This is a genomic window from Herbaspirillum sp. GW822-FHT03A08 (assembly GCF_058801885.1).
On sequence record NZ_JBXANR010000004.1, the window covers coordinates 519,043 to 575,529 of the forward strand.

General features: G+C 59.0%; 57 protein-coding genes, 1 tRNA gene and 1 pseudogene (2 of these 59 cut by a window edge). 26 read left to right on the forward strand and 33 right to left on the reverse strand.

Annotation, left to right across the window (positions count from 1 at the left end):
* The 7 genes from purH to tyrS form a co-directional block, all read right to left on the reverse strand.
* On the reverse strand, positions 1-28 hold the 5' end (the start) of the coding sequence (gene purH, locus AC1RN6_RS15550; protein ID WP_493006339.1) for a bifunctional phosphoribosylaminoimidazolecarboxamide formyltransferase/IMP cyclohydrolase. The gene continues 1,544 nt to the left of window position 1, outside the view; the window shows 28 of its 1,572 coding nt (coding positions 1-28); it begins with the start codon at positions 26-28; its stop codon lies off the left edge, out of view.
* Between the two features lie 107 nt (positions 29-135).
* Positions 136-369: a Fis family transcriptional regulator gene (locus tag AC1RN6_RS15555; RefSeq protein ID WP_007883354.1), complete on the reverse strand. Its 234-nt coding sequence runs from the start codon at positions 367-369 to the stop codon at positions 136-138.
* 59 nt (positions 370-428) lie between these two features.
* Positions 429-1,445 carry a tRNA dihydrouridine synthase DusB gene (dusB, locus tag AC1RN6_RS15560; RefSeq protein ID WP_493006340.1) on the reverse strand — a complete coding sequence of 339 codons (1,017 nt, stop codon included), beginning with the start codon at positions 1,443-1,445 and terminating at the stop codon, positions 429-431.
* A 186-nt stretch (positions 1,446-1,631) separates the two neighbouring features.
* On the reverse strand, positions 1,632-2,285 hold the full coding sequence (locus AC1RN6_RS15565; RefSeq protein ID WP_493006342.1) for a histidine phosphatase family protein: 654 nt from the start codon (positions 2,283-2,285) through the stop codon (positions 1,632-1,634).
* 19 nt (positions 2,286-2,304) lie between these two features.
* Positions 2,305-2,946, reverse strand: a complete 642-nt coding sequence (locus AC1RN6_RS15570) for a YbhB/YbcL family Raf kinase inhibitor-like protein (protein WP_493006343.1) — start codon at positions 2,944-2,946, stop codon at positions 2,305-2,307.
* A gap of 26 nt (positions 2,947-2,972) precedes the next feature.
* Positions 2,973-3,446, reverse strand: a complete 474-nt coding sequence (gene dtd, locus AC1RN6_RS15575; protein ID WP_493006344.1) for a D-aminoacyl-tRNA deacylase — start codon at positions 3,444-3,446, stop codon at positions 2,973-2,975.
* A 19-nt stretch (positions 3,447-3,465) separates the two neighbouring features.
* On the reverse strand, positions 3,466-4,707 hold the full coding sequence (gene tyrS / locus AC1RN6_RS15580) for a tyrosine--tRNA ligase (protein ID WP_493006345.1): 1,242 nt from the start codon (positions 4,705-4,707) through the stop codon (positions 3,466-3,468).
* A 324-nt stretch (positions 4,708-5,031) separates the two neighbouring features.
* Here tyrS and AC1RN6_RS15585 point away from each other — a divergent pair, with 324 nt between their 5' ends.
* Positions 5,032-6,426 carry a peptidoglycan DD-metalloendopeptidase family protein gene (locus AC1RN6_RS15585; protein ID WP_493006346.1) on the forward strand — a complete coding sequence of 465 codons (1,395 nt, stop codon included), beginning with the start codon at positions 5,032-5,034 and terminating at the stop codon, positions 6,424-6,426.
* Positions 6,427-6,522: 96 nt separating this feature from the next.
* Entirely contained in the window at positions 6,523-7,683 is a 1,161-nt protein-coding gene (locus tag AC1RN6_RS15590; protein WP_493006347.1) for an anhydro-N-acetylmuramic acid kinase, read from the forward strand.
* Between the two features lie 9 nt (positions 7,684-7,692).
* Here the strand turns inward: AC1RN6_RS15590 and AC1RN6_RS15595 are convergent, their stop codons facing one another.
* Entirely contained in the window at positions 7,693-8,148 is a 456-nt protein-coding gene (locus AC1RN6_RS15595; protein ID WP_493006348.1) for a glycine zipper 2TM domain-containing protein, read from the reverse strand.
* Between the two features lie 302 nt (positions 8,149-8,450).
* Here AC1RN6_RS15595 and AC1RN6_RS15600 point away from each other — a divergent pair, with 302 nt between their 5' ends.
* Positions 8,451-9,593 carry a branched-chain amino acid ABC transporter substrate-binding protein gene (locus tag AC1RN6_RS15600; RefSeq protein ID WP_493006349.1) on the forward strand — a complete coding sequence of 381 codons (1,143 nt, stop codon included), beginning with the start codon at positions 8,451-8,453 and terminating at the stop codon, positions 9,591-9,593.
* Positions 9,594-9,635: 42 nt separating this feature from the next.
* Here the strand turns inward: AC1RN6_RS15600 and corA are convergent, their stop codons facing one another.
* The 8 genes from corA to mpl all read right to left on the reverse strand — a co-directional run bounded on the left by corA (position 9,636) and on the right by mpl (position 18,258).
* On the reverse strand, positions 9,636-10,601 hold the full coding sequence (corA, locus tag AC1RN6_RS15605) for a magnesium/cobalt transporter CorA (protein WP_493006350.1): 966 nt from the start codon (positions 10,599-10,601) through the stop codon (positions 9,636-9,638).
* A gap of 149 nt (positions 10,602-10,750) precedes the next feature.
* A complete protein-coding gene (gene mtgA / locus AC1RN6_RS15610; protein WP_493006351.1) occupies positions 10,751-11,506 on the reverse strand; it encodes a monofunctional biosynthetic peptidoglycan transglycosylase in 756 nt (251 codons plus the stop codon).
* A 63-nt stretch (positions 11,507-11,569) separates the two neighbouring features.
* The gene (gene aroE / locus AC1RN6_RS15615) at positions 11,570-12,388 is read right to left on the reverse strand and encodes a shikimate dehydrogenase (protein WP_493006352.1); all 819 of its coding nucleotides are present in this window, start codon (positions 12,386-12,388) and stop codon (positions 11,570-11,572) included.
* Between the two features lie 239 nt (positions 12,389-12,627).
* Positions 12,628-13,515, reverse strand: a complete 888-nt coding sequence (locus AC1RN6_RS15620; RefSeq protein ID WP_493006353.1) for a TonB C-terminal domain-containing protein — start codon at positions 13,513-13,515, stop codon at positions 12,628-12,630.
* A 46-nt stretch (positions 13,516-13,561) separates the two neighbouring features.
* Entirely contained in the window at positions 13,562-15,646 is a 2,085-nt protein-coding gene (locus tag AC1RN6_RS15625; protein WP_493006354.1) for a ribonuclease catalytic domain-containing protein, read from the reverse strand.
* Positions 15,647-15,656: 10 nt separating this feature from the next.
* On the reverse strand, positions 15,657-16,229 hold the full coding sequence (locus AC1RN6_RS15630; protein WP_493006355.1) for a chorismate--pyruvate lyase family protein: 573 nt from the start codon (positions 16,227-16,229) through the stop codon (positions 15,657-15,659).
* Positions 16,229-16,870: a YqiA/YcfP family alpha/beta fold hydrolase gene (locus tag AC1RN6_RS15635; protein ID WP_493006356.1), complete on the reverse strand. Its 642-nt coding sequence runs from the start codon at positions 16,868-16,870 to the stop codon at positions 16,229-16,231. The genes AC1RN6_RS15630 and AC1RN6_RS15635 overlap by 1 nt, the downstream gene beginning before the upstream one ends.
* Positions 16,867-18,258 (reverse strand): UDP-N-acetylmuramate:L-alanyl-gamma-D-glutamyl-meso-diaminopimelate ligase, encoded by a 1,392-nt coding sequence (gene mpl, locus AC1RN6_RS15640; RefSeq protein ID WP_493006357.1) that lies wholly within the window; start codon positions 18,256-18,258, stop codon positions 16,867-16,869. Before mpl ends, AC1RN6_RS15635 begins: the two co-directional genes overlap by 4 nt.
* Positions 18,259-18,346: 88 nt before the next feature.
* Here mpl and AC1RN6_RS15645 point away from each other — a divergent pair, with 88 nt between their 5' ends.
* The 9 genes from AC1RN6_RS15645 to AC1RN6_RS15685 all read left to right on the forward strand — a co-directional run bounded on the left by AC1RN6_RS15645 (position 18,347) and on the right by AC1RN6_RS15685 (position 26,103).
* Positions 18,347-18,964 (forward strand): hypothetical protein, encoded by a 618-nt coding sequence (locus AC1RN6_RS15645; RefSeq protein ID WP_493006359.1) that lies wholly within the window; start codon positions 18,347-18,349, stop codon positions 18,962-18,964.
* Positions 18,964-19,497 carry a TlpA family protein disulfide reductase gene (locus tag AC1RN6_RS15650; RefSeq protein WP_083444764.1) on the forward strand — a complete coding sequence of 178 codons (534 nt, stop codon included), beginning with the start codon at positions 18,964-18,966 and terminating at the stop codon, positions 19,495-19,497. The genes AC1RN6_RS15645 and AC1RN6_RS15650 overlap by 1 nt, the downstream gene beginning before the upstream one ends.
* Before the next feature lie 75 nt (positions 19,498-19,572).
* Complete coding sequence (gene aroQ, locus AC1RN6_RS15655) at positions 19,573-20,010, forward strand: type II 3-dehydroquinate dehydratase (RefSeq protein ID WP_493006361.1); 438 nt, start codon at positions 19,573-19,575, stop codon at positions 20,008-20,010.
* 142 nt (positions 20,011-20,152) lie between these two features.
* Positions 20,153-20,620, forward strand: coding sequence for an acetyl-CoA carboxylase biotin carboxyl carrier protein (accB, locus tag AC1RN6_RS15660; RefSeq protein WP_493006362.1), 468 nt, complete (start codon positions 20,153-20,155; stop codon positions 20,618-20,620).
* A gap of 167 nt (positions 20,621-20,787) precedes the next feature.
* Complete coding sequence (gene accC / locus AC1RN6_RS15665; protein WP_493006363.1) at positions 20,788-22,167, forward strand: acetyl-CoA carboxylase biotin carboxylase subunit; 1,380 nt, start codon at positions 20,788-20,790, stop codon at positions 22,165-22,167.
* A gap of 27 nt (positions 22,168-22,194) precedes the next feature.
* Complete coding sequence (gene prmA / locus AC1RN6_RS15670; protein ID WP_493006364.1) at positions 22,195-23,109, forward strand: 50S ribosomal protein L11 methyltransferase; 915 nt, start codon at positions 22,195-22,197, stop codon at positions 23,107-23,109.
* 88 nt (positions 23,110-23,197) lie between these two features.
* Positions 23,198-24,388 carry a DUF3426 domain-containing protein gene (locus AC1RN6_RS15675; protein WP_493006365.1) on the forward strand — a complete coding sequence of 397 codons (1,191 nt, stop codon included), beginning with the start codon at positions 23,198-23,200 and terminating at the stop codon, positions 24,386-24,388.
* Positions 24,389-24,511: 123 nt separating this feature from the next.
* Entirely contained in the window at positions 24,512-25,447 is a 936-nt protein-coding gene (locus tag AC1RN6_RS15680; protein WP_493006366.1) for a carbohydrate kinase family protein, read from the forward strand.
* Between the two features lie 101 nt (positions 25,448-25,548).
* A complete protein-coding gene (locus AC1RN6_RS15685; RefSeq protein ID WP_493006367.1) occupies positions 25,549-26,103 on the forward strand; it encodes a peroxiredoxin in 555 nt (184 codons plus the stop codon).
* An 85-nt stretch (positions 26,104-26,188) separates the two neighbouring features.
* On the opposite strand, the gene AC1RN6_RS15690 is transcribed toward AC1RN6_RS15685, so the two are convergent.
* The 10 genes from AC1RN6_RS15690 to AC1RN6_RS15735 form a co-directional block, all read right to left on the reverse strand.
* Complete coding sequence (locus AC1RN6_RS15690; protein ID WP_493006368.1) at positions 26,189-26,731, reverse strand: YggT family protein; 543 nt, start codon at positions 26,729-26,731, stop codon at positions 26,189-26,191.
* Between the two features lie 369 nt (positions 26,732-27,100).
* Positions 27,101-27,826: a histone H1-like DNA-binding protein gene (locus AC1RN6_RS15695; RefSeq protein WP_493006369.1), complete on the reverse strand. Its 726-nt coding sequence runs from the start codon at positions 27,824-27,826 to the stop codon at positions 27,101-27,103.
* 505 nt (positions 27,827-28,331) lie between these two features.
* Positions 28,332-29,525 (reverse strand): ribonucleotide-diphosphate reductase subunit beta, encoded by a 1,194-nt coding sequence (locus tag AC1RN6_RS15700; protein ID WP_493006370.1) that lies wholly within the window; start codon positions 29,523-29,525, stop codon positions 28,332-28,334.
* A gap of 253 nt (positions 29,526-29,778) precedes the next feature.
* A complete protein-coding gene (locus AC1RN6_RS15705; protein WP_493006371.1) occupies positions 29,779-32,754 on the reverse strand; it encodes a ribonucleoside-diphosphate reductase subunit alpha in 2,976 nt (991 codons plus the stop codon).
* A 524-nt stretch (positions 32,755-33,278) separates the two neighbouring features.
* Positions 33,279-33,920 carry a 1,6-anhydro-N-acetylmuramyl-L-alanine amidase AmpD gene (ampD, locus tag AC1RN6_RS15710; protein WP_493006457.1) on the reverse strand — a complete coding sequence of 214 codons (642 nt, stop codon included), beginning with the start codon at positions 33,918-33,920 and terminating at the stop codon, positions 33,279-33,281.
* 37 nt (positions 33,921-33,957) lie between these two features.
* Complete coding sequence (locus AC1RN6_RS15715) at positions 33,958-34,227, reverse strand: PP0621 family protein (RefSeq protein ID WP_408168227.1); 270 nt, start codon at positions 34,225-34,227, stop codon at positions 33,958-33,960.
* Positions 34,224-35,033 (reverse strand): cytochrome C assembly family protein, encoded by an 810-nt coding sequence (locus AC1RN6_RS15720; RefSeq protein ID WP_493006372.1) that lies wholly within the window; start codon positions 35,031-35,033, stop codon positions 34,224-34,226. Before AC1RN6_RS15720 ends, AC1RN6_RS15715 begins: the two co-directional genes overlap by 4 nt.
* Positions 35,034-35,205: 172 nt before the next feature.
* Complete coding sequence (locus tag AC1RN6_RS15725; protein WP_050479014.1) at positions 35,206-36,003, reverse strand: ABC transporter ATP-binding protein; 798 nt, start codon at positions 36,001-36,003, stop codon at positions 35,206-35,208.
* Between the two features lies 1 nt (position 36,004).
* Positions 36,005-36,826, reverse strand: coding sequence for an ABC transporter permease (locus AC1RN6_RS15730; RefSeq protein WP_493006373.1), 822 nt, complete (start codon positions 36,824-36,826; stop codon positions 36,005-36,007).
* A 35-nt stretch (positions 36,827-36,861) separates the two neighbouring features.
* On the reverse strand, positions 36,862-37,824 hold the full coding sequence (locus AC1RN6_RS15735; protein ID WP_493006374.1) for an ABC transporter substrate-binding protein: 963 nt from the start codon (positions 37,822-37,824) through the stop codon (positions 36,862-36,864).
* Positions 37,825-38,107: 283 nt separating this feature from the next.
* Between AC1RN6_RS15735 and ffh the strand changes: the two genes are divergently transcribed.
* The 3 genes from ffh (at position 38,108) to AC1RN6_RS15750 (ending at position 40,877) form a co-directional block, all read left to right on the forward strand.
* Entirely contained in the window at positions 38,108-39,475 is a 1,368-nt protein-coding gene (gene ffh / locus AC1RN6_RS15740; protein WP_493006375.1) for a signal recognition particle protein, read from the forward strand.
* Positions 39,476-39,700: 225 nt separating this feature from the next.
* Positions 39,701-40,162 (forward strand): SWIB/MDM2 domain-containing protein, encoded by a 462-nt coding sequence (locus tag AC1RN6_RS15745; protein WP_493006376.1) that lies wholly within the window; start codon positions 39,701-39,703, stop codon positions 40,160-40,162.
* Between the two features lie 262 nt (positions 40,163-40,424).
* Positions 40,425-40,877, forward strand: coding sequence for a hypothetical protein (locus AC1RN6_RS15750; RefSeq protein ID WP_493006377.1), 453 nt, complete (start codon positions 40,425-40,427; stop codon positions 40,875-40,877).
* 205 nt (positions 40,878-41,082) lie between these two features.
* Here the strand turns inward: AC1RN6_RS15750 and AC1RN6_RS15755 are convergent, their stop codons facing one another.
* Both AC1RN6_RS15755 and AC1RN6_RS15760 read right to left on the reverse strand, forming a co-directional pair.
* Positions 41,083-41,685, reverse strand: a complete 603-nt coding sequence (locus AC1RN6_RS15755; protein ID WP_493006378.1) for a lytic transglycosylase domain-containing protein — start codon at positions 41,683-41,685, stop codon at positions 41,083-41,085.
* A 7-nt stretch (positions 41,686-41,692) separates the two neighbouring features.
* Positions 41,693-43,420, reverse strand: coding sequence for a proline--tRNA ligase (locus tag AC1RN6_RS15760; RefSeq protein ID WP_493006379.1), 1,728 nt, complete (start codon positions 43,418-43,420; stop codon positions 41,693-41,695).
* A gap of 249 nt (positions 43,421-43,669) precedes the next feature.
* On the opposite strand from AC1RN6_RS15760, the gene AC1RN6_RS15765 reads away from it, so the two are divergent.
* Both AC1RN6_RS15765 and AC1RN6_RS15770 read left to right on the forward strand, forming a co-directional pair.
* Positions 43,670-44,269: an RNA pyrophosphohydrolase gene (locus tag AC1RN6_RS15765; protein WP_493006380.1), complete on the forward strand. Its 600-nt coding sequence runs from the start codon at positions 43,670-43,672 to the stop codon at positions 44,267-44,269.
* Positions 44,270-44,274: 5 nt separating this feature from the next.
* Positions 44,275-44,850, forward strand: a complete 576-nt coding sequence (locus tag AC1RN6_RS15770; protein ID WP_493006382.1) for a CNP1-like family protein — start codon at positions 44,275-44,277, stop codon at positions 44,848-44,850.
* A 73-nt stretch (positions 44,851-44,923) separates the two neighbouring features.
* On the opposite strand, the gene proB is transcribed toward AC1RN6_RS15770, so the two are convergent.
* The 4 genes from proB to rplU all read right to left on the reverse strand — a co-directional run bounded on the left by proB (position 44,924) and on the right by rplU (position 48,280).
* Complete coding sequence (gene proB / locus AC1RN6_RS15775) at positions 44,924-46,042, reverse strand: glutamate 5-kinase (protein WP_493006383.1); 1,119 nt, start codon at positions 46,040-46,042, stop codon at positions 44,924-44,926.
* 132 nt (positions 46,043-46,174) lie between these two features.
* Positions 46,175-47,284 (reverse strand): Obg family GTPase CgtA, encoded by a 1,110-nt coding sequence (gene cgtA, locus AC1RN6_RS15780; RefSeq protein ID WP_007878062.1) that lies wholly within the window; start codon positions 47,282-47,284, stop codon positions 46,175-46,177.
* 391 nt (positions 47,285-47,675) lie between these two features.
* Positions 47,676-47,933, reverse strand: coding sequence for a 50S ribosomal protein L27 (gene rpmA, locus AC1RN6_RS15785; protein ID WP_007878065.1), 258 nt, complete (start codon positions 47,931-47,933; stop codon positions 47,676-47,678).
* 35 nt (positions 47,934-47,968) lie between these two features.
* Complete coding sequence (gene rplU, locus AC1RN6_RS15790) at positions 47,969-48,280, reverse strand: 50S ribosomal protein L21 (RefSeq protein WP_007878066.1); 312 nt, start codon at positions 48,278-48,280, stop codon at positions 47,969-47,971.
* 273 nt (positions 48,281-48,553) lie between these two features.
* Here rplU and ispB point away from each other — a divergent pair, with 273 nt between their 5' ends.
* The 9 genes and pseudogenes from ispB to yacG all read left to right on the forward strand — a co-directional run bounded on the left by ispB (position 48,554) and on the right by yacG (position 56,234).
* Positions 48,554-49,543 carry an octaprenyl diphosphate synthase gene (gene ispB, locus AC1RN6_RS15795; protein ID WP_493006384.1) on the forward strand — a complete coding sequence of 330 codons (990 nt, stop codon included), beginning with the start codon at positions 48,554-48,556 and terminating at the stop codon, positions 49,541-49,543.
* A 22-nt stretch (positions 49,544-49,565) separates the two neighbouring features.
* Positions 49,566-49,642, forward strand: a tRNA-Pro gene (locus AC1RN6_RS15800).
* 36 nt (positions 49,643-49,678) lie between these two features.
* On the forward strand, positions 49,679-50,980 hold the full coding sequence (locus AC1RN6_RS15805) for an HlyC/CorC family transporter (protein ID WP_493006385.1): 1,302 nt from the start codon (positions 49,679-49,681) through the stop codon (positions 50,978-50,980).
* A 126-nt stretch (positions 50,981-51,106) separates the two neighbouring features.
* A pseudogene (pilB, locus tag AC1RN6_RS15810) lies at positions 51,107-52,369 on the forward strand (type IV-A pilus assembly ATPase PilB); the annotation flags it as partial.
* 18 nt (positions 52,370-52,387) lie between these two features.
* Positions 52,388-53,614, forward strand: coding sequence for a type II secretion system F family protein (locus AC1RN6_RS15815; RefSeq protein ID WP_493006386.1), 1,227 nt, complete (start codon positions 52,388-52,390; stop codon positions 53,612-53,614).
* Positions 53,614-54,483 (forward strand): prepilin peptidase, encoded by an 870-nt coding sequence (locus AC1RN6_RS15820; RefSeq protein ID WP_493006387.1) that lies wholly within the window; start codon positions 53,614-53,616, stop codon positions 54,481-54,483. The genes AC1RN6_RS15815 and AC1RN6_RS15820 overlap by 1 nt, the downstream gene beginning before the upstream one ends.
* A 10-nt stretch (positions 54,484-54,493) precedes the next feature.
* Positions 54,494-55,129 (forward strand): dephospho-CoA kinase, encoded by a 636-nt coding sequence (coaE, locus tag AC1RN6_RS15825; protein ID WP_493006388.1) that lies wholly within the window; start codon positions 54,494-54,496, stop codon positions 55,127-55,129.
* Positions 55,130-55,270: 141 nt separating this feature from the next.
* Positions 55,271-56,026 carry a cell division protein ZapD gene (gene zapD / locus AC1RN6_RS15830; protein WP_050479033.1) on the forward strand — a complete coding sequence of 252 codons (756 nt, stop codon included), beginning with the start codon at positions 55,271-55,273 and terminating at the stop codon, positions 56,024-56,026.
* 19 nt (positions 56,027-56,045) lie between these two features.
* Positions 56,046-56,234: a DNA gyrase inhibitor YacG gene (gene yacG / locus AC1RN6_RS15835; RefSeq protein ID WP_493006390.1), complete on the forward strand. Its 189-nt coding sequence runs from the start codon at positions 56,046-56,048 to the stop codon at positions 56,232-56,234.
* 28 nt (positions 56,235-56,262) lie between these two features.
* Here yacG and AC1RN6_RS15840 read toward each other — a convergent pair whose 3' ends face one another.
* Positions 56,263-56,487: the 3' portion of an NUDIX domain-containing protein gene (locus AC1RN6_RS15840; protein ID WP_493006391.1), read on the reverse strand. 207 nt of this gene lie beyond the right edge of the window; only the last 225 of its 432 coding nucleotides appear in the window; its start codon lies beyond the right edge, outside the window; its stop codon occupies positions 56,263-56,265.

Consider the following 56,487-nt stretch of genomic DNA (forward strand, 5'->3'; position numbering starts at 1 on the left):
AAACGGAGATGAGTGCTTGTTTGATCATGATGGCATGAAGGTAAATGAAGGAATCCGGTGATGAGACCGGCAGCGTCTGCAATCAAGGGACGCTGCCGCATGTATGCGATGCATGCAGACGACTAAGGCCTGCGGTTACAACAAGCCGTGCTGCTGCAATTTCTTGCGCAAGGTATTGCGATTGATACCGAGAATTTCTGCGGCTTGCGACTGATTGCCGTCGGCGCGCGCCATCACTGCTTCGAAGATCGGTTTCTCGACCGTCAAAACAACCATGTCATACACATTGGATGGCAGTTGCTCGCCCAGATCCTTGAAATACTTGTCAAGGCTCTTCCTGACGACATCCTCGATACTTTCTTTACTCATTACGTGCTACTTCTGTTCTTTTTGGTGTGTTAATCAATGAAGCCGATACGCCCGCGCAGTTATGCTGCCAGCGCCTGTTCGGCAATCCCGTATTGTAACCGCTCGCCATATGCCGCCTGCGATTCGAAGAAATCGCGCACGGCGTTCCATTGCAGCTGGCAATCTTCGAGGCGGTTCATGCGCTGCCGGAATTCTTCCCCCTCAGGCAGATCGCGGACATACCATCCGATATGCTTGCGCGCCGTGCGCACGCCGAGATACTCGCCGTAGAACGCATAGTGCGCCTGCAAATGTTCCAGCATCAGTTCCTGCACTTCGGCCACCATCGGCGCCGGCAGATGCGTGCCGGTGCGCAGGAAGTGGTCGATCTCGCGGAAAATCCACGGCCGTCCTTGCGCCGCGCGGCCGATCATGACTGCATCGGCGCCGGTCACGGCCAGCACGTGTCTGGCGCGCTCCGGCGTAGTGATGTCGCCATTGGCGACCACCGGAATCTTCACCGCAGCCTTGACGGCGGCGATGGTCTCGTACTCGGCTTCGCCGCTGTAACCGTCGGCGCGTGTGCGGCCGTGCAGCGTCAGCATGGCGATACCGCTCTGCTCGGCCATGGCGGCGATGGTCAGAGCGTTCTTGTTCTCGCGATTCCAGCCGGTGCGGAATTTCAATGTCACCGGCACGTCGACGGCCTTCACCACCGCGTCGAGAATCTGGCCGACCAGCCTTTCGTTTTGCAACAGGGCCGAACCGCACCAGCTATTGCAGACTTTTTTGACCGGGCAGCCCATGTTGATGTCGATGATCTGCGCGCCGCGGTCCACGTTGTGCCTGGCGCAATCGGCCAGCATGGCGGGATCGGCGCCAGCGATCTGCACCGCTTTCGGCTCCATCTCGCCATCGTGGTTGGTGCGGCGCGAAGTCTTCTCGCTTTGCCACAGGCGTGGATCCGAGGCTGCCATTTCCGACACGGCATAACCCGCGCCCAACTGTTTGCACAGTTGGCGGAAAGGACGATCCGTCACACCCGCCATGGGGGCGACGAAAACGTTATTGCGCAGGGAATGCGGGCCGATATTCACGGATATCCGGACGCGTGAGCGTGTGGTTGCTGGGGAAGGGCGCTATTTTAGCGCGATTGGCCCTGCGCCCCAACAAGAATCGGTCTTGCAGCGCAATGCCGGCGAGAAATTATCAAACGGGCAATATGTCGTCGTATCCGGCGCCGCCGAACGCCTCACTATCGAATAAAAGCGAGAGGGGCTTCGTCAGCGATCAACTTCGTCGAGCACTTGCGGCGTCAGGTGAGCGATGTCCGCCCATTGCTTGATGTGAATGCGCTCGCCGTCCCATTGCAGGCGGTTGATGCTGGCATTGAAGATGTCGAAATCGCGTGCATGGGCGAAGCCGGTTTGTCTGGCCCAGCGGTAGATGCATTCCAGCACGCCGCCGTGCGTGACGATGGCGATCTTGCGGTGACCATCGGCAACCCCTTCGCGAACGATAGCGCTGACCGCACCGACCGCGCGCCCGGAAAACTCGCGCATGGTTTCTGCGATGCGTTCACCAGCCGGATAACGCGCATCGAGTGCGCGCGACTTCCAGGCGGCAAAATCTTCCGGATAACGCTGCTGGATGTCGTGATGCTGCAAGCCTTCAAAGCCGCCGTAACAGCGCTCGCGCAGGGCCGGCTCGATCTGCACCGTCTTGCCCTGCAGCGTTGCCACCGCCTGCGCCGTGTCGCGCGCACGCTGCAGGTCGCTGGCGTAGATCGCATCCAGCGGTTCGTTCTCCAGCGCTTGCCCGAGCGCCGCGGCCTGCCGCTGCCCTTCGGCGTTCAGAGGAATATCGATATGACCTTGCAGGCGCTTGTCTACGTTCCAATCGGTTTCGCCGTGGCGGATCAGCAGGATGTCGAGCATGAGTCTTTACTGGATGAATTTACTTAATTAACGCAGGGTTCAATGTGTAGGTGCCGGTGATGCTGGCCTGAGCGAGCACATGGCCTTGCAGGGCGTTGTGCACGTCGGTGCCGGTGAATTTGCCGGTCACTGTCAGTTGCTCCTGATCCACCGCATACAGCGTGAAAACGTAGCGGTGCACGATGGCGTCATTCCAGGGCGGGCAAGGACCGTCATAGCCGAAGTAATCGCCGCTCATGTCGCCGTCGCCGGCAAACCAGCTGGTGTAATCGTTGAGGCCATGGCGCGCGCCCGACAGCGGATCGCCCGGAATCGCAGGACCGGCCTTGCCGCGTGTGGTGACGGCGCTGCTGAACTGACCGGCGGCCAGCTCGCTGACGCCCGCCGGAATGTCCACCAGACTCCAATGGAAGAAATCGACCCGCGGCAAATCGGCCGGTACGGTCTTGTCTTCCTGGTTGACGTCGTCGCCGCGCGACGGCACGTCAGGATCATGTACAACCAGCACCAGCGATTTGGTGCCTGCCGGCACATCGCTCCATGCCAGATGCGGATTTTTGTTGGATGACAGCGCTATGTGGCTTTTGGCGTCAGGCACCGCAAAGGCGAATTCGCCCGGGATGGCGGCACCGTCTTGAAAAGAATCGCTCCAGAGTTTCATTGTGCTCTCCTTTGAAAATTGGCTTGCTAGGACTTGCTAATGTCTGGCGTCGCGCTGACCGGCTTCACCTGCAGCCAGAATGTGACCGGACCATTGTTGGTCAGCGAAACCTGCATGTCGGCGCCGAAGCGTCCCGTCTGCACCATGCCATGCCTGGCTTTCGCCTGTGTGACAAAGTGATCGAACAATCTTCGGCCATCTTCCGGCGCGGCGGCCGGCGTAAATGACGGCCGGGTGCCGGAGCGCGTGTCGGCCGCCAGAGTGAATTGCGGCACCAGCAACAAACCGCCCTGCACGTCCGTCACGCTGCGGTTCATCTTGCCGGCATCGTCGGCGAACACCCGGTAACCGAGCAGTTTGCCGAGCAACAGATCGGCTTCCTTCTCGGTATCGCCGCGTTCGGCACAGAGCAGCACCATCAAACCCGCGCCGATGACGCCGATCTGCTCGCCTTCTACTACGACATCAGCTTTGCTGACTCGTTGCAATAATCCGATCATGCGCTGTGATTCGTTGTGACTACGACAAAGTAACGCGCGCAAATTTACGCTTGCCGACCTGCACCACGAACACGCCTGCATCGACCTTCAGCCCCTTGTCGCTGATCACGGTGCCGTCGATACGCACGCCGCCCTGCTCCACCATGCGCAAGGCTTCCGACGTGGAGGCGCACAGATTGGCCTGCTTGAGCAATTGACCGATACCCAGCGGCGCGCCGGCCAGTGCAACTTCCGGTACGTCGTCCGGGATGCCGCCCTTGGAGCGGTTGACGAAGTCGGCCAGCGCATCTTCGGCGGCCTGCTGCGAATGGAAGCGCGCCACGATTTCCTGCGCCAGCGCCACCTTGATGTCGCGCGGATTCTTGCCGCCTTCGACCTCGGCCTTGAAGCCGGCGATGTCGGCAATCGAGCGGAACGACAGCAGTTCGTAATAACGCCACATCATCACGTCGGAAATGCTCATCACCTTGGCGAACATGGTGTTGGCCGGTTCGGTGATGCCGATGTAATTGTTCTTCGACTTCGACATCTTTTCCACACCGTCCAGACCTTCCAGCAGAGGCATGGTCAGGATGCATTGCGGCTCCTGGCCGAAATCCTTTTGCAGCTCGCGGCCCACCAGCAGGTTGAACTTCTGGTCGGTGCCGCCCAGCTCCAGATCGGCCTTGAGCGCGACCGAGTCGTAGCCCTGCATCAGCGGATACAGGAATTCATGCACCGAAATCGGCGTGCCTTCCTTGAAACGCTTGGTGAAATCGTCGCGTTCCATCATGCGCGCCACGGTGTAGCGCGAGGCCAGCTGGATCATGCCGCGGCTGCCGAGCGGATCGCACCATTCGGAGTTGTAACGGATCTCGGTTCTGGCCGCATCCAGCACCAGGCTGGCCTGGGCGAAATAGGTCTTGGCGTTGACTTCGATCTGCTCGCGCGTGAGCGGTGGACGTGTCGCATTACGGCCGGACGGATCGCCGATCATCGAGGTGAAGTCGCCGATCAGGAAAATCACGGTATGACCGAGATCCTGCAATTGGCGCATTTTGTTGAGTACCACGGTGTGGCCCAGATGCAGGTCGGGTGCGGTCGGATCCAGCCCCAGCTTGATGCGCAGCGGCTGGCCGCTTTGTTCGGCGCGCGCCAGTTTCTGCGCGAATTCGCTTTCGATGAGCAACTCGTCGACGCCGCGTTTGGCGACGGCAAGCGCCTCCAGGACTTTATCGGACAGAGGCAAGGGGGCTTTGGATGTAGGCTGTTCGGCGTTCATTGATATAACTAAAAAATAGGCTTTTGTAGGACAGTACCGGATTGACGCTTTGCTATAATCGCGCTTTCGTCTTTCTGCCGCACGCCATCTAGAAGCGCAATCAGCAGAGAATTAGCATTCATCGCCTGTCAAGAGTCTGTAAAAGCGTGCGTCATCGGGGAGTCACTGACGATGCTTGCAGTTGAGCAGCAACATGAGTTGATTGTCGAGTTGATATCAGATTGATTATCAGCAAGACAATAAACGGAACGATCCGTCTTCTCTCATTGCTTTTCCTGCAACAGAATTCAGAACAGGCGTAAACGGTAGATTTTAACGTATTGCATGTTCCCTAAAGATAAATTCGCGCGCGCCGCCTCCCTGTACCGAACCGCCCATCTCTACTGCCACGAGAAATTTCACGGTTCTTCCCGCAAGACCAAGATCCTTTCCGCCGGCGCATTGTTCCTCGGCGCGTTCACCATCGGCGCCGCCGGCTTTGCGCCTGCCGAGCCAGACACCTCCGATGCGCCGGTCCACCCGATCACCAAAGACTTGGCCCTGCCCGACCTGAAACAACAGATCGCGCAACTGGAAGAACGCAACGAGTTCTACGTCAACGAAGAAAAAGTCCGTGCCGGCGACACCCTCGCAACCTTGCTGACCCGCCTCGGCGTCGATGACGACGAAGCCGCCAGCTTCATCAAATCCGATACCCTGGCGCGCACCGTCATGCAGTTGCGCGCCGGCAAGCGCGTCATGGCGCGCACTTCCGAAGAAGGCGAGTTGCAACAGCTGACCGCCACCCTGAGCGATGGCCGCGACGGTCCGATCAACAATTTGCTGATTGAGCGCGACGGCGATAAATTCAAGGCAACGACCGCGCCTGCGGTGCTGGAGCGCCGCGTTGAAATGCGTTCGGGACAGATTCGCTCCTCGCTGTTTGCCGCCACCGACAACGCCCAGATCCCCGACAGCATCGCAACGCAAATCGTCGACATGTTCGCCACCAACATCAACTTCGCGTCGGATCTGCGCCGCGGCGACCGTTTCAACGTGGTGTACGAGACCTTCTACAACAACGGCGAACCGGTACGTACCGGCCGCGTGCTGGCGGGCGAGTTCACCAACGCCGGCAACACCTATCAAGCAGTCTGGTTCGATGAACCCGGCAGCAAGATCGGCGGCGGTTATTACTCTTTCGACGGCAAGTCGCTGAAAAAAGCTTTCCTCAAGTCGCCACTGGCCTTCACGCGTATTTCGTCGGGCTTCTCGATGCGCGTGCATCCCATCCTCGGGATCTGGAAGCAGCACACCGGCGTTGACTTCGCCGCACCGACCGGCACACCGATCCATGCATCAGGTGACGGCGTGGTGGATTTTGTCGGCCAGCAAAACGGCTACGGCAATATCGTTGTGATCAAGCACTGGAGCGGTTATTCCACCGCCTACGGCCACATGAGCCGCTTTGCTTCCGGCCTGCGCAAGGGCGACAAGATAGGCCAGGGCGAAGTGATCGGCTATGTCGGCATGACCGGCTGGGCGACCGGACCGCATCTGCACTACGAATTCCGCGTCAACAACGTGCCGCGCAATCCCCTGTCGGTGGACGTGCCGAACGCGCAACCGCTGGGCGGCAATCAACTGGCGCGCTTTCGTGCGGTGTCGACTGACATGAACCGCCGCCTGTCGCTGCTGCGCCCTGCCGACGGCAACGGCGTGACGCTGGCTTCGCGCTGAACCCCGCCATATCGGGCACAAACCGGGTATAACTCCCGGTACAAAACCGGTGATGGAATCGCTGTAAAATGCAGCGATCCCATCACCGGTTTTTTTATGTCTGCCGATCCCGATCTCCCACGTTCCGCATCCTCTTCCCTATATATCGGCCTGATGTCCGGCACCAGTCTGGACGGCGTCGATGGCGTGCTGGCGTCGTTGCCAGCAGATGGACAGGCGATGGCTACGCTGGCGACGGCTTACGTGCCCTTCTCCGACGATTTGCGCGCGGCGCTGATGGCGCTGCAAGCCAACGGTGAAAACGAATTGCAGCGCGAAGCAATGGCTGCAAATCAGCTGGTCGCGTACTACGCGCAATGCGTCGCCGGGCTGCTGGAAAAGAGTGCGATCCCGGCGGCCTATATCCGCGCCGTCGGCGTGCATGGCCAGACCATCCGCCATCGGCCCGAGCTCGGTTATACGCGCCAGACCAATAATCCTTCGCTGCTGGCGGAGCTGTGCGGCATTGATGTAATTGCCGATTTCCGCAGCCGCGACGTTGCCGCAGGCGGCCAGGGTGCGCCGCTGGTGCCGGCCTTTCATCAGGCCGTGTTCGGCAACGAGGAGCAGGCGCGGGTGGCGGTCAATATCGGCGGTATCAGCAACATCAGCATCCTGCCTGCCGGCAAACTGGAAGCGACATCCGGCTTCGACACCGGTCCGGGAAATGTATTGATGGATGCCTGGATCGCACGTCATCAAGGCCAAAGCTATGATGCAGACGGCGCCTGGGGCGCATCGGGCAAACCCGATGCCGCCTTGCTGAAGGCCTTGCACAGCGAGGCGTACTTTGCGCTGCCGCCGCCCAAGAGCACCGGGCGCGACCTGTTCCATATTGAATGGCTGGATGCGCGACTGGCGGCACACAAGCATCTGTCGCCCGCCGACGTGCAGGCAACGCTGACCGCCTTCACCGCCACTACCATTGCCGATGCAATTCTCAGGCATGCGCCGCAAACCGGTGCCGTGTATGTATGCGGTGGCGGTGCGTATAACGCGTATCTGTTGAAATTACTGGGAGAAGCCTTGTCAGCCGGCGCAGGAAGCGCCATCCCAGTATTGTCCACCGAGGCGCTGGGCATTGCGCCCAATCATGTGGAAGCCCTGGCTTTCGCCTGGCTGGCGCAGCGTTTCTGCCTGCGCTTGCCGGGCAACCTGCCGGCGGTCACCGGCGCGCGCGGCTTGCGCGTGCTGGGCGGACTTTATCCGGCGCAGTAGTTATATTAATTAGTATCGGTAGACTCGACCGCCATCTAAGCGGACCCGGTCACCGACCCGCAGATTATCCGTGCTGTCCTGAGCAAAGCTCTGCATGGAGCCGTCGTTCATGCGTACGCGGATATTGTAGACCTCGCGTCCACCGTGACTCTTCTGCACCTGATTGCCGACCACGCCACCGCCCACGGCACCGGCAACGGTTGCTGCAGTCCGACCCGAGCCGCTGCCGATCTGATTGCCCAGCAGCCCGCCTACCACGCCGCCGACAACCGCTCCGCCGACACCGCTGCTTTGCTGATGGCTGACCTCGATCTCTTCGATCACGCCGGTGCTGGAGTTGGAATACGAAGGCGGCGCATTAGGGCCGCTTGGCGGCGAGCGGTAATCCGGACCGCCCGCGCAACCGTTCAACAATGCAAGCATGCTCAAGCCGACGGCGAGCAGGGAAATGTAATGATGTCGCATGCCAGTGTCCTTTGTGCATTCGTGAATCCGAGAATCCGTGAGTTCGGGAATTTTGGCACCCGTGCGCTCATGGGAGATGCGGATATTGTTGATCGCATCACTCCGGTGCAACATCGGCGAACAACGCAAGTTCCTGTCAGACATCGCCTCACATTAACCGGGCGGGAGCGGGAAATACCGGGTGAAAAGGCTGTCTGTTCCTGCGCTCTGGCATCCTTCCAGCGCGCCACAATAGGCTGTCCACGCATCATGACCGACAATCGTGACCGAAGTATCATGACCTGGCATCAACGGGAGCTGCAATGCGCATTCTCTGTCGTGCAACAATCGCCCTCTGGAGCGCAGCCTTCCTGCTGCTCTCGCCCTGCTCCCACGCGCAAACCGGCGACGGCAACCAGACCGTGCTGATTGGCGTCATCGGCCCGATGTCCATGCCGCGCGGCCAAAGCTCGCGCGACGCCGCGCAAATGGCCGTGGACCGCATCAATAGCCAGGGCCTGCGGGTCAACGGCAAGAACATCACGCTCAAGCTTTTTGTCGCCGACGACAAAAACGATCTCAATCTTGCCGCCATCGCAGCGCGTTCCGCTGTCGCTGCGGGCGTCGTGGGCGTGATCGGCCATCTCACCACGGACGCCAGCATCGCCACCGCGCGCATCTACAACGACGCGGGCATCCCGCAGATGTCGCCGACCGCCGCCGGACGGGAGTTCACGCTATTGGGCTATTCCACCATCTTCCAGATGCTCGGCCATAGCGACTACACCGCGCAGTATCTGGCGGAAACCGCGATCAAGGTCCTGCGCGCCAGGCGCATCATGCTGGTCGACAATGACACGATCCTCGGCAAGGCGCTGGCAAAAAGCTTCACCACCGCGGTCGTACGCCTGGGAGGCTCCATCGTCGAGACCGACCGGATCAACGTCAAGAGTTCGGATTTCAACACCACCATGTCGAAGATCCGGAACAGCGACGCCGACCTGGTGTTTTTCGCCGGCGTGGTGCCGCAAAGCATTGCCTTCGCCACGCGTCTGCAGCAACTGGGATTGCGCACCAAGCTGCTGCTGGCGGGCGGCGCGATCAATCCCGATTTTCCCCGCAAGACGGAGGAATATCCCGACGGCACGCTGGTGCTGGTGAATGGTTATCCGGTCGAGCGCGCGCCGGATTTCAAGCGGCTGGAGAAACAGTACCGCGACAAATACAGTTCGCCGCTGATCCCGCAATCATGGTTCGCCTACGATGCGGTCGCCATGCTGGCCGAAGCCATGAAGCGCACCGACTCGCTCAATCCGCGCCTGCTGGTGTCGGCCTTGCATCAGATGAAGTTCAGCGGCATGTCGGGGCCGGTTTCGTTCACCACCGACGGCAGCGCCGAGAATCCGCGCTACACGCTCTATCGCGCCGAACAACAAGTCTGGAAAACGCTCAATACCTTGCCGTAGCGGCCTGGCGAATGCACATGCGCGGCGAGAGCGGGAGCGCGATCAGTTCAGCCAGCCGCGCCGGCGGAAGTACCAGAACGGCGCGATCGCCGAGCCAACCATCATGACGATCGCCAGCGGATAGCCGCCGCCCCAATGCAGTTCGGGCATCCATTCAAAGTTCATACCGTAAATACTGGCGATCAGTGTCGGCGGCAGGAAGGCGACCGAGGCCACCGAGAAGATCTTGATGATCTTGTTCTGGTTGATGTTGATGAAACCGACGGTGGCGTCCATCAGGAAGTTGATCTTGTCGAACAGGAAGGCGGTGTGGCCGTCCAGTGACTCGATGTCGCGCAGGATCTGGCGCGCGTCTTCGAACTGTTCCGAACTCAGCAGGCGGCCGCGCATCAGGAAGCTCACGGCGCGGCGCGTATCCATCATGTTGCGGCGAATGCGGCCGTTCAGATCTTCCTCATGCGCGATGGTATTGAGAACCTCGGCCGCGGCCTGGTCGGAGAGGCTTTTCTTGAGCACGCTGTGGCTGACCGCTTCCAGTTTCTGGTAGATGCCTTCGAGCGCATCCGCCGAATATTCGGCATCGGTTTCGTACAAGTCGAGCAGGACGTCGCGGTAGTCGCCGATCGAGCCGGGGCGTGAACGCGCGCGCATGCGCACCAGGCGAAATACCGGCAGGTCTTCGGCATGCACTGAGAACAGGATATTGCGCGCCAGGATAAAGGCCACGGTCATGGTGGCCGAGGCGTCGTCTTCGCCTTCGAACAGAAAATCGGTACGCAGATGCAGGTCGCCGTTTTCGGCTTCGAAATAACGGGCGGAGGCTTCGATGTCGCTGAATTCGTCTTCGTCCGGCAGGGTCACGCCGTAGATGCTTTTGACCCAGGCGCGCTCATCGTCGGTCGGCTCGGTCAGGTCGACCCAGACCGGCACGATGTTTTCGAGGTCGCTGCGGCTGTCGATATTGACCTGGTTCAGTCGACCATTCTGCAAAACAAAAACATTAATCATGTGATCTCACTGTCAGGACAAGTCGACTGGACGGATGGTGCTGTAACGGCGCGGTAACAAACCGGTTCCGGCCCCACGAAACGAACGCAAGTGTACGTTCAAGCTTGTCGCCAGGCAAGCGCCGCAAACACAGCGGCCGGCAGTCTCGTTTATTTTCGGGAAGACGGCTTGGCAGCGGGCTTGGCGGGCGGTTTTTCCACCGGTTTCACGGGCGGCAACTCGGCGGCGCCCATGCGCCGCAGGATCAGGCCGGTGCGGTTGGCAAGGTAGGCGGAACCGGGATTCTTGTCGTAGAAGCGTGGACGCGGCAACATCACCGCCAGCCTGGCCGCCTGGCTCGGTCCCAGGTTGGCGGCGCTGGTGTTGTAGTAGTGCAGCGAAGCTGCCTCGGCGCCGAACACGCCGTTGCCCCACTCGACCACGTTGAGGTAAATCTCAAAGATGCGCTGTTTATCCATCAGAAATTCCAGCATATAGGTGATGACGAATTCCTGCGCCTTGCGGACATAGCTGCGCTCGCCGGAGAGAAACAAATTCTTCGCCAGTTGCTGAGTAATGGTGGAACCGCCGGCAACGACCTTGCCTTTCTTGTTATTCTTTTCGTAGGCTTTTTGCAGCGCATCCCAATCCACGCCTTCATGTTCGGAGAAATTGGAGTCTTCCGACGCGATGATGGCGCGCTTGAGGTTGTTGGAGATGCGGTTGTAAGGCACCCAACGGAATTGCAGCTGCGCGTTGGGATTTTTTTCCTGCAGGATGGACAGTTGCTGGCGCATGAAACTGGTCGAATCCGGATTGTGGTCGACCCACCACCAGATCTGCACGAAAAAATACAGTTGCAGCAGCAACACTAGCGTGAGAGGCAACACGATCAGCCACAGGAACAGCTTGCGCAAGAGCTTCATTTTTCTGATGTTTGTTATCGATTGATACAGCGCCCGGTGCCGGGGAATCCTGGAACTACAGCTTCAGTTTTGATTCAGTTGTGCCCGCAAGGAAGCAAATACGTCCGCCGTTTCCGGCCGCACGCCGCGCCATAAGAAGAATGCCTCGGCGGCCTGCTCCACCAGCATGCCCAGGCCATCGCGCGCGACCGCGCCGTGGCGCGCGGCAAACTCCATGAACACCGTCGGCTGCTTGCCGTACATCATGTCGTAAGCCAGCGTCGCCCGTGAAAACACGCTCGCCGGAATCGGCGGCACGTCGGCTGCAAGACTTGCAGACGTCGCGTTGATCACGACATCGAAGGCGCCGGTCAGCTGCGCATATTCTGCTGCGGCCAGATTGCCGTACTCGGCAAATTGCGCCACCAACTCCTGCGCTTTGGCGTGGGTACGGTTGGCCAGTACCAGCTCGGCAGGCTTTTGCTCAAGCAAGGGCAGCAAGGCGCCGCGTGAGGCACCGCCGGCGCCAAGCAGCAGGACCCGCTTCCCGGCCAGCACAACGCCGGCATTCTGGACAATATCCACCACAAGTCCGGCGCCATCGGTGTTGTCCCCGAGGATGCTTCCGCCGTCAAACCTGAGTGTATTGACCGCGCCCGCCAGGCGCGCGCGATCCGTAAGTTGGTCAGCCAGTGCGTGCGCTTCCAGCTTGAAAGGCACAGTGACGTTGGCGCCTTTGCCGCCGTTGGCAATGAACACTTGGACTGCTGCCTTGAAACCTTGCAGCGGCGCCAGCAGACGCTCGTAGCTCAGTTGCTGCGCAGTCTGCGAAGCAAACTGAGCATGGATCTCAGGCGACTTGCTGTGGGCAATCGGATTGCCTATAACGACGTATGCATCCATAGAACTCATTTCATAAATAAGCGTGAGTGCGAGCTTACCCTGTTTGGGATGAAGTGCAAGGCGCGAATCGGGGTCAAGACGCCGAGTCTGGACCCCGATTCATAACGCGGCAATTCGCCCAACAGGCCGCTCCCTGCGGGTTCTTCTCAGAAAGGGCACTGGCAAGGCGTACAACGCGGCCAGTGCCCTTTCTGAGAAGAACGCATCTCATGCTTATTTGTGAAATGAGTTCTAGTCTCTCAGTGCGAACTGCTCATGTCAGTCTGCAAAGTTTCTTCGTGCGTAAAACGAAAACGGGTGATGATTTCCCAGATGTCGTCTTTACTGGTGGTGCGCATGTTGTCCGGGAAGCGGCCGAACGGCGCCGAGCGCCGTACGATCGCCAGCGCCGCACTATCCAGCGCAGCGTTGCCGGAACCGCGCTCGATACGCACGCCGCCTTCCTTATCGTAAATCGTGCCGTCCTGGAAAACCGGGATATAGATCACCAGTTCGCCGTACAGCTTCTTGCCGTCCCGCTGCGGGAAGTTCAGCGTGCCGAGCCGTTCGATCTTTTCCTGCATGGCCTTGTAATACAAGGCGTAGCCGGCCTCGCGGGTGCGCGCGGTGATCTGCGTCTTCTTCGGCCGCTTATTGTATTCCTCAATGTTCTTTGCAACCTCGGCTTCCATGCGCGCCACTGCTTTGGCGGTGTCCAGCAAGTCCTTGGCGTTGATCTGCGGCGTGACTTCCTTCGGCTTCTCGCGCTCAGGCGTGGCGACGGTCTGCGTGGTCTTGTTCATCTGCGACAAAATCTTCTGCTGCTGCGCTTCCAGCTCGGCCACCTTGCGCTGCGCCGCTTTGACGCTGTCGCCGTTCTCGACTTTGCGCATGTCCGGCAACGGCGACTTGGCGCGGCCTTCGTTGGCATTGCCGCCGCCGTCCAGATTGGCTTGCGCGATGGCCTCGGCCTTGACCGGAGCCTTGTCGTGCTTGGCGTTGACCAGGATCACTTCCAGCCCCGGGTCGGCAGGCTTGAGCCTGAACGCATCCGGCGCGGCGAAGTGCACACCCAGCAGGACCGCGTGGATCACGACGGAGCCGGCCAGAGCAATGGTCAGGAAGCGATTGTCGGCAAAAGATTTCACAGGCACATCAATACATGAAAACCGCGATTTTACGCCAAAGCCGGGGTCATTCCGCAGCCGGGACAGGGGTGGCGCCGGCCGCCTCGCCACTGCCGGTGTTTTCAGCGTTTTCGGCCGACTCTTTCTTCCCTTCGGCCGCTGCCTCGGCATCTTCTACTGCTGCATCTTCCATGCCTTGCAGCAGGGCTTCGTCTTCTTCATCCATCGGCTCGGCATCAGCAGGCTGCTGCGCGGTCGGAATCTCCAGCAGACGCGCTTCCACGGTCAGATCGACTTCATCCCAGCGCAGCAAATCCAGTTTGACTTGCAAACCGCGCGCGACCTGCGGCATGCCAGGCAGACGAATCACCAGCGGAATATCGACCAGACGCAGGATTTCGTCCTTGAGCACCACGGCGTCGACCTGACGCGCTTGCTCCTGCGCCAACCAGCGCAAGCACCAGTACCGCTCCATGCCCGACTGGAAGTCGGCATAGCCGGAGTAGGCCGAATCGAATGCAGAAACGATGGCGAACAGGTCAGCGTCGCGCGGCTTGAACGGCGCCGCCAGCGGCGCGGTGACGCCGTGCTCCAGGCAAGCCAGGATCTGCCACTGATTGACCAGGTCGGTATAGCGGCGCAGCGGCGAGGTGCTCCACGCATATTGATCGACACCCAGGCCCTGATGCGGCGCGGCGTGCGTAACCATACGCACCTGCATCTTGGCGGCCCAGCCGCCGGCACCGCCGCCTTGCGCGCGATAGATACCCGGCACGCCGTGATCAGCCATGAACTTGCCCCAGGTGCTGTTGGCGAAGATCATCAGTTCGGCGACGATCTTGTCCAGCGGCGCACCGCGCTTGCGGCGCGTGATGGTGACCACGTCGTTGTCGACGTAGAAGTTGAAATCGACGCGGTTGTTCTGTTCCGGACGCAAGCCGAAGCTTTCGCGCTTGGCCATGCGGCCCTGCTCCAGCACCTGCACCCATTGCCACAGCAGGCTGATGTCGTCCTTATGCGGATACTCGCCGCTGTTGTCGGCCAGCGCTTCTTCGGTGACCAGCGCATCCAGATCGTTGTGGCGCAGGTTGGCGGAAATCGGCACGATCTCGGCGCGCGTCTCGGTGGAGATCACGCTCCAGTCCGCCGGATCGAGCGTGGCGTACAGCGACAGCGCGGGACAGTTCTTGCCTTCGTCGAGCGTAAAAGCTTCGACCAGCGAATCGGGCAGCATGGTGATCTTTTCACCAGGCATGTACACCGTCGACATCCGTTGGCGCGCCATGGCGTCGAGCGCGTCGTCGCGCTTGATGCCCAGACCGGGTGCGGCGATGTGGATACCGACGCGCACCTTGCCGTCCGCCAGTCTGACGACCGACAGGGCATCGTCAATTTCGGTCGTGGTGACGTCATCGATGGAGAAGGCCTGCACGTCCGCCAGCGGCAGATCAGCGGGCACCGCAGGAATCGTCACCTCAGGGAAGCCGCTGCCCTTGGGGAAGAATTCGAACAGGAATTTGGCGTAATGCAGATCCTTGGGCGAGGCCAGACCGCCGGTCGACAGCATCAGACGCTGCGGCGTGGTTTGCAATTCCCTGCAGGCGGTGTCGAGCGCCTTGAATTCGATACCGTTCTTGTCGGGACGGAACAGCAATTGCAACGCCATAGTCTTGAACGACTCGGGCAATTTGCCGGCCTTCAGCTCTTCAACGTATTGCGCCTGCACCAGCGCTTGCTGCTTCTTCTTTTCCACGCCGGCCAGCGCGGCCTGCAACGAAGCGACCGGCGCCGCCTTGTAACGGCCCTTGCCCTTGCGGTAAAAATAGATCGGCGCCGAATGCAGGCGCACCAGCAAACCTGCGGCCTCATGCGGCAGCGGCGCATGGCCGAAATATTCGGCGCCCAGCTCGGCAAAGCCGAACTCTTCTTCACCCGCGACTTCCCACAGGAAGTCGAGGTCGATGTCCTGCGCGACGGCTTGGGCGTCTTCCAGCAACTTGGCCGGGCTGGGCGAGGCGAACTGCAGCATCACGTCCTTGGACTTGACCTTGCTGCGCTTGCCCGATGCCATTTCGACCTGATAGGCCTCGCCTTGCTGCGACAGCACGGCGCCAGCCTTGAAATCACCGGATTCTTCAAAAAATAAATTCATCGATTGTTGCTTACATATTCAATGCCATCAGCTTGCTGAGGGCGGGTAAAAAAACATCGGTCACCAGCATGAGGCTGCCATGACGACGAAACAGTGAACGGCGCGCATACAGTGGCAACTGCGAGGGCGACCGGGAATGGAGATCAACCACCCTGCCGATGCGGCGGACCAGTGGGTGATTGGCATGCAGACGCGCATATTGCAGCGGCGCGCGCGTGACCAGCGGATCGGAAAACAAGCTCGCGCCCAACGGCCGCACACCCAGGCGGCGGAAAAACGGCCAAGCCGACGCCGATGCCAGTGGCGTCACGGTATGACCGAAAATAACCGGCTCGCCGTCGCAGTACAAAATCACGTCGCGCTCTTCGACAGGCTGGCGCGGCGTCGCCAGGCCGAGGAATCCGGCTTCATCCGGTTGCGCATTGCCGGGGCGCTGCTGCATGCGCAACACCCGCAACTCATTGCAGCGAGCACGCAGCTTGAAAGTCATCGAACCGGGATCCGTCAGCCAGGAGCGCAGCAACGGCGCCGGCTGCAGCGCATTCGCATGGTCGAACCAATGCGCGTGAGACATCTTCATCATCAGCTTAGCGCCTCGCCGCCGGCTTGCAAGGCATTCGGCGCATTCAGTGGGGCGATGCCGCAAAACGCCAGCACATCGTCGGCATAATCGGCGAATTCGCTGATGCCATGGTCGCTGCCCTGGATCACGATTTGCCTGGCGCCGGGATAATGCGCCGTCATCTCACGCCAGTCCAGTACTTCGTCGCCGGTGGCGGCGATCAGGAAATAGCGTTCCGGACGGGTAATCTTGTCCACGGCCAGGGCGCGCAACTCGTCGATGTAGGCGTGCTTGAATTCGAAGGGTTCGTCGGAATGGTATTGCGTGGTGACGCCGACGTAGGACTCCAGATCGCGCGGCGGCTTGACGGCCGGATTGAGCAGGACGGCGCGGCAACCCAACTGCTCGGCCAGCCAGGTCGCATAAAAACCGCCCAGCGACGAACCGACCACCGTCAGTTGTTCGGTCAACTGCTCAGCCGGAAATTGCTGCGCGAATTGTTCAACATAAGCCAGCGCCAGCTTGATTGCGGCAGCCGGCGAGGCCGGCAGTTGCGGGCAGTAGTACTCCGGCAAGCGTCCCAACGCCTGCAGACGTTCGGCCATGTGGCGCGCCTTGAACGATTGCGGCGACGAACGGAAACCGTGCAGATACAAAATCATGCCAGCGCGTCCAGCAATTTCTGATGGATACCGCCGAAGCCGCCGTTGCTCATGACCAGCACGTGGTCGCCCGGGCGCGCGGCCTGCCTGATCGCCTGCACCAGTGCACCAAGATCGTCAAAGGCCTGCGCCTTGTCGCCCAGCGGCGACAACGCTTGCGCCAGATCCCAACCCAATGCTTCCTTGCCGCTGCCCTTGGCGCCGTAACCGAACACCAGATCGGCTTCGGTCAGGCTGGCGGGCAAGGCGTCTTTCATGGTGCCCAGCTTCATCGTGTTGGAACGCGGCTCCAGCACGGCCAGGATGCGCGCCGCACCGATCTTCTTGCGCAGACCGGCCACCGTGGTGGTGATCGCGGTCGGATGATGGGCGAAGTCGTCGTAGACGGCGATGTTGTTGACGGTGCCGCGCAGCTCCATGCGGCGCTTGACGTTTTCGAACTTTTCCAGCGCGGCGATCGCCTGCGCTGCCGGCACGCCGACGTGACGCGCGGCGGCAATCGCTGCCAACGCGTTCATGCGGTTGTGCTCGCCGGTCAGCGACCAGCGCACGGTGCCTTGCTGTTCGCCGTTGAAGGCGATGTCGAAACTGCCGTCGTCATGGGTCTGGAGCGACCAGCCTTTCTCTCCGGCATCGACGCCGAAATTCTCGTGTTCGCTCCAGCATCCGCGCGCAATCACGCGCTCCAGCGCCGGCTCGCGGCCGTTGACGACAAGGCGGCCGATGCCGGGCACGGTACGCACCAAGTGGTGGAATTGCGTCTCGATGGCCGCCAGATCCGGGAAGATGTCGGCGTGATCGTATTCGAGATTGTTCAGGATCGCGGTCTTGGCGTGGTAGTGCACGAACTTGCTGCGCTTGTCGAAGAAGGCGGTGTCGTACTCATCGGCTTCGATGACGAAGAAGATCGAGTCTTCTTTTTTGCCATTTTTTTCACCTGACAAGCGCGCCGAAATGCCGAAGTTCATCGGCACGCCGCCGATCAGAAAGCCCGGCGCGTAGCCGCAGTCTTCCAGGATCCAGGCCAGCATGGCGGAAGTGGTGGTCTTGCCGTGCGTACCGGCCACCGCCAGCACCCATTTGTCCTGCAGGATGTGATTGCCCATCCATTCCGGCCCCGACACGTAAGGCAGACCGCGGTTGAGGATTTCTTCCATCAGCGGATTGCCGCGCGACACCACGTTGCCGATGACGAACAGATCGGGTTGCAACTTGACTTGCTCGGGATCAAAACCCTGGATCAACTCGATACCCTGAGCTTCCAGCTGCGTGCTCATGGGCGGGTAGACATTGGCGTCGCATCCGGTGACCTTGTGACCGGCTTCTTTCGCCAGTACCGCCAGGCCGCCCATGAAGGTGCCGCAAATGCCGAGGATATGAATATGCATAGTGAATCTTGATAAGGAATCCCGAGATTTTACCTGAGCGGAGGGCCTCGTCGGGCGATAACTACAAGCTCAGAGTATTATTGCGGCCATGCATCAGACCGACATCGAACTCTTACGCTCAGAAATCGCCGCCGCGGCAGCCCGCATGATTGCCGAGGACGGCGCCGACTACGCCACCGCCAAGCGCAAGGCGGCGCGCCAGATTCTGGGCGACAACAAGACCCGCGGCGACGTCCTGCCCGATAACGCGCAGATCGAAGAAGAAGTCCGCCTGTATAACGAACTGTTCTTCGGCGAGACCCAGCCAGCCCGTTTATTGCATTTGCGCCAACTGGCGGTGCAATTGATGGAGGAACTCGCGCGCTTCAATCCTTATCTGACCGGAGCGGTGCTCAACGGCACTGCCGGTGAACACTCCGATATCCATTTGCAATTATTTACATCGAGCGCAAAGGATGTCGAAATTTATCTTTTGAACAAGAACGTCAACTTCGACGTCAGCGAAAGTACGCATTTCAAAGGCCGGCACGAACCCGTGGAAACGTTGAGCTATCTGCTGCCGCAACGGGGCGCCGCGCCGGAAGGCGTGCATCTGGCGGTGTATGATGTCGACGACTTGCGCGGCGGCATCAAGACCGCGCCCGGCAAACGCGCCGAACGTGCTGATATCGATGCGGTACGCCGCCTGATCATGGAAGAAAGCTGATGAAGACGCGAAACATATTGCTGTTTATCCTGGTTGCCGCCATTGCCGCCGGCGTCGGCATGTACACCAGCCATAAACAAAACCAGCCAGTACCGCAGACGCCTGAGGCGAAAGCCGTCGCCAATCTGTTCGCGCAGACCATGCCAGACGTTGCCGGCAAACCGCAGGCCTTGTCGCAATGGAAAGGCAAGCCGGTCATCATCAACTTCTGGGCCACCTGGTGTGCGCCTTGCGTGGAAGAAATGCCCGAGCTGGCCGCATTGCAGGCAGAAGTCGCACCGGTGCAAATTATCGGCATCGGCGTCGATTCCCAGGAGAACATCGCCCAGTTTGCAGAAAAATTCCATATCTATTATCCTCTCTACGTTGCCGGGACCGGCGCCACCGATTTGCTGCGGCAATTCGGCAATCAGGCTGGCGGCCTCCCCTTCACCGTTCTGGTGGGACTGGACGGAAACCTCAAAAAGGTCTATCTTGGGCGCCTGAATTTTGACGAGCTGCGCCGCGACCTGGCCTCCCTCAAAAACATGTAATTAAAGTTTTTCTTGCCAAATGAAGGCATTTGACGGCAAAATGCGCGCATCGTCGTCAAACGGAGCTTTATCTCCATGGCAATAAACCTTCTCCTCCTCAATGGACCCAACCTGAATTTGCTGGGTACCCGGGAGCCTGAAGTCTACGGATCCACCACCCTGGCAGACATCGAGCAGCGCGCGGCTTTGCAGGCCAGCAAAGCCGGTGCGGCTCTCCACGCTTTCCAAAGCAACCATGAAGGCGCACTCATCGACCGCATTCATGCCGCCAAAAAAGAAGGTGTCGACGCCATCGTGATCAACCCGGCAGGTCTGACCCACACCAGCGTCGCATTGCGCGATGCGCTGGCCGGCGTGGCGATTCCGTTTGTGGAAGTGCATATTTCCAATATTCATCAGCGCGAAGAGTTTCGCCATTTTTCATACCTGTCCGGTATTGCCAAGGCCGTGCTGTGCGGCTTCGGCGTCGACGGCTACCGTCTGGCAATTGATTACCTGCTCCAGCAGCCATAAGGACACTACCCCGATTTTCCGGCCGGCATCGCCGCGTGGCATTCAGAAATTCAGCGCCAGGCGTTGAACATGAGACGATGCCGGCCTGTTTAACTTGTTATAGCTGTTTTGTTATATCTATTATTACTACTGAGGAATTCACATGGATTTACGGAAACTCAAAACCTTGATCGATCTGGTCGCTGAATCGGATATCGAGGAACTGGAAGTCACCGAAGGCGAAAGCAAGGTTCGCATCGTCAAATCGTCGGCGACGCCGCAAAATCAGGTCGTGATGATGCAGCCGCAAGCTGCCTACCCGCAAACTGTGCACGCCGGCGCACCTGCGCCAGTAGCGGCGCCGGTTGCTGCACCTGCCGCTCCGGCTGCACCGGAAGGCCATATCGTCAAATCGCCGATGGTCGGCACCTTCTACCGCTCCTCCGCTCCGGGCGCTCCGGCATTCGTCGAAGTCGGCAAGGAAGTCAAGGAAGGCGACACCATCTGCATCATTGAAGCAATGAAGCTGTTGAACGAAATCGACGCCGACAAAGCCGGCGTGATCAAGCAAATCCTGGTTGAAAACGGCCAACCGGTCGAATTCGGTCAACCTCTGTTCGTAATCGGCTAAATCCTGCCAGAATGCGGATGGATGGCCTGTAGTTTCACTGAGCCCGGCAATACTTGATGGCGCTCAACTGCAGGCCCGCACTGGAATCTTTTCCATGTGCTCCATCCATGGCGGATCTGGTTACCTGTATGTAAACGCTTGACTCTTGGCGACGCACATTTCCTCTTATGTTTGAAAAAATCCTTATCGCCAATCGTGGCGAAATCGCTCTCCGTATCCAGCGCGCATGCCGTGAAATGGGTATCAAGACCGTGGTCGTGCACTCCGAGGCGGACCGCGAGGCGAAATACGTCAAGCTGGCGGATGAATCGGTCTGTATCGGACCCGCTCCTTCCGCGCTCAGCTACCTGAACATGCCGGCGATCATCAGCGCGGCCGAAGTCACCGACGCGCAAGCGATCCACCCGGGCTACGGCTTCCTGTCCGAAAACGCCGACTTCGCAGAACGCGTTGAGAAATCCGGCTTCGTCTTCATCGGCCCGCGTCCTGAAAACATCCGCATGATGGGCGACAAGGTCTCGGCCAAGCAGGCCATGATCCGCGCCGGCGTGCCGTGCGTGCCTGGTTCGGAAGGCGCCTTGCCGGACAATCCGAAGGAAATCGTGCAGATCGCACGCAAGATCGGCTACCCGGTCATCATCAAGGCAGCAGGCGGCGGCGGTGGCCGCGGCATGCGCGTGGTGCATACCGAAGCAGCGCTGATCAACGCCGTGACCATGACCAAGACGGAAGCCGGCGCAGCCTTCGGCAATCCGGAAGTCTATATGGAAAAGTACCTGGAAAATCCGCGCCACGTGGAAATCCAGATCCTCGCCGACGAACACAAGCAAGCCATCTGGCTGGGCGAGCGCGATTGCTCCATGCAGCGCCGCCACCAGAAGGTCATCGAGGAAGCTCCGGCACCGGGCATCCCACGCAAGATCATCGAAAAAATCGGTGAGCGTTGCGCCGAAGCCTGCCGCAAGATGAACTACCGCGGCGCCGGCACCTTCGAATTCCTGTACGAAAACGAAGAGTTCTACTTCATCGAAATGAACACCCGCGTGCAGGTCGAACATCCGGTCACAGAAATGATCACCGGCGTCGACATCGTGCAGGAACAGATCCGCATCGCCTTCGGCGAGAAGCTGCGCTATCGCCAGCGCGATATCGAACTGAAGGGCCACGCGATCGAGTGCCGCATCAATGCGGAAGATCCGTTCAAGTTCACCCCGTCGCCAGGCCGCCTGACGGCATGGCATGTGCCGGGCGGTCCCGGTATTCGCGTCGATTCGCACGCTTACGCCGGTTACTTCGTCCCGCCGAACTACGATTCGATGGTGGGCAAGGTGATCTCCTACGGTTCGACCCGCGAGCAGGCCATCCGCCGCATGCAGATCGCGCTGTCGGAAATGGTGGTCGAAGGCATTTCGACCAACATCCCGCTGCATCGTGAACTGATGGTGGACGCCCGCTTCATCGAAGGCGGCACCAACATCCATTATCTCGAGCACAAACTGGCGGAGCGCCCAACCGCGCCATCGGCAGAAAAACCGGCAAAGAAGTAAGTTGAAGAAGTAAAGGCAAAGAAACCGATGGGCTGGACCGAAATTGTTATTCAAGTCACGCGCGATCAGGCTGAGGCATTGTCCGACGCTCTGATGGAAGCCGGCGCCTTGTCGGTGTCGGTGGAAGACGCCGACGAAGGCACCACCGCCGAGCAGCCGTTGTTTGGCGAGCCCGGCATGGAGCCTGCCGAGGCGGCGTGGGAACGCAGCCGCGTGGTGGCATTGGCCGACGTCGACGCCGACCACGCCACCATCGTCACCGATGCCGCCAAAGCGATCGGTCTGGACTACGCCCTGCCGTTCGCCTTGCGTTCGGTGGAGGAGCAGGACTGGGTGCGTCTGACGCAATCGCAATTCGATCCTATCCACATCGGCAAACGCATCTGGGTCGTGCCGAGCTGGCACGACGCACCGGAACCTGACGCGCTGGTGCTGGAGCTGGATCCCGGTCTGGCGTTCGGCACCGGTAGCCATCCGACCACGCGCCTGTGCATGGAATGGCTGGAAGAACATGCCGCCAATGCTTCGACCGTGCTCGACTACGGCTGCGGCTCCGGCATTCTGGCACTGGTCGCCAAGAAGCTTGGCGCACAGCACGTCATCGGTGTCGACATCGACCCGCAGGCGCTGGAATCGGCTCGCTTCAACAGCGAGCGCAATACTTGCGAGATCGAATACCACCTGCCGGAAGCTTTTGTCCGTACATATCCGGAAAACCAAACCTTCGCCATCGTGGTCGCCAATATTCTGGCAGGCCCCTTGCAATTGATGGCACCGATGCTCGCCGGCCGTGTCGCGCCGGGCGGTTCGCTGGTACTGTCGGGCGTGCTGGATCGCCAGGCGGATGAAGTCATTGCCGCTTACGCGCCATACATCACGCTGAGCGTCTGGGCCGAGCATGAAGGCTGGGTCGCGCTGGCCGGCCAGGCGCCGACGGAGTAAGCATGCCGCGCCGGATCGTTCTTCGCCATGTCAGCAACGCGGGACTTGCCCGACTCCCGCATTGCGTTGAGCCGCGCGAGGTACGCTGATGGCGTTGGCGACCCAATGTCCCTTCTGCCAGACGACATTCCGCGTCGCTCAAGACCAGCTCAAACTGCGCGGCGGCCTGGTCCGCTGCGGCAGCTGCAAGGAAGTTTTCAACGGTAACGAACATCTGGTGTCGCCTGACATTGCCCAGCAACTCGTCGCCACGCCTGCCACCTCCACACCCACGGAAAATCGCACCGCACCGACGGCATGGCCGACGTTGCCGGGAAATACGAATACGGCGCCTGCTGCTGCGCCAACTCCTCTAACTCCTCCAGTCCCGCCTCGCCCGCCGGTAGATTTGTCTGCAGCGTTCGCCAGCATCGCAGCAGAAACCAACGATGCGCCGTGGGGAACGCAGTCGGACAGTCCGTCCCCGCAACCCGATTCGCCTGCACCGGAAAAAGCCGCCGCCTCATCCTCTTTCCCACTGCCGGGCGCCCCGACCAGGCCCGCAGAAACATCGGCGGCTGCCGCATCGCTGGACCAGACTGAGCATGCAGCGATCAATACCTTGACGCAGGAATTGTCTTATCCGGTTCCCCAGACCTCCTCCTCACGCCAGGCAGACGCAGCCCCCGCCGCCGAGACGAAAGAATCGTCGGAATCAAGCGAAGCTGAGCGCGAGGAAGAAGACGAAGAGGAATACGAAGAAGACGACGCCGACGCGCCTGCCTTCGTCCAGAAAGCCGAACGCCGCGAACGACTGCGCCGCGTCAGCCGCATCGTCATGAGCGTCGGCGCAGTATTGCTGAGCATCGCCCTGCTGCTGCAAGCCACCTATGTATGGCGAAACACCGTCGCCGCCTGGCTGCCGGCGACGCGGCCGCTGCTGTCTTCGGTCTGCGCCGCACTGCATTGCTCCCTTGGATTGCCGACCAATATCGACCAGTTGTCCCTGGAGTCCAGCGAACTGCAACTGGTGCCGCCCAACCAGAACATCTATACCCTGACAGTGTTGCTGCGTAACCGCGGCTACAGCGCGCAAGCCTGGCCGTATATGGAACTGACACTCAACGATGGCGATGAGAAAGCCATCACCCGGCGTGTATTTACACCGCGCGAATATCTCGGTTCAGCGCCAATGATCGACGACGGTCTGGCCGGCGAAGGCGAACAGCAGGTCAAACTGACGTTTGAACTGGCGCAACCGGCCGCATCCGGCTATCGCATCTATCTGTTTTATCCCTGAGCTGTCAGCGAGTTCTTTCCAGACTGCCGCTAAAAACCTCCAGCCGCTTCAGACATGAAAATCCGCAGAACCGGCGGGATTCTTCTACAATGCAGCATTCTTCAACTTTCTCAGACATTCGCCATGAGTTCACTTATCTGCGGCTCGCTTGCTTACGACAACATCATGCAATACGACGGCCGCTTCGCCGACGCGCTGCTGGCCGATCAATTGCACAAGATCAACGTGTCCTTCCTGGTGCCGTCGATGCGTCGCGAATTCGGCGGCTGCGCCGGCAACATCGCTTACAACCTGAAACTGCTCGGCGGTGAACCGGTCGTCATGGCAACCGTCGGCCAGGACAGCGCGCCGTACCTGGAGCGCTTCAAGAACCTCGGCATCTCCACCAGGAGCATCCGTGTGATCGATAACTCGTTCACTGCACAATGCTTCATCACCACCGATGCCGGCGGCAATCAGATCACCGCTTTCCATCCGGGTGCGATGAGCTACTCGCATGAGAACAAAGTCGCCGACGCCGGTCCGGTCAAGCTCTCCATCGTGGCGCCCGACGGCCGCGACGGCATGCTGCAGCATGCAGAGCACAGTGCCGCAGAAGGCATCCCGCTGATTTTCGATCCGGGCCAGGGCATGCCGATGTTCAGCGGCGATGATCTGAAACATTTCATCGACCTGGCAACCTATGTCGCCGTAAACGACTACGAAGCAGAATTGCTGACCGCCCGCACCGGCCTGAGCCTGGAAGACATCGCAAAGCAAGTCTCGGCGCTGATCGTCACGCGCGGCGAGCTGGGTGCGGAAATCTTCACCGATGGCCAGAAGATCGACATTCCTTGCGTGCAGGCTGACGCCATCGCCGATCCGACCGGCTGCGGCGACGCGTTCCGCGCGGGCATGCTGTTCGGCCTGACCAAAGGCATGGACTGGGCCACCACAGGCCGTCTGTCCAGCCTGATGGGTTCGATCAAGATCGCATCGCAAGGTCCGCAAAACCACGCACCCACACTGGCTGAAATCGACGACCGTTTCCACAAGGCCTTCGGCTATCGTTTCGCCTGATAGGTGGTAACGACCGGTTGGCGCCTGCCGGTGGCGTTTAACGCGCCGGCAGCACACCACTCCGTCACGCCAAAGACAGCAGCACATTGAAAGGAATAGTCATGAAACGTCTTGCCTCTGCCTTGTTATTGTCACTGTGCTCGCTGTGCTTGCTATCACTCAGCCCACCCGCATCTGCAGCGCTCAAACCCGGCGACAAGGCCCCCGACTTCTCCACCCAGGCCTCACTCGGTGGTCAGGTGTCGACGTTCTGGCTGGCCGACGCGCTCAAGAAAGGTCCGGTGGTGCTGTACTTCTACCCCGCCGCCTTCACAACCGGCTGCACGATTGAAGCCCATTTGTTTGCCGAAGCCATCGATCGCTACAAGGCGCTCGGCGCCACCGTCATCGGCGTGTCGAATGACAAGATAGAAACCCTCAACAAGTTTTCCGTCAGTGAATGCCGCAGCAAATTTGCAGTCGCCGCCGACACCGATCAGAAGATCATGAAGTCTTACGACGCCGTGATGCAGAGCAAATCCGACTACGCCAGCCGTACGTCTTATGTGATCGCCCCGGACAAGAGCATCATCTACGAATACAGCAGCCCGAGTCCCGACAAGCATGTCGAGAACACGCTGCAAGCGTTGCAGCAGTGGAGCGCAAAGAAGAAATAGGCGAGACAGGAATCCAAAGCCCGAACGCAAAACAGGCCGCACGATGCACCGTGCGGCCTGTTTTATTTTGTCCGGTCTGGAGTGATCAGCCGATGGAAAGCAGCAGCGTACTGACCAGACGCACGGCGATCTGCAGCAGGATCAGCGCAGCCAGCGGCGACAGATCGACATTGCCGATCAGCGGAATGACCTTGCGCAGCGGACGCAGCAACGGCTCATTAAGCGCCCGCACAAACGGCGCCAGCGGTGCATAGGGATTGACCCAGCTGAAGATCGCTTCGAGGATCAGCGTGGCCATGAAACCGTAGAAAATCCATTGGAAAAAGCGCACCAGCGACAACAGGATGATGGGTTGGAAATCAAACCCCGAGATGAATCCAATCGCAGCGATGGTTGACAGCAGCACGATCAGGAAGGCGCCAACCAGGCTGGCCCAGTCGTAGCCGCCGACACCCGGCAGCACTTTACGCAGCGGCTTGACCAGCCAATCCGACAGCTGGAACACGAACTGCCCCACCGATGCCGGCGGACGCACCTGCACAACCTGCATCCAGAAACGCAGCAGCAGCACTCCAGCCAGCACGCTGGCGATGGCGTCAACGATCAACATGAAAATGCTATGCAACACGGTCACTCTCCATAAGAAGCTGTTTGCCCATCGGCTTCCGCGGCGCGAAAACCAAGCATACGCATCGGGTTCGATGCTCAGTGCACATACTAAACCATGCAGCGCTGTTCCCTATATGGGGACGGGGAATAATTAACAAAGCCCTGGCTGCGTCAAGACCATCGATGCGGTGACATCGTGAATGAAAGCTGCAGCAACCGGCGCCGGCATAGTCGCCCTCAGAACGATCGGGCGGGCGCCGCGACATTCGCTTGCACCGTCCGCACAGCGGCCACATGGGCACCCGCACCGGCGAAAAAAAACCGCTGCATGAACGAGTCACACAGCGGTATTTTGCACCTGATTACTCAGGCGCCAGGCCAGGTCCGATTAAGGACGTGTTGTGCCTGTTGGGAACGGCCAAGCTGCTGCCGGGTTCAGCACAGTCTTCACAGCTGGAGCTGCTGCAGCTGGCTTCGCTGCTGGCTTCTTCGCTGCTGGCTTAGCTGCGGCCTTCTTGGCAACTGGCTTCTTCGCTGCTGGCTTAGCTGCGGCCTTGACTGCTGGCTTAGCAGCAGGCTTAGCGGCGACTGCCTTCTTCGCGACTGGCTTCTTAGCTGCAACTGCCTTCTTGGCTGCTGGCTTTGCTGCTGGCTTTGCTGCTGCCTTGGCGACTGGCTTCTTCGCTGCTACTGGCTTCTTAGCGGCGACTGCTTTCTTCGCTACTGGCTTCTTAGCTGCAACTGCCTTCTTCGCTACTGGCTTCTTGGCTGCAACTGCTTTCTTCGCCACTGGCTTCTTGGCTGCAACTGCCTTCTTCGCTGCTACCGGCTTCTTCGCTGCGACTGCTTTCTTAGCTACCGGCTTCTTCGCTGCTACTGGCTTCTTAGCTGCGACTGCTTTCTTCGCTACTGGCTTCTTAGCTGCAACTGCTTTTTTAGGAGCTGCTGCTTTCTTTGCCACTGGCTTTGCTGCTGCCTTAGCGACTGGCTTCTTAGCGGCGACTGCCTTCTTCGGAGCTGCTGCCTTCTTGGCTGCAACCGGCTTCTTAGCGGCGACCGCTGGTTTCTTTGCAGCAGGCTTCTTCGCTGCTGGTTTCTTTGCTGCTGTTGCCATTTTGTTTCTCCTTCTTCACGTGATGGAAAAAATCAAGCTTGATTTAAGAAACCCGTCTGTACCATCGCGATGATGCAGGCGGATTATTCATCGGCACAAGCAAGCTTCTGCTTGCGCTAATGAATTCGGCACCAGCTGAACTGCTGCATCCCCTCACCTATGCAGCGCTTCAGCTATCTTGGTCTGGCCTCTGCCCCGCTTGTGCAGGGGCTCAGAGCTTCGGTCCGCGCCTTCGCGAACGCCACAACCAAAAAAAACGCCAGCGGATTACACGCTAGCGTCAGGAATACTATTCCCGAAAAACCTTCAGGTTTTTCAAAGGAAAAGCCGCCTGACCCGATTTAATCGAGTTAAGCGGCGATAACAGAGAAGATCGTTTCGGTCTTTTACTGTTCATTAAATTTGGTGAAAGCCTTCCGTATTTTGGCAGTCGGATATCTTGCAAGCTACCCGACTGTTGAGTGCCTCACAAATCTCGCTGAAGAGCATTGACGAGATGGGCACATCATTCCCAGTTAAGCGCGCCTCCGGTTTGGTATTCGATGACTCGGGTTTCAAAGAAGTTGCGCTCCTTCTTCAAATCGATCATCTCGCTCATCCACGGAAACGGATTTTCTTCTTGCGCGAACAGTGGGTCGAGTCCGATTTGCTGTGCGCGACGATTAGCGATGAATCGTAAGTAACCTTTGAACATCGGCGCATTCAAACCTAGCACGCCTCGCGGCATTGTATCCTCTGCGTAGCGATATTCCAACTCTACGGCGCTTAAAAACAACGATTTAATTTCGTTTCTGAATTCCGGCGTCCACAAATGTGGGTTCTCCATCTTCACCGTGTTGATCAGATCGATACCGAAATTGCAGTGCATCGATTCATCGCGCAGGATGTATTGATACTGTTCGGCGGCGCCCATCATCTTGTTCTGGCGGCCCAGCGCAAGGATCTGCGTGAAGCCGACGTAGAAGAACAGGCCTTCCATGATGCAGGCAAAAACGATCAGCGACTTCAGCAGCTTCTGGTCGTTCTCGGTGGTGCCGGTCTTGAACTCGGGATCGGTCAGCGTGTTGATGAACGGGATCAGGAATTCGTCCTTGTCGCGGATCGACTTCACCTCGTGATACGCGTTGAAGATTTCGGCTTCGTCCAGACCCAGCGACTCGACGATGTATTGGTAAGCGTGGGTGTGGATCGCCTCTTCAAAAGCCTGGCGCAGCAGGTACTGGCGGCATTCCGGCGCGGTGATGTGGCGGTAGGTGCCCAGCACGATATTGTTGGCGGCGAGCGAGTCGGCGGTGACAAAGAAGCCGAGGTTGCGCTTGACCAGACGACGCTCGTCTTCGGTCAGACCGTTCGGATTCTTCCACAGCTCGATGTCGCGCTGCATGTTGATTTCCTGCGGCATCCAGTGGTTGGCGCAGCCGGCCAGGTACTTGTCCCATGCCCATTTGTATTTGAACGGCACCAGCTGATTGACGTCGGTGTGGCCGTTGATGATGCGCTTGTCAGCTGCATTGACGCGGCTGGTTACGTCTACCGGCGCTTCGTCTTTGGTAACCAGAGCAGGATTCAGCGCGACGTCAGAAAACTGCGGACGTGCATTGTTGATAGCGGCCGATTGCAATTGAGGCTGAGGCGTTTGCGAGGCGTGCGGCGCGGATGGTGCCGGCGAGGCCTTCACTTCATCATCCCAAGAGAGCATGTTTGATCCTTTACTTAATTTAGAGTCTGTTGCGAAATGACCGTGGCGTTGTTGCGCCTCCTGGCCGTACAGTCGTACTGTCTGCGTCGGCGCGCCTGGCCACACTCACTTCGCAACAGCCTCTTATTTTCTGACATCCCGACGCGGCCGGGATGTGACTTATGACATTGATGCAGGCAGCTCGTTCACCTTCCGGAGAAGACTGCCGCCGGACTTGCCGGCGGCTGCTACCTGTTTTTACCGCCTGCCGGGATTATTGGCAGGCTTCGCACTCTTCAAAACCTGCATCGCCTGGACGCAGATAGCATGCCTCGCCGTCGGCTTCGGCTTCAACTGCTGCTGCCGCCACGGTTGCCGTGCTGGCGGCAGACGCCGTCATCGATGCTGGCGCCGAGGCAGCCGCTGCACTATGGCCGACACCGCCGTCCACTGCCACAGCATTCAGGGCGCCGGTCTTGGAAGTCGACTTCTCGGTGTGGGTCGCGCCGATGGTGCGGAGATAGTAGGTGGTCTTCAGACCGCGCAACCATGCCAGCTTGTAAGTCTCATCCAGACGCTTGCCCGATGCGCCGGCCATGTAGATGTTCAGCGACTGAGCCTGATCGATCCATTTTTGACGGCGGGATGCAGCTTCCACCAGCCAGGATGGTTCGACTTCGAAGGCGGTGGCGTAAATATCGCGCAGATCTTGCGGAATGCGGTCGATCTTGGCCAGACTGCCGTCAAAGTACTTCAGGTCGGAAATCATGACTTCGTCCCACAGGCCGCGGGCCTTCAGATCACGCACCAGGTACTCGTTGATTTCGGTGAATTCGCCCGACAGGTTCGACTTCACATACAGGTTCTGGTAAGTCGGTTCGATGCAAGCCGACACGCCGATGATGTTGGAAATCGTTGCTGTCGGAGCAATCGCCACGCAGTTCGAGTTACGCATGCCGAACTCGGAAATGCGCGAACGCAGTGCCGACCAGTCCAGTGTTTCCGACATGTCCGCTTCCAGATAGCCACCGCGTTCTTGCGCCAGCAGCTTCAGAGAATCTTGCGGCAGGATGCCGCGATCCCACAGCGAACCACGGTAGGAGCTGTAACGGCCGCGCTCTTCCGCCAGTTCGGTCGATGCCCAGTAAGCGTAGTAGCAGACGGCTTCCATCGAACGATCGGCGAATTCCACTGCGTCCATCGAAGCATAAGGCACGCGCTTCATGTGCAGGCAGTCCTGGAAGCCCATGATGCCCAGGCCGACCGGACGATGGCGCAGGTTGGAATCACGCGCCTTCTTGACGGCGTAGTAGTTGATGTCGATCACGTTGTCGAGCATGCGCATTGCGGTGCGGATGGTCTTTTGCAGCTTGACGTGGTCGATCTCGCCGTTCACCAGATGAGCAGGCATGTTGACCGAACCCAGGTTGCAGACGGCGATTTCGGACTCGTTGGTGTTCAGGGTGATTTCCGTGCACAGGTTCGAGCTGTGAACCACGCCGACGTGTTGCTGCGGCGAACGGATGTTGCATGGGTCCTTGAAAGTGATCCATGGGTGGCCGGTTTCGAACAGCATCGACAGCATCTTGCGCCACAGGTCCAGCGCTTGCACCTTCTTGAACAGCTTCAGCTCGCCGCGGGCAGCCTTGGCTTCGTAGCCGGTGTAGGCTTCTTCGAAGGCCTTGCCGAACTTGTCGTGCAGGTCTGGCGCATCGGATGGCGAGAACAATGTCCACTCGCCCTTTTCCATGACGCGCTTCATGAACAGGTCGGGAATCCAGTTGGCGGTGTTCATGTCATGCGTACGACGGCGGTCGTCGCCGGTATTTTTACGCAGTTCGAGGAATTCCTCGATGTCCATGTGCCAGGTTTCCAGGTAGGCGCAGACTGCACCCTTGCGCTTGCCGCCTTGGTTAACAGCCACGGCGGTGTCGTTGACCACTTTCAGGAAAGGCACAACGCCTTGCGACTTGCCGTTGGTGCCCTTGATGTGCGCGCCCAGCGAACGGACCGGAGTCCAGTCGTTGCCCAGACCGCCGGCGTATTTGGCCAGCAGCGCGTTTTCCTTGATGGCTTCGTAGATGCCGTCCAGATCGTCGGCGACCGTCGTCAGGTAGCACGACGACAGTTGCGAACGCAGGGTGCCCGAGTTGAACAGGGTCGGTGTCGAGCTCATGAAGTCGAACGACGACAGCAGATTGTAGAACTCGATAGTGCGTGCTTCGCGGTCGATTTCATTCAGCGACAGGCCCATCGCGACGCGCATGTAGAACGCTTGCGGCATTTCAATGCGGGTGCCTTGAATATGCAGGAAGTAGCGGTCGTACAGAGTTTGCAGGCCGAGATAACCGAATTGCAGATCGCGCTCAGGCTTGATGGCGTTGGCCAGCTTGACCAGATCGAACTGGGCCAGCTTGGAGTCGAGCAGCTCAGCGGCGATACCCTTCTTGATGTACTTGGCGAAGTAGTCCAGGTATTCAGCAGGCGCGTCAGCTTGCGCGACTTCCTTGCCGAACACTTCTTTACGGATAGTGTGCATCAGCAGACGCGCAGTGACCTGGCTGTAGGCCGGATCTTTTTCCATCAGCGCGCGCGCAGCCAGAATGGCCGACTTGTGCAGTTCTTCAACCGGCACGCCGTCGTACAGATTCTTGACGGTTTCCGCCAGGATGGCGTCGGCGTCGACGTGTTTTTCCAGACCGACGCAGGCTGCCGTGATCAGGGTGCGCACTTCGTCCAGATCCAGCAGGCGGCTTTGGCCGTCTTCCACCACGTGCAGTTGCGGTGCAGCGAAATCGGTCTTGGTGCCGGCGCCTTGCTGTGCGCGTTCTTCCATGCGCTTGGCGCGGTACAGAACGTAGGCACGGGCGACATCGTGTTCGCCGGAACGCATCAGGGCCAGTTCAACCTGGTCCTGGATATCTTCAATATGGAAAGTGCCGCCGGTCGGCTGGCGACGCACCAGGGCCGAAACGACGTTGGTGGTCAATTGCTCGACCATTTCGCGCACGCGCGCCGAAGCCGCACCCTGGCCGCCGTTGACGGCGAGGAATGCCTTGGTCACGGCAATCGAAATCTTCGATGGTTCAAAACCGACCACCGCACCATTGCGGCGGATGATTCTGTATTCACCCAAACCGGAAGCAGGACGAACCGATTGCGAAGGCGTTGCTTCGTCTTGGTTGCCCGCCGTGGGAATGACGCCAAAATCTGCCGGGGATTTAGCGGAAATTTCTTGTGTAGAGCGCACTGAGCCTCCTTAAAACTATGATTGACGGACAGCTGAGCTGCCCGCGTTGCCAATAGAACCCTTCATATATATAAGGTGCAAAAATATGAAGAGGTTCACGAATACCAAAAACAGGACGACGCCAACACCGCCGCAAGCGCGACTGCATATAAGTACGGCCTGTTCCGAACTGATTAAATGAAGCCTGAAATGTAAAGCCTGAAATGTAAAGCCTGAAATTAATGCTTAAATGGGAGTGTTACCGAGACATCGTTTGAATTGTTGCTTGCCTCAAGACTCGCCACCCTACGAATCCCAACCTGAAGCCCACTCCTGCGGAACCTGCTCCAGCTCTTGTTGAGAGCCTTGATCCAGGGTCATCACAGAGTGACCAGGGGACCGCGAACAGCTTCTTCCAACTCAAAGAACGATCAAAGAATTACTTACCAAAAACACTACATCTAGTTCCAAAGGAATAATTGAGACTAATTCTAGTGTCTGAAATCGAGAGATGCAACCGCTATTTCTGGATATTTTTATATGTTTTACGCTTGACTTTCACCGACCCCAGAAGGGAAGCGCAATTGCGCTGATTCAACATGGGCAAGGAAATCCCTTTGAAATTTAGGCCATTCAAAAAACGGCCCCGGATCAGTCTTCCTCCCCGGCGCGATGTGCTCGTGACCGGCGACGTCGGTGAGCGGATAGCGCCGCCGCAAAGCGACCGTGAGGGTCGCCAGCACCTGGTACTGAAGATCGGTGAAGGGCTCGAAATCGGTCCCTTCCAATTCTATGCCGATGGAGAAATCATTGCAGCGCTCGCGCCCGTTGAAGGACGACACGCCGGCATGCCAGGCGCGGTCGTTAGCCGAGACGAACTGCAGCAGCTGGCCGTCGCGCTGGATCACGAAATGCGCCGACACCCGCAAAGGACGCAGTTGGTCGAAATACGGATGGGCATCACAATCAAGCTGATTGCAGAACAGGTCGCCGATGAACGGACCGCCGAACTGCCCCGGCGGCAGGCTGATGTTATGGATTACCAGCAAGTCGGTCACCGTGCCTTCGGCGCGGGCGTCGAAGTTCGGCGACGGCTGCCGGAGGGCGTGGTCGCACCAGCCGTCGGCGGCGATCGTCAGTTGTGCAGGGGGCGGGGGGACTGTCCTGGCCAGCTCCGGGCTGACCATCGATACTGCTTGCTGGTCGCTGGAGTCTGCCTTCATGTCAGGAAGACGCCAGCCTCAGGTGTTCTTCGCTGCAGTAAACAATACCCGCAGCGTTCGATACCGATTCGGATGCCGGAAAATGGATGCCGCAGTGGGCGCACTGCACCATGGTCTCGGCTTCTTCCTTGCGCTGTTTGCGCGCAAAGGGATTGCGGCTGGCGCCGGCGGAACCCTGCGGCGAACCGGCGTTTGCCGCGATGGATTTTTTAGCGCGCTGCAGCCAGACCACGACCGCCAGAGCGATCACCAGCCAAATAAGATATTTCATACCAGTATCCGATGCAGCACGACTTCGAGCACGAAGCGGCTGCCAACATAGGCGAGCAGCAAGATGGCAAACCCGGTCAGGGTGAAACTGAGCGCGGTACGGCCACGCCAGCCTTGCCATTTGCGTCCTGCCAATAACAAACCGAACAATCCCCAGGACAGCAGTGTAAAGATCGTTTTGTGATCCCACCGGAAGGCCTTGTCAAACAACTGCTCGGAAAACACGACGCCGGACAACACGGTCAGCGTCAACAGAACAAAACCGAAAGCGATCAGCCGGAACAGGATCTTTTCCATCGTCAGCAACGCCGGCAGGCGATCCAGCGCCATGGAGAACCAGCCGCTTTGCGCCGGACCGGGCCGCGTATGCAGGCGCGACTCCTGCAGCACCATCAGCACCGCATGGAAAGCGGCGATAGTCAGCGTGCTGTAGGCCAGGATGGAAATGGCGATATGCCACAGGAACCAGTCCGACTTGCCCGCCAGGACCACCATGTTGCCCGGAAAAACACTGGGCAGAATCACCGCCACGGCCGCCACCGGCAGCACCAGCACGCGCAGGCTGTCGAGCGAAAAATTACGATTTTCCAGCCAGTAAGCTGCGACCGACACCCACAAGGTGGCCGACAGCATCACGCCAAAACCCACGCGTACTGCATCGGGCGCAAACATGTCCGCCATCAGGGCGCCGCCATGCAGCAGCCAGCCGACCACCGTCCCGATCGAAATCGGCAGGCGCCGTTCGGAAGGCAGGAAGGCGCAGCCCAGGTACAGGAGCGCAGCCAGAATGAAAAAATATGTTTGCATCGACTAAGTTTACACCATGTCACTCATTCGCTGACTGCCGCCGGCCGCCGGAAACATGTTCCGGAGGCGCTGAATGGTCTTACCGGGAAGCAAATGCGAAACCACCATATTGCCTCGGACTAAAGCAATATGGTGGGGATGAAACCGCCAAAATCAATGGCGCAAAGAGGCGTCAGTCGACTGCCGCCGCGCGCATCTCGTCGTGATGATGGCGCTGCTGCTCTTCCATGACCAACTGGCCGAGTTCGCGCTTCAAGGCGTTGAACTCCGGGTCAGCCGGGTCGCGCAGGCGCGGCAGCGTGACGGTGATGTCGCGCTTGATGGTGCCGGGGCGGTAAGTCATGACGACAATGCGGTCGGCCAGGTAGATAGCTTCTTCGATGCTGTGCGTCACGAACACGATGGTCTTCTTGAACTCGTCCCAGATGCGCAGCAATTCGTCCTGCAGGTTGCGGCGCGTGAGCGCGTCGAGTGCGCCGAACGGTTCGTCCATCAGCATGATCGGCGAATCCAGCGCCAGCACGCGGGCGATCGCCACGCGCTGACGCATGCCGCCGGACAGATCCTTGGGAAAACGGCTGCGGAAATCGATCAGGCCCAGCTTGTCCAGCAACTGGGTCACGCGCGCCTGGATCTCGGCCTTGGCGACACCCTTGATTTCCAGACCGAAGGCGACGTTCTGCTCCACCGTCATCCAGGGAAACAGCGCGTACTCCTGGAACACCATACCCCGATCCGGACCGGGTTCGGCCACGAGCTTGCCATTGGTGGTGATGCTGCCGCTACTGGGCAGAGCAAAGCCGGCAATAGCGTTGAGCAGGGTCGATTTGCCGCAGCCGGACGGTCCCAGCAGGCAGACGAACTGGCCGTCGGGGATATCGAGATTGATGTCTTTGAGCGCCACGACTTCGCGGTCGTCGCTCTTGAAAACCTTGTTGACGCCGGTAACGACGATTTGGGATGCGCTCATGTCAGCTCTCCAGTCCGCGATGCCAGCGCAGCATGTAATTGTTCAGACGGCTCATGCCGATGTCGATGGCCAGACCCAGCAAGCCGATGGTGATCATGCCGGCGATGATCTTGTCGGACCAGAAATATTCCCGTGCTTCCATGATGCGGAAACCAAGGCCGTTGCTGACCGCAATCATCTCAGCCACGATCACCACGATGAAGGCGGTACCGATGCCGATGCGCACGCCCGACAGAATGTAAGGCACGGCCGCCGGCAACATCACGCGCACAAACAGCGTGCGCTGGCTGGCGCCGAGGTTGCGCGCTGCGCGCAGGTAGATGCTGTCGACCTGGCGCACACCGGCGATGGTGTTCATCAATACAGGGAAAAACGCGCCCAGCGAAATCAGGAACAGCGCCGGCGGATTGCCCAGCCCGAACCACAGGATCGCCAGCGGAATATAGGCAATCGGCGGAATCGGACGGATCACCTGCACCGTCAGATTCATCAGGCCGTAGACGCGCTGGCTCGATCCCATCAGCAGACCGAGCGGCAAGGCCAGCCCGGCGCCGATCAGGAAACCGACCACCACGCGATACAGACTGCCGATGGCGTCGATGATCAGCTCGCCTGAGAACAGCCAGGCCAGCCAGCTGCCGTCGGCAGGGTCATACGGTTTGGTGGGCGACAAGTATTCGAACCACTTGTGCACCACCGCCCACGGCGATGGCAAGACCAGCGGATTGATCCAGCCCAGCGAAGATGCGCCCTGCCAGATGGCGATTACCACCACCGGCACCACCAATCCCTGCAAGGCTCCCCCTATTTTTCGTTTTGCCATGTTCGTGGTCCTAGCTGATTACGTTACCTAAGGCGTTACTTAAGGTTCATGCTTTTCTTGGCTTGTTCCAACAGATCGGTTTTCACCCAATCCTTGGCAACAGGCGGCTTGGCCATCTTGCCGGTGCCGTACTTGGCCATGGTGTCCGTGGTGATCTGGATGTGCTCAGCCGTGATGTCATAGGCGTAAGGCGAATTGCCGATGGCGTCGTAGAAATCTTCCTTGGTGATCTGGTTCTTGAAGATGACTTCGCGCACGTATTTCTCGGCGGTTTCCTTGTTGTCCATGAAGGTCTTGGTGGCTTCCAGGAAGCAGCGCATGAACTTCTCGGCCAGCGGACGTTTCTCTTTATAGAACTTCTCGGTCATCACCATGGTGCGCACCGGCTCGCCGATCGGCGTGTCGTACGGCTTCATGACTTCCACGCCGAAGCCTTTGTTGATGGCTTGCGAGGATTGCGGTTCGCTCTGCATCATGGCGTCGATGTTCTTGCCCAGCAGCGCCTGGTTCAGATCGGCGAAAGCCAGATAGACGATGGTGACATCCTTGGAAGTCAGGCCGTTCTGGCCGAGCTCGGCGTCGAGCAGCACTTCATGGATACCGCCGCGGGTCACGCCGACTTTCTTGCCCTTCAGGTCCTTGACCGACTTGATGCCGGAATCCTTGCCGGCTACCAGACGCGCACCACCCTTGGCGAAACCGGCGACGACGTAGATCGGTGCACCGTTGGCGCGGCCGGAGATGGCGGCTTCCGACGCAGTCGTACCGACATCGAGTTCACCGGCGAGGATGCCTTGCATCACGTCAGGGCCTTTCGGGAAGACTTTTTCGTCGACCTTGATGCCGCACTTCGGCGCAATTTCCTTGATATAAGACACCGCACCGTAGTGGGCGAACTTGAGGTTGCCGAGGCGCACCACTTCTTGCGCCGCTGCGTTCAGTGAAGCTCCGGTTGCCAGAACAGCCATTGCAGCTGCCGCGATGAGTTGCTTGTTCATCTCTCTCTCCTGTCGTTATGTTTGCGCCGCCGGCGGAATACGCCGCGGGGTTGATATGCGTCTTCCTCATGGGAAGAACTGTCCATTCGATGCAACGCCACTGTATACACAATTACGTCAGCGAGAACAATACCGTACTTTCCCCTACTCCTGCAGATCCGGCTGCCGAGATCGCCGCTGCCGGGACTGCCGATCAGGTAAAATGGCGGTTTCCCTTGCGGTTTCTGCCCGGCTTTTACGGTGCATCCGCGGCCCTCTTTTTTTCAAAGTCTAACGGTTCATCATGCTCGACAATCTGACCCAACGCCTTGCCAAAGTCGTCAAAACCATGCGCGGCGAGGCGCGCCTGACCGAATCCAATACCGCCGAAATGCTGCGCGAAGTGCGTCTGGCGCTGCTCGAGGCCGACGTTGCCCTGCCCGCCGTGCGCGAGTTCATCGCCAAGGTCAAGGAAAAGGCGGTCGGCGAAGAAGTCATCGGTTCGCTGACGCCAGGCCAGGCGCTGGTCGGCGTGGTCCAGCGCGAACTGGCCAGCCTGATGGGCGCCGACCTCGGTGCGGAAGCATCGCAGCTCAACTTCGCCACGCAGCCGCCGGCAATCATCCTGATGGCCGGTCTGCAAGGCGCGGGTAAAACCACCACTGTCGGTAAGCTCGCCAAGTACCTGCGTGAGAACAAGAAGAAAAAAGTCCTGACCGTCTCCGCCGACGTCTACCGTCCGGCTGCGATCGGCCAGTTGGAAACCGTGACCGGCCAGGCCGGCGCCGACTTCTTCCCGACCAAGACCACCGACAAGCCGGTCGACATCGCCCTGGCCGCGCTGGATTACGCCAAGCGCCATTTCCATGACGTCCTGATCATCGACACCGCCGGCCGCCTCGGCATCGACGAAGCGATGATGCAGGAAATCAGCGCCGTGCATGCCGCCGTCAAACCGATCGAAACCCTGTTTGTGGTCGACGCCATGCTCGGCCAGGACGCCATCAACACCGCCAAAGCCTTCAGCGACGCGCTGCCGCTGACCGGTATCGTGCTGACCAAGCTGGACGGCGACTCGCGCGGCGGTGCTGCGCTGTCGGTGCGCCACATCACCGGCAAACCGATCAAGTTCGCCGGCGTGGCGGAAAAGCTGGACGGCCTGGAAGCCTTCGATCCGAGCCGCATGGCCAATCGTATTCTCGGCATGGGCGACATCCTGGCGCTGGTCGAGGAAGCGCGCAAAGGCGTCGACGTCGCCGCGGCGCAAGATCTGGCACAAAAGATCAAGAGCGGCGGCAAGTTCGACCTCAACGATTTCAAGGCGCAGCTCGGCCAGATGAAGAAGATGGGCGGCATGGCCGGTCTGCTCGACAAGCTGCCGGCCCAGATGCAGCAAGCCGCCGGCAACGCCAATATGGACCAGGCTGAAAAGCAGGTGCGCCGCATGGAAGGCATGATCAATTCGATGACGCTGCAGGAGCGCGCCAAACCCGAACTGATCAAAGCCACCCGCAAGCGCCGCATCGCCGCCGGCGCCGGCGTCCAGGTGCAGGAAGTCAACCGCATGCTGGCCCAGTTCGAACAAATGCAAACGATGATGAAAAAGCTCAAGGGCGGCGGCATGATGAAGATGATGCGAAGCATGAAGGGCATGATGCCGGGAATGCGCTGAGAGCCGTTTTTTCGGCTGGCGCTCAACAAGACGAAAGCCGCTCCAGGCGGCTTTTTGAGAGGGTTGCAGCGGTTTTTTGAAGTTGTCGTGGTTTATAGCGCGTTTTCCCTCTGAAAACCGCTAAAAAACACTTGCATCGCCGGGAAAACCGCACCACTATTGTCGGTGCGTGATTTGCGCATTCAACTCTTTCCTTGCTTGATCCCTTATTAAGGAGGCTTACAGATGGCCACAGCCAAAAAACCCGCAGCCGCAGCGAAGAAGCCCGTAGCAAAAGCAGCACCGAAAGCAGCACCGAAGAAAGCAGTCGCAGCACCGAAAAAAGCAGCAGCTCCAAAGGCCGCCGCCAAGCCAGCAGCAAAAGCAGCCGCTCCAAAGAAAGCCGCAACACCAAAAGCAGCCGCCAAGCCAGCAGCAAAGAAACCAGCAGTCAAGCGCACTCCCAACGCCGCATTCATGAAGCCGCTGACACCATCGGCAGCACTGGCTGAAGTCGTTGGCGCCAAACCTCTGCCACGTACTGAAGTCACCAAGAAGGTTTGGGAATACATCAAGAAACACAAACTGCAAAACCCCGAAAACAAACGCAACATCGACGCAGATGACAAGTTGAAGGTTGTGTTCGGCGGCAAGAAACAGGTATCGATGTTTGAAATGACCAAGCTGATTTCCGGCCATTTGAAATAAGCAATACAGGTTTTTGCAGACTTGCTTGCAAAACAAAAACGCCCGCATCGCGCGGGCGTTTTTGTTTTCCGGGATGCCTTTTCAGCAATGGTTTTTGCGCCATTACGAGCGTCGCCTCGACCATGCCCATTTCGACTACATCGAACAATCCCCCACACCGACAGTGCTTTCCTACAGGGTGGCGATATCGCTGTCGCCGGGTGAACTTTGCTGTTTTCGTCAGGGTCTAGATTGCACGGACGTTTCCCGAAAGGACACCAGCATGACATTTACCGATAAGAACATTGCTCTCAGTAGCAAACCTCTCCATCACCTCGCCTTGCGCAAAACAGTCGCCATGCTCAGTGTTGCCGCTGCCGGCCTGCTGGTCGCCGGCACCGCTTTTGCAGCGGGCGCAAGCGGCAAGAGCAACGCCGAACTGGATGCGCAATATCAACGTGAAAAGGCGGTCTGCACCAGCGGCCAGTCGAATCAGGACAAGGCGACCTGTCTGCGTGAAGCCGGCGCTGCGTATCAGCAAGCAAGACAAGGCAGCCTGCAGACTAACCAGTCGCAGCAATACAGCCAGAACGCAATAGAACGCTGCAAGTCGTTGCCGACACAGGACCAGGCGGACTGCCAGCGTCGCATCGACAACCCGACTGAAGTTGATGGCAATGCACTCTCCGGCGGCATCTTGCGCAAGGAAGTGACCGTGGTGCCGGCCTCCCAATAAACTCAGCGCAGAACGTATCACTTCACCACGGCAAGCCAACGGACTAGCGACGCCGACAGAGGGAATCAACGCAAAGCACGAATGCGGAGATTCCCTCTTTTTATTGGCATATCATTTCTTCGTATCGCATGGATTGTCCGAGGCTTTCCATGAGCGCCATGCTTCATCGAATCGGCACTCGCCTTAGCCATATTCCGCACTATTCTTATTGTGCTGCGGTTTCCCATCGCTTCTTCGCCTTCAAAACCGCCGTCGGATACTCCGGCAAGCCGCGGCTGCCATTGTATTTGCCAAGCGCCATGAAGTAGTCGCCGCCCTCCTGATCGAGATACAGACGCAGAATGGCGCAGCCGTAGCGCAGATTGCTGCGCATGTGGAACAGCTTGTGGCGGTCGCCGTCGCCGACGGCGCGCGTCCAGAACGGCATGACCTGCATGTAGCCGGTAGCGCCTGCCGATGAGATCGCGTATTTGCGGAATGCGGATTCGACCTGGATCAGCCCAAGCACCAGCGCCGGATCGAGCCCTGCCCGTTTGGCTTCATACCAGGCGCTTTCGAGAAATTCGATTCTTTCCTGGCGATCGGGCAACTTGTCGGCAATGCGCGCAGACATGTCGCCGAGCCAGTTGAGATAAGCGATACGCTGTTCGATGTCATTGAATTGCGGCTTCGGCGGACGAGCGTCCGCCACCGCTTGCGCCAGGGCCAGTTTTACGGAATCGGCCAGGCGTTCTTCTTTTTGATTGCCGGCATGGGCGGACAGGTTGCCGCACCACGCCAGAATCAGCAGTAGGCACAATGTGCGCATGCTTTGATCATCGGGCCAGCTTGCCCTTGATGAATGCCAGCGCGTCGGCCAGCGGCACCGGCGTTGCCGCGGTGTCGCGACGGCCCTGATATTCGATCTGGCCGTCTTTCAGACCACGGTCGCCGATGACGATGCGATGCGGCACGCCGATCAGTTCCCAGTCTGCAAACATCGCGCCCGGACGCTCGCCGCGATCGTCCAGAATGACGTCAACGCCGGCAGCGACCAACGCATCGTACAGCTTATCGATCTCGGCCTTGACGGCCTCGCTGCGGTCGTAACCCATCGGGCACAGCACCACTTCGAACGGCGCCAGCGTGGCCGGCCAGATGATGCCCTTGTCATCGAAATTCTGTTCGATGGCGGCGCCCAGAATACGAGTGATGCCGATGCCGTAACAACCCATTTGCAGCGGCTGCGGCTTGCCGCCTTCGTCCAGATAAGTCGCCTTCATCGATTCCGAATAGGCGGTGCCGAGCTGGAACACGTGGCCGACTTCAATGCCGCGCTGGATCGCCAGCACGCCCTTGCCGTCCGGCGAGGCGTCGCCTTCGACGACGTTGCGGATATCCGCGACGACAGGCTCGGGCAGATCGCGGCCCCAGTTGGCGCCGGTATAGTGAAAATCGGCTTCGTTAGCGCCACAGACGAAATCGCTCATGTTGGCAACGGTGCGGTCGGCAACGACCCTGACCGGCTTCTTGGTGCCGATGGGACCGAGGTAGCCCGGTGGCGTGCCGAACCATTCAACGATTTCAGCTTCGTTGGCGAAACGATAATTGGCCAGGCCGGGGATTTTGCCGGCTTTGACTTCGTTGAGTTCATGATCGCCGCGCAGCAACAGCAGCCAGACTTCCTTGTCTTCCGGCTTGTCTTTTTCGACGGTCAGCACGATGGACTTGATGGTGCGTTCCAGCGGCAGCTTCAGCAGCTCGGCCACAGCTTCGCACTTGGACTTGCCCGGCGTCGCGGTCTTGGTCAGGGCTTCGGTGGCAGCACCGCGAGTAGCGTTGACGGCCACGGCTTCGGCCGCTTCCATGTTGGCGGCGTAGTCGGAAGTCGGGCAGTACACCAGCGCGTCTTCCCCCGTGGCGGCGATGACGTGGAATTCGTGCGAACCGGAACCGCCGATGGCGCCGTTGTCAGCGGCCACGGCACGGAACTGCAGGCCGAAGCGGGTGAAAACGCGCACATAGGCGTCATACATGATCTGATAGGACTTCTTCAGGCCGTCGACATCGCGGTCGAAGGAGTAAGCGTCCTTCATCGTGAATTCACGGCCGCGCATCAAGCCGAAACGCGGACGGCGCTCATCGCGGAATTTGGTCTGGATGTGATAGAAGTTGACCGGCAATTGCTTGTAGCTGCGCAACTCGGTGCGGGCGACGTCGGTGACGACTTCTTCCGAGGTCGGCTGGATGGCGAAATCGCGGCCATGGCGATCCTTCACGCGCATCAGCTCAGGCCCCATCTTGTCCCAGCGACCGGTTTCCTGCCACAGCTCCGCCGGCTGGACCACCGGCATCAGCAGCTCGACGGCGCCGGAACGGTTCATTTCTTCGCGCACGATTGCTTCCACCTTGCGAATCACACGCAAACCCATCGGCATGTAGGTATAGATGCCGGAGCCGAGCCGCTTGATCATACCGGCCCGCATCATCAGCTTATGGCTGACGATTTCGGCGTCGGAAGGAGCTTCTTTCAAGGTGGAAATAAAAAATCGGGAGGCGCGCATGACGATGAGTTCTTTTTAAAAGAGGAGGGTTATAATCAACGTAATTTTAAAGGATTAGCTGGCTGATGCGCCCACTCTTTGCACAATTGATCGCTGTTTCACGCACATCTCATGCAGATGTACGAGTACCTGATGCATCCAATGCCGCACCCGATGCAGGTGAGCGCTGCCAATGATTTAGCCGTTGGCGGCGTAGACCGGATTGGGCAAGAGAGGAAGCCCTGCCGCAGAAAGTTTTGAGGTACCAACATGCTGGATCGAGAAGGCTTCCGCCCGAACGTCGGCATCATCCTGCTTAACGCCCAGAATGAGGTATGGTGGGGCAAGCGGGTTAAGGAACATTCGTGGCAATTTCCGCAAGGCGGAATCAAACACGGCGAAACTCCGGAACAAGCGATGTTTCGCGAACTGGAAGAAGAAATCGGCCTGAAAGCGGAACACGTCAAGATCATCGGTCGCACCCGCGACTGGCTGCGCTATGAGGTTCCGGATCATTTCATCAAGCGTGAAATCCGCGGCCATTATCGCGGGCAAAAACAAATCTGGTTCCTGTTGCGCATGGTCGGTCGCGATTGCGACGTCAACCTGCGCCTGACGTCGCACCCGGAGTTCGACGCCTGGCGCTGGCATGACTATTGGGTGCCGCTGGACGTGGTCATCGAATTCAAGCGCGACGTATATCAGCAGGCGCTGAAAGAATTGTCGCGCTTTCTGGCACGTCCGCAGACAACGCATCGCCGCCCCGACGGTCAGGGCCAGACCAAGAATGAACAGCTGTCATCCGATCATCCAGGCAATGCCCAGCAGGCAAATCCTTGCGAGTCTGCCACTCCGCCCACCACTAAGTGAACTTCATGCCCCAACGCTTCTGGAATACCTTTGCTTCCCGCCGATTGGCCCGCGCTCTGACCGCAGGCCTGCTGCTGTGCTCGGCCAGCCTTAGCTTTGCTCAGCAACTCGGCACCTTCGACGAAGAGTTCGACGACGAAGAAAAGCCCTGGCAAGAAATTGCCGTGCATCTGCCACCGAACCCCGCTCCGGAAAATCTGGCCGAGTTCTATGTCGGCCCGACCACACTGTCGAAGTCATATGTCGACCTTAAGTCGCTGACCGTCGGCAGCGACAACGTCGTGCGCTACACCATGGTGACCAAGAGCGATGGCGGCGCGACCAACATCATCTATGCAGGCATTCGCTGCGAAACGTATGAGGTCAAGTGGTACGCCTTTGGCCACCCCGATGGCAAATGGTCGCGTTCGCGTCAGGACAAATGGACGAGAATTAAGGATGCTGGCGCCAATCGTCAGGACGCTGCGCTGTATAAGAGCTATTTCTGCCAGGTTGGTACGTTAGCCGGCGATCAGAAGGCTATCTATAGCCGGCTGCGCGAAAATCGCATGCTGGATCCGGCACGCGACTCGGGACGCTGAGTATAAAGAGAATGCAAAACGGGCACAGCTGAACACTGTGCCCGTTTTATTTTCGGCCGCCGATTTTACAGCGTCACAGCAGAACCAGATTGTCGCGATGAATCAGCTCAGGCTCTTCGACAAATCCCAGAATGGAAAGAATCTCCGACGACGGATGCCGCACAATGCGTCGCGCATCCGAGCTGGCGTAGTTGCTGATGCCGCGCGCAATCGCCTTGCCGGCGGCATCCACGCAAGTGATGACGTCGCCGCGGCCGAATTCGCCGCCTACCTCAGTGACGCCGATCGGCAGCAGGGACTTGCCTTCCGCCGTCAGCTTTTGCACGGCGCCATTGTCCAGCACCACGCGGCCTGCAGTCTGCAGATGATCCGCCATCCATTGCTTGCGTGCCGTAAGTTGCGCGGTCTGCGCGGTAAGCTGCGTGCCGATGGCCTCGCCTGCAGCCAGACGGCTCAGCACGCGGTCTTCACGTCCCCAGGCAATCACGGTATGCGCACCGGAAGTCGCCGCGCGCTTGGCCGCCAGAATCTTGGTCAGCATGCCGCCCCGGCCGATCCCGGTCCCGGCGCCGCCTGCCATGGCTTCCAGCGACAAATCGCCGGCTTTGGCTTCGTGGACAAATTGCGCATCTGGATCACGGCGCGGATCAGCGGTATAGAGACCGCGCTGATCGGTCAGGATAATCAGCGCATCAGCTTCGATCAGATTGGCGACGAGCGCACCGAGCGTGTCGTTGTCGCCGAACTTGATTTCGTCGGTAACGACCGTGTCGTTTTCATTGATGATAGGGATAACGCCGAATTGCAGCAGCGTGAACAGCGTCGAGCGCGCATTCAGATAACGCTCGCGATCGGCGAGGTCGGCATGCGTGAGCAACACCTGCGCGGTGCCGAGCTGATGCGCGCGGAAACTGCTTTCGTAGATTTGCGCCAGGCCCATCTGACCAACGGCGGCACAGGCCTGCAATTCATGCACACCGGTAGGACGGCGTTCGAAACCGAGGCGTTGCATGCCTTCGGCGATGGCGCCGGAGCTGACCAGCACCACTTCCTTACCCAGCGTGCGCAAGTGCGCAATTTGCTCTGCCCATTTGGCGATGGCGGCGGCATCCAGGCCTTTGCCATCGTTTGTCACGAGCGATGAACCAACTTTGATGATCAGCCGCTTGGCTTGTTGTATCACGGAATGCATGTTGTTATCGGAAAGTCGCGCCGGGACGGCGATTCACGATGCCCGCGCCGCGCATGCGACGACAGGCATCTGTCGAGAACAAGATAGTAAACGATTTACCGGTCTGCCAGATGATGACCGGTCACCGGAGGATCAGTCGATGACCTTGAAGCGTGGATCATCCGGATCGATGGAGGAAATGCCGCGGGCTTCTTCGGTCATCTGGGTTTCTTCGGCGCGATGTTCCTGATTGCGCTTGGTTTCCAGGTAGCCGTAGATTTCCGTGATCAGGTCTTCGCAGCCATCGCGGGTCAGCGCGGAGATTTCAAATACCGGACCCTTCCAGCCGAATCGCTTGACGAAATCCTTGACGCGCTTGGCGCGCTCGGCTTCCGGCACGACGTCGAGCTTGTTGAGTACCAGCCAGCGCGGCTTCTCGAACAGCGAGTCATCGTACTTTTGCAGTTCTTTGACGATGGCTTTGGCTTCCTTGACCGGATCGACGGTGTCTTCAAACGGCGCCAGATCAACAATGTGCAACAGCAAACCGGTACGCTGCAAGTGACGCAAGAACTGAACACCCAGGCCGGCGCCGTCAGCCGCACCTTCGATCAGACCCGGGATGTCGGCGATGACGAAGCTTTTTTCATGGCTTACACGCACCACGCCCAGATTCGGATGCAGGGTAGTAAATGGATAGTCGGCGATCTTCGGACGCGCGTTCGAGACGGCGGAAATGAAGGTCGACTTGCCGGCGTTCGGCATGCCCAGCAGACCGACGTCCGCCAGCACCTTCAGTTCCAGACGCAATTCGCGGCGCTGGCCTTCCTTGCCTTCGGTCTTTTGACGCGGGGCACGGTTGGTGGAGGTCTTGAAGTGAATGTTGCCCCAACCGCCCTCGCCGCCCTGCGCCAACAGTACGACCTGCTCGTGCTCGGTCAGATCGGCGATGTGTTCGCCGGTGACGTTGTCCACGATCAGGGTGCCGACCGGCATGCGCAGGAAAATATCGTCGGCGCCTTTGCCGTAGCAATCGGAGCCGCGGCCGTTTTCGCCGTTGCGCGCTTTGTGCAGCTTGGAATAACGATAGTCGATCAGGGTGTTGACGTTACGGTCGCCCACGGCCCAGATACTGCCGCCCTTGCCGCCGTCGCCACCGTCAGGGCCGCCGAATGGGCGGAATTTTTCACGGCAAAAACTGGCGACGCCGTTGCCGCCATCGCCTGCGATCAGTTCGATCTTTGCTTCGTCGATAAACTTCATGATTGTTACCGCTAACTTAAAAGTAAGAAGCTCTGCTTAAATAACCTGGCAAGCGGTAAGCATCAATGAAGACCGGTCGCCGGAGACAGTGTCCGAACGATGCAGGCCCTCAGTAAGGGGCCACGAGATCGGAACACGGGTAGCTTAGGCAGAGATTCCTGAAGCTACAAGTACAGCCGCGTCAGCCGTGCCGCTGGTCAGACAAGATGAACCGAACGGAGGCCCTGCGCGCTGCAGGATGAATACAAAACAGACAAGCTTAAAACTAAAAAAGGCTCCACCAGAGGCAGAGCCTTAAACAACTTTTGCTAAGGCTTGCGCCTTATGTACTCTATATAGTCACTGATATGCAGGACTCAAGTCAAAACCGGGCGAAACCCGGCTTTAAAACTTAAGCAGCAACAACAGTCACGTACTGACGCTTCGCAACGCCCTTGATCACGAACTGGACTTTACCTTCTGTCAATGCAAACAGAGTGTGGTCCTTGCCCATGCCGACGTTTTCACCAGGGTGAACCTTGGTGCCGCGTTGACGAATGATGATGCCGCCAGCGTTGATCGCTTGACCGCCATAGACCTTGACGCCGAGTCGTTTCGACTCTGAATCACGGCCGTTGCGCGTAGTGCCGCCGCCTTTTTTATGTGCCATTTAATAGCTCCTTGTATCTAGTTTGACCTACGCGATTAAGCGTTGATCGAGACGATTTGCAGTTCGGTGTAGTTCTGGCGATGGCCTTGACGCTTCTGATAATGCTTACGACGACGCATTTTGAAGATCTTGACCTTGTCGTGGCGACCCTGCGCTATGACAGTAACCAGCACCGTTGCACCCTCGACCAAAGGCGCACCGAATTTAACGGTATCGCCTGCGCCCACTGCGAGCACTTGATCCAAAGTGATTTGGGAGCCAATGTCTGCCGGTATCTGTTCTACTTTAAGTTTTTCACCAGCGGCAACTTTATATTGTTTGCCGCCGGTTTTTATGACCGCGTACATGTGAAACCTCATCGAATGAATGAAAAAATTTTCTTTTTCTTCCCCAGCGACGGCCCTGTGAAAAGCGGCTTTCGAATCGGGAAAACCTCCAATTATACATAGACTTAGCCGTCACGTCAAAAGGTCTTGACATTCCCGCGCAACACCTGAAGAAAATAGCAATACGGCAATTCCACCAGCCGAAAAGTACAATGCGATACATTCGCGACCCCACTTACCTACACCTTTGTCATCGTATAATCACGCCAATCTTGATTTTTCACAGGTTCAGCCTTGTCCGCCGCTCTCCAATCCGCTACGCCAAATTCCTTCATTGACCCGATAGCTGCCGACATGGGCGCGGTCAATACCGTTATTCGCCAGCAACTTTATTCCGAAGTCCCGCTGGTGAACCAGGTTGCCGAGTACATCATCAGCGCCGGCGGCAAGCGCATCCGGCCCGTGCTGGTGTTGCTGATCGCCAATGCCTACTCTTATCAGGGCACGGCGCACCACTCGCTGGCAGCGGTGATCGAATTCATCCATACCGCAACGCTGCTGCACGACGACGTGGTCGACGAGTCCTCGTTGCGCCGCGGCAAGCAAACCGCCAACGCCCTGTTCGGCAATGCCGCCTCGGTGCTGGTAGGCGATTTCCTGTATTCGCGCGCCTTCCAGATGATGGTCACGGTCGGCAACGCCCGCGTCATGCAAATCGTGGCCGACGCCACCAACGTGATTGCCGAAGGTGAAGTGCTGCAACTGCTGAACATGCACAACCCGGACGTCAACGAAGCCGACTACCTGCGCGTAATCCGCTCCAAGACCGCCAAGCTGTTCGAAGCCGCGGCGCAACTGGGCGCACTGATCGCCGGCGCCGACGAAGCCGGCATTGAAGCCGCCGGTGAATACGGCCGCTCACTGGGCACCGCATTCCAGTTGATCGACGACGTGCTGGATTATTCCGGCAACGCTGCCGAAATCGGCAAGAACGTCGGCGACGATTTGCGCGAGGGCAAACCGACCTTGCCGCTGATCTATCTGATGGAGCACGGCACGCCGGAGCAACGCGAGCTGGTGCGCAGCTGCATTGAGAACGGCGACGAGCAGCATTTCGATCAGATTCTTGCTGCAATTACCAACTCGGGCGCATTGGATTACACGCGTCAGGAAGCGCAAAAAGCAAGCCGCCGCGCAAGCGATGCGATTGCCTCGCTGCCTGATAGCAAGTACAAAGATTCTTTGCTAGAATTATCCGCTTTCGCGGTGGACCGTAATCATTAATACAATCAATGATGCGGGCAGTCGGGGTGTAGCTTAGCCCGGTAGAGCGCTACGTTCGGGACGTAGAGGCCGGAGGTTCGAATCCTCTCACCCCGACCAAAACGAAAATCACATCAACTACCTTACGGTGACCCTTTGGATACCGTGCCCATATGGGTGCAAATTCTTGCACTGGCACTTCTGATTCTTTGCTCGGCTTTCTTTTCCATGACCGAGACCGCCTTGATGGCTGCCAACCGGCATCGCCTCAGGCATTTAGCCAAGCACGGCAACAAGCGTGCGATCACCATTCTCTGGCTGCTTGAACGCACCGACAAACTGCTGTCGCTGATTCTGATCGCCAATACGCTGATCAATGCGCTGGCAACGGCGCTGGTCACGGCGCTGGCGATTGCCGCCTTCGGCAACCACGAGAAGGTCATCACCATCGCCACCGCCTGTGTGGCCGGCCTGCTGATCATCTTTGCGGAAATCGTGCCGAAAATCATCGGCGCCACCTTTCCGGAACGCATTTCGCTGTTCACCAGCTTTATTCTCAAGCCGCTGATGGCGCTGGCCAAGCCGCTGCTGTGGGTGGTCAACATCATTGTTTCCTCGATCCTGCGCATCATGCACATCAAGGCCAGCGGCCGCTCGCACGACCAGCGCCTGTCGCCGGAAGAGTTGCGCTCGATCGTGCTGGAAGGCGGCAATTTCATCCCGCAAAAACACAAGAGCATCCTGCTCAACCTGTTCGATCTGGAAAAAATCTCGGTCGAAGACGTGATGACGCCGCGCGCCCAGGTCGAGGCGCTGAACCTGTCGGTTTCCATCGATGAAATCCGCCATCAGCTCGCCACTTGCTATCACAACAAGCTGCCGGTATATGAAGGCGAAATCAATCAGATCGTCGGCATTCTGCATGTGCGCAAGGCCATCACGCTGTTCGGCCAGGACGAAGAGATTTCCAGTGAAGACATTCGTCCGCTGCTAAGCGCGCCCTACTTCATCCCGCAGGACACCGACGTCTTCACCCAACTGCAATACTTCCAGGAAAACCACGAGCGCCTGGGCATCATCGTCGACGAGTACGGCGAAGTGCAGGGCCTGGTGACGCTGGAAGACATCATCGAAGAGATGATTGGCGAATTCACCACCTCCGTCCCAGGTGCGGCGCGCGCCGACAGCTTCAACTGGAATCAGGACGGTGAGTGCCTGCTGGAAGGCGCCACCACCTTGCGCGACATCAACAAGCGCCTCGGCCTGAGCTTGCCGCTGGACGGCCCCAAGACGCTCAACGGCTTGCTGCTGGAATGGCTGCGCGACATCCCGGAAGCCAACGTCTCCGTCAAGATCGCCGGCTGTATCATCGAGATCATCCAGGTGCAAAACCAGGCGATCAAGGTGGTCAAACTGATCGTGCCAAAAGGCATGAAAACGGCGAAAGCCGAACAATAACGATATACAAGAACACCGCCCGTCTTCATGATCGAGCGCTTCCACTTCTTCCGCATCTCGCAGAGAAGCCCGTTGAACTTCACATATTCAAGGAAGCGCTCCGACATGGGCAGGCCAGCCTGACGCCGCACCATCGCCATGGCCCGGAGCGCGCCCACCCCGGCCATGTCTCAATACTCCACACCACCGGCACCATCCACCCGCCCCGCCAGCCAAGATGTTGACGACACGCCCGCCGTCCACTACCTGCAAAAGATCCTGCTCGACGCCATCAGTCTAGGCGCATCCGACCTGCATTTTGAACCGTTCGAGAAGTTCTACCGCGTCCGCTTTCGCATTGACGGTCAATTGCGCGATGTCCTCGAACCACCGCTGACGATGAAAGACAGGTTGTCCTCCCGCATCAAGATTCTCGCCAATCTCGACATCGCGGAGAAACGCGTACCCCAGGATGGACGCATGAAGCTGGCGCTGTCCAAGACGCGCGCCATCGATTTCCGTGTCTCGACCTTGCCGACTTTGTTCGGCGAGAAGATCGTCATGCGCATTCTCGATGCCGGTCAGGAGCTGATGAACATCGACATGCTCGGCTACGATCCCGCGCAGAAGGAATTACTGCTGCAAGCCATCCGCCGCCCGTACGGCATGGTGCTCATGACCGGCCCGACCGGCGCCGGCAAGACGGTGTCGCTGTATGCCTGCCTCAATCTCCTGAATCAGCCCGGCACCAATATCTCCACCGTCGAAGACCCGGTCGAAATCAACTTGCCAGGCATCAATCAGGTCAACGTCAACGAGCGCGCCGGCCTGACATTTCCGGTAGCCCTGCGCGCCTTCCTGCGCCAGGATCCGGACATTGTCATGGTCGGCGAGATCCGCGACCTGGAGACCGCCGACATCGCCGTCAAGGCTGCGCAGACAGGTCACCTGGTATTTTCCACGCTGCATACCAACGACGCGCCGGCCACGCTGACGCGACTGGTGAACATGGGTGTTCCGGCGTTTAACATCGCGTCCTCGGTGATCATGATCACGGCGCAGCGGCTTGTGCGTCGCCTGTGCAGCTGCAAACAAACGGCAAGCCTGCCGATCGACGCGCTGCGTGAAGCCGGTTTTGACGATGCCGATGCGCGAGGCGACTGGTCGCTGTATCGCGCCGCCGGCTGCCCGCGCTGCGGCAACAGCGGCTACAAGGGGCGCGTCGGCGTCTATCAGGTGATGCCGGTCAGTGAAGCCATCGAACGGCTCATCCTGGCGCATGCCTCAACGCTGGAAATCGAAATGCAGGCACGCAAGGAAGGCGTGCTGAGCCTGCGGCAAGCGGGATTGAAGAAAGTCCTCGAAGGCCTCACCAGCCTCGAAGAAATCCTCGCCTGCACCAATCTTTGACGCAGGGGCAAGACGATCATGGCGACCACTCCGCAACGCCCCTCATCCCGGCATCGGGAAACGCTATACACCTGGGAAGGCAAGGATCGCAATGGCAAAACGATGCGCGGAGAAATGCCCGCCGGCGGCACCGCCGTCGTCAGCGCCATGCTGCGCCGCCAGGGTATCAAGGCTGTCTCAATCAGGAAGAAGCGCATTCAGCGCCAGAGCCGCATCCGTGAAAAAGAGCTTGTGCTCTTCACGCGTCAGCTGGCAACCATGCTCAAGGCTGGCGTACCGCTGCTGCAAGCCTTCGGCATCGTTGCCCGCAGCCAGACCAATCCGGCGCTGGCGCGACTGGTCCAGACCCTGCGCGCCGATGTGGAAGGCGGCGCCAGCCTGAACCAGGCCTTCGACCGCCATCCGCGCTATTTCAACTCACTGTTCTGCAATCTGGTAGCGGCCGGTGAACAAGCCGGGCTGCTGGATGAAGTGCTGGACAGCCTTGCACGCTATCAGGAAAAAACGCTGGCGCTCAAGAGCAAGGTGCGGGCGGCGCTGACTTATCCCGCGGCCATCGTGACGGTGGCCGTACTGGTGACGTCCATCATCATGATCTGGGTGGTCCCAACCTTCAAGGACGTGTTCGGCAGCTTTGGCGCAGAACTGCCGCTGCCGACCCGCATCGTGATCGCGCTCTCCGATTTCATGGCGCGGTATTGGTGGATGCTGGCGGCGTTGCTGGGCGGTGGCATGGGCTGGGCGCTGCACTTGTGGCGGCACTCGTCCAACTGGCGCGCGCGCACGGAGCGCCTCCTGCTCAAGCTGCCGGTTTTCGGCAAGCTGGTGCGCGAGGCGACCATTGCGCGCTGGAGCCGCACGCTCGCCACGTTGTTCGGCGCCGGCATTCCCCTGATTGATGCCCTGCAGGCGGTGGGTGCGGCAGCCGGCAACGCCGCGTACACCGACGCGACCAGCGCCATCCGGCAACAAGTCGCGAGCGGCTCCAGCCTGACGGCGGCGATTGAGCAAACCGGGCTGTTTCCCGACATGGTCGGACAGATGGTCGCTATCGGCGAAGAATCCGGCGCGCTCGACCAGATGCTGCTGAAAGTGGCCGATTTCTACGACATGGAAGTGACGGAAGCTGTCGCATCGCTCTCCAACCTGATGGAACCCTTTATCATGGTGGTTCTGGGCGTCGTCATCGGCGGTCTGGTCATCGCCATGTACTTGCCTATTTTTAAACTGGGATCCGTTATCTGATGCTGGAAATGCTGATATCTGCTGAGATGCACCGAGGCGGCAGCCCACTGGCCGCGCTGATTGCCGCCGGCGTCGGCCTGCTGGTCGGCAGCTTTCTGAACGTCGTCATCCATCGCCTGCCGAAGATGATGCAGCGCGAAGCCGACAACTACCTTGCTCACGAAGCCGGCAAAAGCTCCCCGCATACCGATCGCTACAATCTGCTGACGCCACGCTCGGCATGCCCGCATTGCGCCGCGCCGGTTGCGATCGGGTACAACATTCCAGTGCTCAGCTACCTGCTGCTGCGTGGCCGCTGCTCCCAATGCGAAGCCGCGATTTCGCCACGCTATCCGCTGGTGGAAGTCCTCAGCGCGCTGATGTCGGCCTGGTTGGGCTGGCGCTTCGGCCTTGGCGCTGCAGGCCTGGCGGCGCTGGCATTTGCCTACTTTCTGATTGCGCTGAGCACCATTGATGCGCAAACCCAACTATTACCCGACAGCCTGACGCTACCGCTGCTATGGCTGGGACTGCTGATCAATCTGAATGGCATCTTCACGCCGTTGGCCGACGCCGTGCTTGGCGCTGCCGCCGGTTACCTTGTTCTATGGGCAATTTACTGGGTATTCAAGCTCATTACCGATAAGGAAGGCATGGGCTACGGCGACTTCAAGCTGATGGCTGCGCTGGGCGCCTGGCTGGGCTGGCAGGCGTTGCCGCTCACCTTGCTGCTGGCATCCTGCATGGGCGCCGCTGCCGGCGTCGCCATGGTGCTGCTGAAACGCAAAGCCGCCGACCAGACGCTGCCTTTCGGGCCATATCTGGCAATAGCGGGTATGCTGATGCTGCTGTATGGCAAATCGTTCATGTATTTCGGAACGCCTCAATGATCGCTTCACGATGACCAACACCTCCTCCCTCTTTTCCATCGGACTGACCGGCGGCATCGGCAGCGGCAAGACCACCGTGGCCAACCTGTTCGGTGAACTGGGCGCCGCCCTCATCGATACCGACGCCATTGCACATCAGTTGAGCGCGCCCGGCGGCGCGGCGATTGCAGCGATTCGTACTGCATTTGGCGACAATTTCATCACGGTCGAAGGCGCCATGGACCGCGCCAAAATGCGCTCGCATGTCTTCGCCGATGTCGGCGCCAGAAAACAGCTGGAATCCATCCTGCATCCGCTGATCCGCAGCGAAACCGCGCGCGCCGCCGCCGACGCTCGCGGCGACTATCTGATCTTCATCGTGCCGCTGCTGGTGGAATCTCAACAATGGCGCAACCGCACTTCGCGCATCCTCGTCGTCGACTGCAGCGAAGAGGTACAGATCAGTCGCGTCATGCAACGCAACGCCATGTCCCGCGCGCAAGTCGAAGCCATCATGGCGGCACAGGCGACGCGCGCAGAACGGCTCGCCGCAGCCGACGACATCATCGAAAACAATCTCGACACGGCTGCATTGCTGCCGCAAATTGCCGCGCTGCATGCACGCTATCTATCGATCGCAAAAACAAATAGCGGTGATCATTTGTAATTTTCCGCTGCATGGGTCAGAATCACGTAAATTAAACGCGCCTTATCAATATCTGCAATATCTTCAATATCGCTTCGATATTTCAAGACATATTCATAAAGCGCGTTGTCGAATCCGGTTCAACTTTAAAGGGACGCAGCTTTGATCGTTTACGAATACCCTTTCAACGAGCGTATTCGCACGCTGTTGCGGTTGGAGGATCTGCACGAGAAATTCGTGTTCTTCCTGCATCAGGAAAGTCCGCTGCAACATCATGTCGCCCTCTCTACTATTTTCGAGATGCTCGAAGTAGCAGGACGCGCCGACCTCAAATCCGATCTGCTGCAAGAACTGGAACGCCAGAAGCAAATCTTGCTGGCCTATCAGTCCAATCCCAACGTCGAACCCGACATGCTCAATGCGATCCTCGGCGAAGTTGATCGCGCCTGCGTCGCGCTGGCGGCCTCGCAGGGCCGGACCGGGCAGAACATCCGCGAAAACGAGTGGCTGATGAGCATCCGCGGCCGCACCATCATTCCCGGAGGCGCCTGCGAATTCGACTTGCCGTCTTATTACGCCTGGCAGCAACGCACGCCGGAGCAGCGTTTCAACGATATTTCGAACTGGTTTGCGCCGCTGGCGCCGCTGTTCGACGCCGTCACTATCGTCATGCGCCTGTTGCGCGAGTCGGGCCACGCGGTCAAGATCAACGCCGATGGCGGCAGCTACCAGCAAATGCTGCAAGGGAAGATTTACCAGATGCTGCGCCTGGTGCTGGATGAAGAGCTGGGCGCAATTCCGGAAATTTCAGCGAACAAGTACATGCTTTGGGTCCGCTTCACCTCGCAAGATGGCGATATGAAGCCCAAGGCATTTGAAGGCGAAGTGCCGTTCGAACTGGCGCTTTGCGGTTTTTAAGGTTTTTGAGGTAGATGTAATGGCAACAATCGTCGACTGCCCAACATGCGGCACCAAGGTGGAATGGACTGAAAAGAACAAATTCCGTCCGTTCTGCTCGGAACGCTGCAAACAAATCGATCTGGGCGCATGGGCCGAAGAGAAATATGCGATCCCTGCCGTCAACCTGCCGCAGGAGCAGGAAGACGATAATTCGTCGATGCAATAAACCTGTCGCCGAATCTGTCGCCTGACCTTCAGGCCGGCAGGCGTAGTTTATCGATCCATTCAATCAGCGGTATCGTCGCCGGCAGCAACGGCTCCACATCGACGCTGCCCTGCCAGGCGAATGCCTGCCCTTCCAGACTTTGCGGCTCGCCGCGCCATTCCCGGCTGATGTAAAAATGCAAACGCACGTGTGCGTGCGGATAGACGTGCTGCACGCCGCACCAAGGCTCGGCTGACAGCACCTCAATACCAAG

Bases quoted from the DNA above. Each gene is read 5' to 3' on its own strand.
- AC1RN6_RS15555 (WP_007883354.1), bottom strand. From the start codon at position 369: ATGAGTAAAGAAAGTATCGAGGATGTCGTCAGGAAGAGCCTTGACAAG.
- AC1RN6_RS15565 (WP_493006342.1), bottom strand. From the start codon at position 2,285: ATGCTCGACATCCTGCTGATCCGCCACGGCGAAACCGATTGGAACGTA.
- AC1RN6_RS15570 (WP_493006343.1), bottom strand. From the start codon at position 2,946: ATGAAACTCTGGAGCGATTCTTTTCAAGACGGTGCCGCCATCCCGGGC.
- dtd (WP_493006344.1), bottom strand. From the start codon at position 3,446: ATGATCGGATTATTGCAACGAGTCAGCAAAGCTGATGTCGTAGTAGAA.
- tyrS (WP_493006345.1), bottom strand. From the start codon at position 4,707: ATGAACGCCGAACAGCCTACATCCAAAGCCCCCTTGCCTCTGTCCGAT.
- AC1RN6_RS15585 (WP_493006346.1), top strand. From the start codon at position 5,032: ATGTTCCCTAAAGATAAATTCGCGCGCGCCGCCTCCCTGTACCGAACC.
- AC1RN6_RS15590 (WP_493006347.1), top strand. From the start codon at position 6,523: ATGTCTGCCGATCCCGATCTCCCACGTTCCGCATCCTCTTCCCTATAT.
- AC1RN6_RS15595 (WP_493006348.1), bottom strand. From the start codon at position 8,148: ATGCGACATCATTACATTTCCCTGCTCGCCGTCGGCTTGAGCATGCTT.
- AC1RN6_RS15600 (WP_493006349.1), top strand. From the start codon at position 8,451: ATGCGCATTCTCTGTCGTGCAACAATCGCCCTCTGGAGCGCAGCCTTC.
- corA (WP_493006350.1), bottom strand. From the start codon at position 10,601: ATGATTAATGTTTTTGTTTTGCAGAATGGTCGACTGAACCAGGTCAAT.
- mtgA (WP_493006351.1), bottom strand. From the start codon at position 11,506: ATGAAGCTCTTGCGCAAGCTGTTCCTGTGGCTGATCGTGTTGCCTCTC.
- aroE (WP_493006352.1), bottom strand. From the start codon at position 12,388: ATGGATGCATACGTCGTTATAGGCAATCCGATTGCCCACAGCAAGTCG.
- AC1RN6_RS15625 (WP_493006354.1), bottom strand. From the start codon at position 15,646: ATGAATTTATTTTTTGAAGAATCCGGTGATTTCAAGGCTGGCGCCGTG.
- AC1RN6_RS15630 (WP_493006355.1), bottom strand. From the start codon at position 16,229: ATGATGAAGATGTCTCACGCGCATTGGTTCGACCATGCGAATGCGCTG.
- AC1RN6_RS15635 (WP_493006356.1), bottom strand. From the start codon at position 16,870: ATGATTTTGTATCTGCACGGTTTCCGTTCGTCGCCGCAATCGTTCAAG.
- mpl (WP_493006357.1), bottom strand. From the start codon at position 18,258: ATGCATATTCATATCCTCGGCATTTGCGGCACCTTCATGGGCGGCCTG.
- AC1RN6_RS15645 (WP_493006359.1), top strand. From the start codon at position 18,347: ATGCATCAGACCGACATCGAACTCTTACGCTCAGAAATCGCCGCCGCG.
- AC1RN6_RS15650 (WP_083444764.1), top strand. From the start codon at position 18,964: ATGAAGACGCGAAACATATTGCTGTTTATCCTGGTTGCCGCCATTGCC.
- aroQ (WP_493006361.1), top strand. From the start codon at position 19,573: ATGGCAATAAACCTTCTCCTCCTCAATGGACCCAACCTGAATTTGCTG.
- accB (WP_493006362.1), top strand. From the start codon at position 20,153: ATGGATTTACGGAAACTCAAAACCTTGATCGATCTGGTCGCTGAATCG.
- accC (WP_493006363.1), top strand. From the start codon at position 20,788: ATGTTTGAAAAAATCCTTATCGCCAATCGTGGCGAAATCGCTCTCCGT.
- prmA (WP_493006364.1), top strand. From the start codon at position 22,195: ATGGGCTGGACCGAAATTGTTATTCAAGTCACGCGCGATCAGGCTGAG.
- AC1RN6_RS15675 (WP_493006365.1), top strand. From the start codon at position 23,198: ATGGCGTTGGCGACCCAATGTCCCTTCTGCCAGACGACATTCCGCGTC.
- AC1RN6_RS15680 (WP_493006366.1), top strand. From the start codon at position 24,512: ATGAGTTCACTTATCTGCGGCTCGCTTGCTTACGACAACATCATGCAA.
- AC1RN6_RS15685 (WP_493006367.1), top strand. From the start codon at position 25,549: ATGAAACGTCTTGCCTCTGCCTTGTTATTGTCACTGTGCTCGCTGTGC.
- AC1RN6_RS15695 (WP_493006369.1), bottom strand. From the start codon at position 27,826: ATGGCAACAGCAGCAAAGAAACCAGCAGCGAAGAAGCCTGCTGCAAAG.
- AC1RN6_RS15700 (WP_493006370.1), bottom strand. From the start codon at position 29,525: ATGCTCTCTTGGGATGATGAAGTGAAGGCCTCGCCGGCACCATCCGCG.
- ampD (WP_493006457.1), bottom strand. From the start codon at position 33,920: ATGGTCAGCCCGGAGCTGGCCAGGACAGTCCCCCCGCCCCCTGCACAA.
- AC1RN6_RS15715 (WP_408168227.1), bottom strand. From the start codon at position 34,227: ATGAAATATCTTATTTGGCTGGTGATCGCTCTGGCGGTCGTGGTCTGG.
- AC1RN6_RS15720 (WP_493006372.1), bottom strand. From the start codon at position 35,033: ATGCAAACATATTTTTTCATTCTGGCTGCGCTCCTGTACCTGGGCTGC.
- AC1RN6_RS15725 (WP_050479014.1), bottom strand. From the start codon at position 36,003: ATGAGCGCATCCCAAATCGTCGTTACCGGCGTCAACAAGGTTTTCAAG.
- AC1RN6_RS15730 (WP_493006373.1), bottom strand. From the start codon at position 36,826: ATGGCAAAACGAAAAATAGGGGGAGCCTTGCAGGGATTGGTGGTGCCG.
- AC1RN6_RS15735 (WP_493006374.1), bottom strand. From the start codon at position 37,824: ATGAACAAGCAACTCATCGCGGCAGCTGCAATGGCTGTTCTGGCAACC.
- ffh (WP_493006375.1), top strand. From the start codon at position 38,108: ATGCTCGACAATCTGACCCAACGCCTTGCCAAAGTCGTCAAAACCATG.
- AC1RN6_RS15745 (WP_493006376.1), top strand. From the start codon at position 39,701: ATGGCCACAGCCAAAAAACCCGCAGCCGCAGCGAAGAAGCCCGTAGCA.
- AC1RN6_RS15750 (WP_493006377.1), top strand. From the start codon at position 40,425: ATGACATTTACCGATAAGAACATTGCTCTCAGTAGCAAACCTCTCCAT.
- AC1RN6_RS15755 (WP_493006378.1), bottom strand. From the start codon at position 41,685: ATGCGCACATTGTGCCTACTGCTGATTCTGGCGTGGTGCGGCAACCTG.
- AC1RN6_RS15760 (WP_493006379.1), bottom strand. From the start codon at position 43,420: ATGCGCGCCTCCCGATTTTTTATTTCCACCTTGAAAGAAGCTCCTTCC.
- AC1RN6_RS15765 (WP_493006380.1), top strand. From the start codon at position 43,670: ATGCTGGATCGAGAAGGCTTCCGCCCGAACGTCGGCATCATCCTGCTT.
- AC1RN6_RS15770 (WP_493006382.1), top strand. From the start codon at position 44,275: ATGCCCCAACGCTTCTGGAATACCTTTGCTTCCCGCCGATTGGCCCGC.
- proB (WP_493006383.1), bottom strand. From the start codon at position 46,042: ATGCATTCCGTGATACAACAAGCCAAGCGGCTGATCATCAAAGTTGGT.
- cgtA (WP_007878062.1), bottom strand. From the start codon at position 47,284: ATGAAGTTTATCGACGAAGCAAAGATCGAACTGATCGCAGGCGATGGC.
- rpmA (WP_007878065.1), bottom strand. From the start codon at position 47,933: ATGGCACATAAAAAAGGCGGCGGCACTACGCGCAACGGCCGTGATTCA.
- rplU (WP_007878066.1), bottom strand. From the start codon at position 48,280: ATGTACGCGGTCATAAAAACCGGCGGCAAACAATATAAAGTTGCCGCT.
- AC1RN6_RS15815 (WP_493006386.1), top strand. From the start codon at position 52,388: ATGGCGACCACTCCGCAACGCCCCTCATCCCGGCATCGGGAAACGCTA.
- AC1RN6_RS15820 (WP_493006387.1), top strand. From the start codon at position 53,614: ATGCTGGAAATGCTGATATCTGCTGAGATGCACCGAGGCGGCAGCCCA.
- coaE (WP_493006388.1), top strand. From the start codon at position 54,494: ATGACCAACACCTCCTCCCTCTTTTCCATCGGACTGACCGGCGGCATC.
- yacG (WP_493006390.1), top strand. From the start codon at position 56,046: ATGGCAACAATCGTCGACTGCCCAACATGCGGCACCAAGGTGGAATGG.